The organism is Jatrophihabitans sp., assembly GCF_036388195.1.
Classification (GTDB): domain Bacteria; phylum Actinomycetota; class Actinomycetes; order Mycobacteriales; family Jatrophihabitantaceae; genus Jatrophihabitans_A.
In genome coordinates, this window is record NZ_DASVSG010000141.1 from 1 (window position 1) to 41,363 (window position 41,363).

Annotated in this window: 45 protein-coding genes; 22 read left to right on the plus strand and 23 right to left on the minus strand. The window is 69.9% G+C overall.

Translation table 11 applies throughout. The features are described 5' to 3' along the window. Positions 1 to 247: 247 nt before the first annotated feature. The 13 genes from VF612_RS14535 to VF612_RS14595 all read right to left on the minus strand — a co-directional run bounded on the left by VF612_RS14535 (position 248) and on the right by VF612_RS14595 (position 10,090). On the minus strand, positions 248 to 1,402 hold the full coding sequence (locus tag VF612_RS14535) for a hypothetical protein (protein WP_408660568.1): 1,155 nt from the start codon (positions 1,400 to 1,402) through the stop codon (positions 248 to 250). After that, positions 1,399 to 1,785, minus strand: a complete 387-nt coding sequence (locus VF612_RS14540) for a hypothetical protein (RefSeq protein ID WP_408660569.1) — start codon at positions 1,783 to 1,785, stop codon at positions 1,399 to 1,401. Before VF612_RS14540 ends, VF612_RS14535 begins: the two co-directional genes overlap by 4 nt. A gap of 82 nt (positions 1,786 to 1,867) precedes the next feature. Continuing rightward, the gene (locus VF612_RS14545) at positions 1,868 to 2,638 is read right to left on the minus strand and encodes a response regulator (RefSeq protein ID WP_408660570.1); all 771 of its coding nucleotides are present in this window, start codon (positions 2,636 to 2,638) and stop codon (positions 1,868 to 1,870) included. Between the two features lie 265 nt (positions 2,639 to 2,903). Further along, positions 2,904 to 3,179, minus strand: coding sequence for a type II toxin-antitoxin system RelE family toxin (locus tag VF612_RS14550; RefSeq protein WP_408660571.1), 276 nt, complete (start codon positions 3,177 to 3,179; stop codon positions 2,904 to 2,906). Beyond that, positions 3,176 to 3,457, minus strand: a complete 282-nt coding sequence (locus VF612_RS14555; protein ID WP_408660572.1) for a type II toxin-antitoxin system Phd/YefM family antitoxin — start codon at positions 3,455 to 3,457, stop codon at positions 3,176 to 3,178. The genes VF612_RS14550 and VF612_RS14555 overlap by 4 nt, the downstream gene beginning before the upstream one ends. Positions 3,458 to 3,593: 136 nt before the next feature. Then, positions 3,594 to 3,992, minus strand: coding sequence for a type II toxin-antitoxin system VapC family toxin (locus tag VF612_RS14560; RefSeq protein ID WP_408660573.1), 399 nt, complete (start codon positions 3,990 to 3,992; stop codon positions 3,594 to 3,596). A 20-nt stretch (positions 3,993 to 4,012) separates the two neighbouring features. Next, a complete protein-coding gene (locus VF612_RS14565; RefSeq protein WP_408660574.1) occupies positions 4,013 to 4,249 on the minus strand; it encodes a type II toxin-antitoxin system Phd/YefM family antitoxin in 237 nt (78 codons plus the stop codon). Between the two features lie 89 nt (positions 4,250 to 4,338). Beyond that, complete coding sequence (locus tag VF612_RS14570) at positions 4,339 to 5,103, minus strand: maleylpyruvate isomerase family mycothiol-dependent enzyme (RefSeq protein ID WP_408660575.1); 765 nt, start codon at positions 5,101 to 5,103, stop codon at positions 4,339 to 4,341. Positions 5,104 to 5,106: 3 nt separating this feature from the next. Beyond that, on the minus strand, positions 5,107 to 7,401 hold the full coding sequence (purL, locus tag VF612_RS14575) for a phosphoribosylformylglycinamidine synthase subunit PurL (protein WP_408660576.1): 2,295 nt from the start codon (positions 7,399 to 7,401) through the stop codon (positions 5,107 to 5,109). Further along, positions 7,398 to 8,075, minus strand: a complete 678-nt coding sequence (gene purQ / locus VF612_RS14580) for a phosphoribosylformylglycinamidine synthase subunit PurQ (protein ID WP_408660577.1) — start codon at positions 8,073 to 8,075, stop codon at positions 7,398 to 7,400. The genes purL and purQ overlap by 4 nt, the downstream gene beginning before the upstream one ends. A 47-nt stretch (positions 8,076 to 8,122) precedes the next feature. Further along, complete coding sequence (gene purS, locus VF612_RS14585) at positions 8,123 to 8,353, minus strand: phosphoribosylformylglycinamidine synthase subunit PurS (RefSeq protein ID WP_408652307.1); 231 nt, start codon at positions 8,351 to 8,353, stop codon at positions 8,123 to 8,125. Between the two features lie 225 nt (positions 8,354 to 8,578). Continuing rightward, the gene (locus VF612_RS14590; RefSeq protein WP_408660578.1) at positions 8,579 to 9,106 is read right to left on the minus strand and encodes a GNAT family N-acetyltransferase; all 528 of its coding nucleotides are present in this window, start codon (positions 9,104 to 9,106) and stop codon (positions 8,579 to 8,581) included. A 51-nt stretch (positions 9,107 to 9,157) separates the two neighbouring features. Next, a complete protein-coding gene (locus VF612_RS14595; protein WP_408660579.1) occupies positions 9,158 to 10,090 on the minus strand; it encodes a phosphoribosylaminoimidazolesuccinocarboxamide synthase in 933 nt (310 codons plus the stop codon). A gap of 150 nt (positions 10,091 to 10,240) precedes the next feature. Between VF612_RS14595 and VF612_RS14600 the strand changes: the two genes are divergently transcribed. Next, positions 10,241 to 10,732, plus strand: coding sequence for a sigma-70 family RNA polymerase sigma factor (locus VF612_RS14600; protein ID WP_408660610.1), 492 nt, complete (start codon positions 10,241 to 10,243; stop codon positions 10,730 to 10,732). Further along, positions 10,729 to 12,198 (plus strand): hypothetical protein, encoded by a 1,470-nt coding sequence (locus VF612_RS14605; RefSeq protein ID WP_408660580.1) that lies wholly within the window; start codon positions 10,729 to 10,731, stop codon positions 12,196 to 12,198. Before VF612_RS14600 ends, VF612_RS14605 begins: the two co-directional genes overlap by 4 nt. A gap of 33 nt (positions 12,199 to 12,231) precedes the next feature. Here the strand turns inward: VF612_RS14605 and purB are convergent, their stop codons facing one another. Both purB and VF612_RS14615 read right to left on the minus strand, forming a co-directional pair. Then, complete coding sequence (gene purB, locus VF612_RS14610) at positions 12,232 to 13,704, minus strand: adenylosuccinate lyase (protein ID WP_408660581.1); 1,473 nt, start codon at positions 13,702 to 13,704, stop codon at positions 12,232 to 12,234. Positions 13,705 to 13,776: 72 nt separating this feature from the next. Further along, positions 13,777 to 14,484: a TetR/AcrR family transcriptional regulator C-terminal domain-containing protein gene (locus tag VF612_RS14615; RefSeq protein ID WP_408660582.1), complete on the minus strand. Its 708-nt coding sequence runs from the start codon at positions 14,482 to 14,484 to the stop codon at positions 13,777 to 13,779. A 147-nt stretch (positions 14,485 to 14,631) separates the two neighbouring features. On the opposite strand from VF612_RS14615, the gene VF612_RS14620 reads away from it, so the two are divergent. Together VF612_RS14620 and VF612_RS14625 are read left to right on the plus strand one after the other, a co-directional pair. Next, the gene (locus VF612_RS14620; RefSeq protein WP_408660583.1) at positions 14,632 to 15,573 is read left to right on the plus strand and encodes an ABC transporter ATP-binding protein; all 942 of its coding nucleotides are present in this window, start codon (positions 14,632 to 14,634) and stop codon (positions 15,571 to 15,573) included. Then, positions 15,570 to 16,391, plus strand: a complete 822-nt coding sequence (locus tag VF612_RS14625) for an ABC transporter permease (protein ID WP_408660584.1) — start codon at positions 15,570 to 15,572, stop codon at positions 16,389 to 16,391. The genes VF612_RS14620 and VF612_RS14625 overlap by 4 nt, the downstream gene beginning before the upstream one ends. Positions 16,392 to 16,398: 7 nt before the next feature. On the opposite strand, the gene purD is transcribed toward VF612_RS14625, so the two are convergent. From purD to VF612_RS14640, 3 genes are all read right to left on the minus strand, one after another. Then, on the minus strand, positions 16,399 to 17,640 hold the full coding sequence (purD, locus tag VF612_RS14630; protein ID WP_408660585.1) for a phosphoribosylamine--glycine ligase: 1,242 nt from the start codon (positions 17,638 to 17,640) through the stop codon (positions 16,399 to 16,401). A gap of 51 nt (positions 17,641 to 17,691) precedes the next feature. Then, complete coding sequence (locus VF612_RS14635; protein WP_408660586.1) at positions 17,692 to 18,183, minus strand: hypothetical protein; 492 nt, start codon at positions 18,181 to 18,183, stop codon at positions 17,692 to 17,694. 131 nt (positions 18,184 to 18,314) lie between these two features. Continuing rightward, the gene (locus tag VF612_RS14640; protein WP_408660587.1) at positions 18,315 to 19,601 is read right to left on the minus strand and encodes an adenylosuccinate synthase; all 1,287 of its coding nucleotides are present in this window, start codon (positions 19,599 to 19,601) and stop codon (positions 18,315 to 18,317) included. Positions 19,602 to 19,730: 129 nt separating this feature from the next. Between VF612_RS14640 and VF612_RS14645 the strand changes: the two genes are divergently transcribed. The 7 genes from VF612_RS14645 (at position 19,731) to VF612_RS14675 (ending at position 26,049) form a co-directional block, all read left to right on the plus strand. Beyond that, positions 19,731 to 20,414: a hypothetical protein gene (locus tag VF612_RS14645; protein WP_408660588.1), complete on the plus strand. Its 684-nt coding sequence runs from the start codon at positions 19,731 to 19,733 to the stop codon at positions 20,412 to 20,414. Between the two features lie 508 nt (positions 20,415 to 20,922). Next, positions 20,923 to 22,119, plus strand: coding sequence for a PrsW family intramembrane metalloprotease (locus VF612_RS14650; RefSeq protein ID WP_408660589.1), 1,197 nt, complete (start codon positions 20,923 to 20,925; stop codon positions 22,117 to 22,119). A 40-nt stretch (positions 22,120 to 22,159) separates the two neighbouring features. After that, positions 22,160 to 22,738 carry an RNA 2',3'-cyclic phosphodiesterase gene (gene thpR, locus VF612_RS14655; protein WP_408660590.1) on the plus strand — a complete coding sequence of 193 codons (579 nt, stop codon included), beginning with the start codon at positions 22,160 to 22,162 and terminating at the stop codon, positions 22,736 to 22,738. A 39-nt stretch (positions 22,739 to 22,777) separates the two neighbouring features. Then, positions 22,778 to 23,227 (plus strand): hypothetical protein, encoded by a 450-nt coding sequence (locus tag VF612_RS14660; protein ID WP_408660591.1) that lies wholly within the window; start codon positions 22,778 to 22,780, stop codon positions 23,225 to 23,227. A gap of 155 nt (positions 23,228 to 23,382) precedes the next feature. Then, positions 23,383 to 24,327 carry an ABC transporter ATP-binding protein gene (locus VF612_RS14665; protein WP_408660592.1) on the plus strand — a complete coding sequence of 315 codons (945 nt, stop codon included), beginning with the start codon at positions 23,383 to 23,385 and terminating at the stop codon, positions 24,325 to 24,327. Next, complete coding sequence (locus VF612_RS14670) at positions 24,317 to 25,201, plus strand: ABC transporter permease (protein ID WP_408660593.1); 885 nt, start codon at positions 24,317 to 24,319, stop codon at positions 25,199 to 25,201. The genes VF612_RS14665 and VF612_RS14670 overlap by 11 nt, the downstream gene beginning before the upstream one ends. Next, complete coding sequence (locus VF612_RS14675; RefSeq protein ID WP_408660594.1) at positions 25,198 to 26,049, plus strand: ABC transporter permease; 852 nt, start codon at positions 25,198 to 25,200, stop codon at positions 26,047 to 26,049. Before VF612_RS14670 ends, VF612_RS14675 begins: the two co-directional genes overlap by 4 nt. A gap of 7 nt (positions 26,050 to 26,056) precedes the next feature. Here VF612_RS14675 and VF612_RS14680 read toward each other — a convergent pair whose 3' ends face one another. The 3 genes from VF612_RS14680 to fbaA all read right to left on the minus strand — a co-directional run bounded on the left by VF612_RS14680 (position 26,057) and on the right by fbaA (position 28,224). After that, a complete protein-coding gene (locus VF612_RS14680; RefSeq protein ID WP_408660595.1) occupies positions 26,057 to 26,704 on the minus strand; it encodes a class I SAM-dependent methyltransferase in 648 nt (215 codons plus the stop codon). After that, the gene (locus tag VF612_RS14685) at positions 26,701 to 27,093 is read right to left on the minus strand and encodes a DUF3151 domain-containing protein (RefSeq protein WP_408660596.1); all 393 of its coding nucleotides are present in this window, start codon (positions 27,091 to 27,093) and stop codon (positions 26,701 to 26,703) included. Before VF612_RS14685 ends, VF612_RS14680 begins: the two co-directional genes overlap by 4 nt. Before the next feature lie 93 nt (positions 27,094 to 27,186). Further along, entirely contained in the window at positions 27,187 to 28,224 is a 1,038-nt protein-coding gene (gene fbaA, locus VF612_RS14690) for a class II fructose-bisphosphate aldolase (RefSeq protein ID WP_408660597.1), read from the minus strand. A gap of 116 nt (positions 28,225 to 28,340) precedes the next feature. On the opposite strand from fbaA, the gene VF612_RS14695 reads away from it, so the two are divergent. The 7 genes from VF612_RS14695 to VF612_RS14725 all read left to right on the plus strand — a co-directional run bounded on the left by VF612_RS14695 (position 28,341) and on the right by VF612_RS14725 (position 34,327). Beyond that, positions 28,341 to 29,345: an NAD-dependent epimerase/dehydratase family protein gene (locus VF612_RS14695; RefSeq protein WP_408660598.1), complete on the plus strand. Its 1,005-nt coding sequence runs from the start codon at positions 28,341 to 28,343 to the stop codon at positions 29,343 to 29,345. Between the two features lie 99 nt (positions 29,346 to 29,444). Continuing rightward, positions 29,445 to 30,146 carry a DedA family protein gene (locus VF612_RS14700; protein WP_408660599.1) on the plus strand — a complete coding sequence of 234 codons (702 nt, stop codon included), beginning with the start codon at positions 29,445 to 29,447 and terminating at the stop codon, positions 30,144 to 30,146. 56 nt (positions 30,147 to 30,202) lie between these two features. Then, complete coding sequence (locus VF612_RS14705) at positions 30,203 to 30,964, plus strand: amino acid ABC transporter ATP-binding protein (protein ID WP_408660600.1); 762 nt, start codon at positions 30,203 to 30,205, stop codon at positions 30,962 to 30,964. A gap of 49 nt (positions 30,965 to 31,013) precedes the next feature. After that, entirely contained in the window at positions 31,014 to 31,901 is an 888-nt protein-coding gene (locus VF612_RS14710) for a glutamate ABC transporter substrate-binding protein (RefSeq protein ID WP_408660601.1), read from the plus strand. Positions 31,902 to 31,935: 34 nt separating this feature from the next. Continuing rightward, a complete protein-coding gene (locus tag VF612_RS14715; RefSeq protein ID WP_408660602.1) occupies positions 31,936 to 32,583 on the plus strand; it encodes an amino acid ABC transporter permease in 648 nt (215 codons plus the stop codon). Then, positions 32,580 to 33,437 (plus strand): amino acid ABC transporter permease, encoded by an 858-nt coding sequence (locus VF612_RS14720; protein WP_408660603.1) that lies wholly within the window; start codon positions 32,580 to 32,582, stop codon positions 33,435 to 33,437. Before VF612_RS14715 ends, VF612_RS14720 begins: the two co-directional genes overlap by 4 nt. A 20-nt stretch (positions 33,438 to 33,457) precedes the next feature. Then, positions 33,458 to 34,327, plus strand: coding sequence for an oxygenase MpaB family protein (locus tag VF612_RS14725; RefSeq protein ID WP_408660604.1), 870 nt, complete (start codon positions 33,458 to 33,460; stop codon positions 34,325 to 34,327). A gap of 91 nt (positions 34,328 to 34,418) precedes the next feature. On the opposite strand, the gene VF612_RS14730 is transcribed toward VF612_RS14725, so the two are convergent. Next, positions 34,419 to 34,718: a hypothetical protein gene (locus VF612_RS14730; RefSeq protein WP_408660605.1), complete on the minus strand. Its 300-nt coding sequence runs from the start codon at positions 34,716 to 34,718 to the stop codon at positions 34,419 to 34,421. A gap of 240 nt (positions 34,719 to 34,958) precedes the next feature. Between VF612_RS14730 and VF612_RS14735 the strand changes: the two genes are divergently transcribed. The 3 genes from VF612_RS14735 to VF612_RS14745 all read left to right on the plus strand — a co-directional run bounded on the left by VF612_RS14735 (position 34,959) and on the right by VF612_RS14745 (position 38,896). Next, positions 34,959 to 36,695, plus strand: a complete 1,737-nt coding sequence (locus VF612_RS14735) for a ribonuclease J (protein ID WP_408660606.1) — start codon at positions 34,959 to 34,961, stop codon at positions 36,693 to 36,695. Positions 36,696 to 36,744: 49 nt separating this feature from the next. Next, complete coding sequence (gene map, locus VF612_RS14740) at positions 36,745 to 37,575, plus strand: type I methionyl aminopeptidase (protein ID WP_408660607.1); 831 nt, start codon at positions 36,745 to 36,747, stop codon at positions 37,573 to 37,575. Positions 37,576 to 37,723: 148 nt separating this feature from the next. Continuing rightward, a complete protein-coding gene (locus tag VF612_RS14745; RefSeq protein ID WP_408660608.1) occupies positions 37,724 to 38,896 on the plus strand; it encodes an HBL/NHE enterotoxin family protein in 1,173 nt (390 codons plus the stop codon). A 63-nt stretch (positions 38,897 to 38,959) separates the two neighbouring features. Here the strand turns inward: VF612_RS14745 and VF612_RS14750 are convergent, their stop codons facing one another. After that, the gene (locus VF612_RS14750) at positions 38,960 to 40,747 is read right to left on the minus strand and encodes a gamma-glutamyltransferase family protein (RefSeq protein ID WP_408660611.1); all 1,788 of its coding nucleotides are present in this window, start codon (positions 40,745 to 40,747) and stop codon (positions 38,960 to 38,962) included. Positions 40,748 to 40,833: 86 nt separating this feature from the next. Here VF612_RS14750 and VF612_RS14755 point away from each other — a divergent pair. After that, the coding region (locus VF612_RS14755; RefSeq protein WP_408660609.1) for an FAD-dependent oxidoreductase at positions 40,834 to 41,363 on the plus strand (530 nt) is incomplete at its 3' end.

Consider the following 41,363-nt stretch of genomic DNA (forward strand, 5'->3'; position numbering starts at 1 on the left):
TCCGGCGCGCACGCCGCGGGGGCCACCGGCTCGTACGGGTCATCGCAGAACCGCCAACCATCGCCGCGCGGTCGGTAGCGCTTCTACCCTCCGGTACCGCCCGCCAACTCGCCGCCGCCCTCATTGTGGCCGCAGACCAAGCGGACGAACTCGACCGCGATGTCTCTGCACGCCTGGCACCCTGACAGGGAGTTCCAGTGGCCTCAGCCAGCCGATCCGGTCGCCCGAGTTATGTTGCCATTTCAAGTCAAGAAGATTCGGCGTTCGCGTCGACAACCTCCGTAGCAAGAGCCTTGGCGGTGTCTCTCGCACGAAGTAGCGCAACGGCAGCCGACTCCCAGTCATCGACGAGCGCCGCAGATTTCGCCATCGCCCGAATGGCGCGTTCCATCTGCTGCCCAGGCCGCTTGAGAGCTCTGCTGATTTTTCCGAGGCTACCGACCATCGTCGCGAACTCGTTCAGCCCTTCCATGCCCTCGCGGGTGCCGCTGGCCAACTCCGCGATGCCCTCGAGGAACGGAGACACATTTTCGTCTCTGAGGAGTTCAGGATCGCGCGCCATGTCGTTCAGCAGGCCCCTGACGTTCTCATCGAGGCCTGCCATCGTGCCCGCAAATGTCGATGTCAGCCGGGTTAGGTCATCGGCGGGTTGCTGCAAACTCTTTCCATAACGAGTAAGCACCGTGAGGCGTTGAGCCGCAGATGCGGACTCCGAGATAGCTTCGATCTCGCTGCCGAAGTCAGCGGCTTGTGCTCCCAATGTTTCGAGAACGCCGCCGAGTTCTTCAACGGTACTGTTCAAAATGGGAAAATCATCCTCGATCTCCGCCATGCGATCGACGAATCCACGTTCGTCCTCTGCTACGTCTTCCGTCTGCGGCGAAGTTTCTTCGTTGTCCTCTGTCGTTCGTGACGGTATTGGGCCGCCTGCCCTGCTCTGCCACACACGGGTGGCGGGAAGGGGGTCAGTGCCTTCGGCGAGTCCTATTCGTAGAACCTCGGAGAGCTGTTTGCGTGCGTCAATCAACCCGCGCTCCGACCTGGAAAACATGATGGTCCGCAGGGCTTGGACATCAAAGGGCAGCTGGCCGTATTCGCCGATCTGGATCGTGAGCAGGCCGGTAGTGTGTCGGAGGCCCAATTCGTACATGACATTGGGATTTGCGCCACTGACATCGGCAATCACTACCTCGTCCTCTAGTAAATGACGGAATATTTGATCAGTAATCTCGCCGGGCACGGCGATACCGTCGGCACGTATAGGTTCAAGGTCGTTCTCAGCACACGCAGGCTTGATAACGTCCTCATACACCGAAAGCGCCTCCTCGTAGGCCAGTCGACGAGGCGAGCCATGAGCGGCCATCTTGTCGCCGATCGGGCCAATCACGAAGCAGCGGTTCACGCGGTACCACTCTCCTTCTTCAACAGTTCGTCAGCCAGATCGATGAGTCGCCCTGACTGTTTCAAAGCCGTCGCCACGTCATTCCTCGTGCACCGCTTGCTGTCGTACTGGGCTTTGGGCTTCAAGGCCAAGACACTTGCAAGCTGGCGTGCGGACTGCGGTCGGTTCCGGCGAAGCCTCGTTACAGCTTGTTGGTGGTCACTGTCTCTGAAGTATGACCCCACGTCGACAAGCAAGATCACGTCGGCCGCGTTGATCGCCGCCGACGCCGCCAAGCTCACAGCGGCGTCCATTGCGTCCACTGCAGCCTCCGCCACGAGCATGAACTCCTTAGCCTTCGCAAGTTTTTGCGCCGCGACCGCTCGAACCGGTTCCGACACCACGCCGTGAGCTTACTCGGGGGCGCGAAGGGCTTAGGACGCTGCAAGTTGTCGAAGTGGGGTCGTGCTCCTACCTTCGTAAATTCTATTGGCTGAGAACTGCCTGCATGACAAGTTGAACCAGTGTCTGCGGACGGTTGGTCAGGCCTTGAGCCCCACGGGAAATCGCCTCGTCTCGATCTTCCGCGGAATCGGAGGACGAATAAATGATAAATGGCGTATCGACGCCATTTGCCTTCACCCTGTCGAGGAGGTCATATCCTGCTCTTGGACCCTCCGGACGTGACATGTCTGAAATTATCACCGCAAAGCGCTGGTGCCTCGCTGCTTCCAGGGCCCGATCCGTGGAAACGGCGAGTGTGAACTGTAGGCCCATGGCCTCAAGCGCCCGACGCTCATTCACATTATTGCCGGGCGAGTCGTCAACCCACAGCACTTGATTCCGCCCCTTTTGAATAGAAGCGCGGCCGCTTGCTGATGCTTCCCGAATAGTGGACACTACCGAACTGACCTCAGCGGCCGAAACCGACAAGTCATCCTTTGCGCTAGCAATAGCCAGAGAAGCCGTAGCGGTCAACGTTCGGACATAGTTTTCTTCGTCACGAAAATCTGCTGGAGCGAACAACTTGTTCGCATGTTGACTGACCAGCCACGCAAATACGGCTAACACCAATACTGGGAATGCTACTAAGAAGTAGATCAAAGGCAGCCGTTCCGACTCGGACATTGAGTTGCCGACGCCCGTTAAGAGGGCGGCCATTCCGTACACCAACACGATGAACAATGCAATTATCCCGAGAGGGTTTCTCGCGAGCTTTTGCGTGATGTCGCCAAAGCCTTTGATGTCGTCTGACATAACCACCGCCTATCCCGTCGCTTATAGAGTAAGCCGGCATATGACTCTTGATCGTGAAAGTCGACGTAAGTAACGCTGCCATGGTCAGCATGCCACGGTGCCGATCAATGGAACCACCTGAGTTGGTATCGTCGCCCGACTGGCGGTGCGAGGCTTGAGATCCCTTGCGAGCCAGGCGCTTGGCTGTCGGCTACTCGACCAAAGTCAAGGGGCAGAATGTCGATTAGCGAGGTTTCCGGTTCTGCTTGCGACTGCAGTCTCGGGCTCATCGGCGGTACGCGTCGCTGCGATGCATGATGGTGAGGACCGTGACGGTGCGCTGTTGGTCATCGATGCGGTAGATGACGCGATAGGTCCCGCGCCGCGCGCTGTAACGGTCAGCCAGCGGGGGCTGTAGCCGCTTGCCTATCCGATGCGGGTTGTCTAGCAGTGGCCCCAGGACGAATTCGTAGGCAGCACTGGCCACAGCCTCGGGCAACGTCTCGGCGAGTTGGCGTCGTGCGGTGGGAGCGACGATCAACCGGTACCCCGGCTGCGTCACGCAGTCGAGCGTCGGCGGCGCATGGCCTCGGCAAGCTGCTCCTCCGACTCACCCTCGCCACGCGCGATTTCGGCCTCGGCCTCGATCAAGTTACGCAACGTGTCGGTATCCGAGAGCACCGCGATCGTCTCCTCCAGGGATTCAAGATCATCGACCGCTAGCAGCACGGCCGAGGGGCGACCGTGCACCGTGACGGTCAAGCGCTCATGGTGAGTGCTCACCCGCCCTACCAGCTCTGAGAGATGCGCCTTGACCTCGGCTAGCGGCATGGATGTCATAGTCACAAGTATGACCAGATCTGGTAGCCCCGTCCACCGGGCTGATTAAGGGATGTCCCTGCGATTGCTCAGATTGTCGAGGTCGCTAGGGTCGGTCGGATAGGTCTAGGACTGGCCACAGCCTTGGCCTCTATGACTAGCGGCGGCGGGGATTCGGAACCGTCCGAACAGAAAGCTCGTCGATCCCGGTGAAGTCGCTCGGGTTGCAGGTGTACAGCGGCAAATCGTGGGCGATAGCCGACGCCGCGATCAAGGCGTCGTAGGCGCGGGCGGCAGGCTTGCGCCCGGCCTGGCGCAGCGAGGCCGCGACGCGGCCGAACGCTCGGGCCGACGCGGCATCGAAGGCAAGCGCTTCGAAGTCTGCTTCGGCTTGCTGCAGATGCGCTTGGCGAGCGGATCGTTCCCGGGCCGTACCAGCGACGTGCGGTCCGACCGACAGCTCGGCCAAGGTCACCGCGCTGATCACGCACTCGTCGGGAAGCACACTCGGATCGTCCAACTCACCGAGCAGGATCACGGTGGAGGTGTCGAGCATCCCCCGAGCCGCACTGGCAGTCATACGGTGGGATCGAGGACGTCGTCGATATCGCGCCGCAGCAGATCAGGGTCGACCTTCGGCAAGTGCCGGCGACGTTCGATGAGGTCGGCCGATGCCGGGGAAGGCCGGCGCCTCGGGCGCAATTCAGCGACCTCGGCGCCATCTCGGGTCACGATCAACTCCTCGCCACGGGCCACCCGGTCGAGGACTGCTCCGCCGTCATTGCGGAGCTCGCGCACGGTCACCGTCTTCATAGCACGAGTGTATCACCGGTGAGACGGCGCTCACCTGATCCAGTAAGAACCAACCAGGACTGGACCTCATCAAAGAGACAGCGACGACGTCACAGCAGCGGCAACTGCTCGGAGAGGTCGGCCCGCAGCCCGCTGGCGCGGACGTGACCGGCGGCCAAGGCCTGGGACCACTCCACCCGCCCGGTAGCCAGCAGGAGGAACGTCACCGGATCCGTCTCGACCACGTTCGGCGGGGTGCCCCGAGTGTGCCGGGGCCCGGTGATGCACTGCACCGCGATGACCGGCGGCACCCGCACCTCAACCGACCGGCCCGGGTGCTTCGCCGCGAGCATGCCGGCCAAACCCCGCACGCCGGTCCCGAGCGCCAAGCGATCCAGAGCAAGGGGCGGACGGTCCGGCAGCGACCGGCTCAGATCCTCCGAGTGCGCCAGCACCTCGAAGATCCGGGTCATCAGGTAGTCCGCCGCGCTGATCGGCCCGCGCGGCGCCCGGACCACCTTCGGCAACGGCTCGGCCAACCGGGCGCGTACCTGGCTCAGCAGCAGGTCCAGCTCGGTGAGCAGCTCATCCGGCGTCCGGTCGGCCGCCAGCTCCGACGTGACCGCGTCGATCAGCCCTGCGTCCGGCCGGTACCGGGCGACGTAGTCATGCAGCGCCAGCGGCGACTCGTCGACCGGCGAACCGATAGCCCCCAGCAGCCCGCGGAAGATCATCAGCACGTGCGCGGTCAGCAGCCGGACATCCCATCCGGGCAGCACGCTCGGCTCAGCGAACGCCTCGGACGGCAAAACCCTCAGCCACTCCCGCATCAGCGCCGCCTGGGCCAGCAGCGGCCGGGAAGGATCGGACGGCATCGCTCAGCCGAACAGCCGGGGCAGCGTCGATGCCCAGGCCACCCGCAGCTCCGCCATCGGAATTCGGAACTGCCCCTGCACCTCGATGGCCGACTCGAGGATGTCGAGCACGCCGATCCGCTGAGCCGGCAGCCGCCGCGCGGCGCACATGTCGGTGAACCGGGCGTCCGCAACCCGCGGCACCGCCACGATCGCCCGGCCGGCCGACTCGGAGAACAGGAACACGAACGGGTCCATCCCGTCCGGCACCACGACCCGGATACCGGAGCAGCCCCGCAGGCAGGCCTCGGCCAGCGCCACGAACAGCCCGCCGTCGGACAGGTCGTGGGCGGCGTCGATCAGGCCGTCCCGGGAGGCGTTGATCAGCACATCGGCCAGCAGCCGCTCCCGCTCCAGGTCGACCGCCGGCGGCCGGCCACCGAGGAAGCCGTGCACGACATGGGCCCACTCCGAGCCGCCGAACTCGTTCCGGGTGTCGCCGAGCAGGTACAGCAGCGCCCCGTCGCCGCGCAGCGCCATCGGCGTCCGGCGGGTCACGTCGTCGATCACCCCGAGCACCCCGACCACCGGCGTCGGCAGGATCGCGGTGGTGCCGGTCTGGTTGTAGAAGCTGACATTGCCGCCGGTCACCGGGATGCCCAGCTGCTGGCAGCCGTCGGCCAGCCCGCGGACCGCCTCGGCGAACTGCCACATCACCGCCGGGTCCTCCGGCGAGCCGAAGTTCAGGCAGTTGGTGACGGCCAGCGGCCGGGCGCCGGTGACCGCGACGTTGCGGTACGCCTCGGCCAGCGCCAGCTGCGCCCCGGCGTACGGATCGAGCCGGCAGTACCGGCCGTTGCCGTCCACCGAGACGGCGATCCCGACGTTGCTGTCCTCGCCGTCCGGCCCGGGCAGCCGGACCATGCCGGCGTCCTCGGGCTGGGCCAGCACGGTGTTGCCCTGCACGTACCGGTCGTACTGGTCGGTGACCCAGGACTTGTCGGCCAGGTTGGGCGAACAGATCAGCTTCACCGCGGTGGCCCGCAGCTGCTCACCGGTCTTCGGCCGGGGCAGGCCGAAGACGTGCTCGCCGTTGAGCGCGTCCTGGTCGTACGGGCGCCGGACCGGCCGCCGGTAGACCGGTCCCTCGTGGGCCAGGGTGCGCGGCGGGACGTCGACGATCGTCTCGCCGTGCCAGCGCATCACCAGCCGGTCCCCATCGGTCACGGTGCCCAGCACGGTGGCGGTGACGTCCCACTTGGCGCAGACCTCGAGGAATGCCTCGAGGTTCTCCGGCGCGACGACCGCCATCATCCGTTCCTGGGACTCGCTCATCAGGATCTCTTCGGGCGCCAGCGTCTCGTCGCGCAGCGGCGCCAGGTCCAGGTCGATCTCCATGCCGCCGGTGCCGGCCGCGGCGAGCTCCGTGGTCGCGCAGGACAGCCCCGCCGCGCCCAGGTCCTGGATGCCGGTGACCAGGTCGGCGGCGAAGATCTCCAGGCAGCACTCGATCAGCACCTTCTCGGCGAACGGGTCGCCGACCTGCACCGCCGGGCGCTTGCGCTCCCCCTCGCGTTCGAAACTGGCCGAAGCCAGCACCGACGCGCCACCGATGCCGTCGCCGCCGGTGCGGGCGCCGAACAGCACCACCAGGCTGCCCGGCCCCTCCGCCTTGGCCAGCTTGATCCCGTCCGCCGGCAGCACCCCGACGCACAGCGCGTTCACCAGCGGGTTGGCCAGGTAGCTGGGGTCGAACACCACCTCGCCACCGATGTTCGGCAGCCCCAGGCAGTTGCCGTAGCCGCCGATCCCGGACACCACGCCGGGCAGCACCCGGGAGGTGTCAGCAGCGTCGGCGGCGCCGAACCGGAGCGAGTCGAGCACCGCGATCGGGCGCGCGCCCATGGTCAGGATGTCGCGGACGATGCCGCCCACCCCGGTGGCCGCGCCCTGGTACGGCTCGACGTAGGACGGGTGGTTGTGCGACTCGATCTTGAACGTCACCGCCAGGCCGTTGCCGACGTCCACCACGCCGGCGTTCTCGCCCATGCCCACCAGCAAAGCCGAGCGAGCGCCTTCCGGAATCTTTTCAGCGAACTGCTTCAGGTGCACCTTGGACGACTTGTAGGAGCAGTGCTCCGACCACATCACCGAGTACATCGCCAGCTCCGAGCTGGTCGGCCGCCGGCCCAGGATCTCCTTGATGCGGGCGTACTCGTCCTTGGCCAGCCCCAGCTCCGCGTACGGCTGGGGCTGTGCGGGAGAGGACCCGGCGACCTGCACCGTGTCCAGCGGCGCCCGTCGTCGAGTGGCCGTCACGCCTGCACCATGCTGCTCAGGACGGAGCTGAAGAAGCCCAGGCCATCGGCGCTCGGACCGGTCAGCGGGTCGATCGCGTGCTCGGGATGCGGCATCAGGCCGACCACGTTGCCTTCGGCGTTGCAGATCCCGGCGATGTCGCGGTACGAGCCGTTCGGGTTGCCGCCGAGGTACCTGGCCACCACCCGGCCCTCGCCCTCGAGCTCGTCCAGCACCCGCTCGCTGGCCACGAAGCCACCGTCGATGTTCTTGATCGGGATCAGCAGCTCCTGGCCGTCGGAGTAGTCGGCGGTCCACGCGGTGCCGGCCCGCTCGATGCGAAGCCGCTGGTCCTTGCAGACGAACCGGCGCTCGGCGTTGCGGATCAGCGCCCCGGGCAGCAGGTGGGCCTCGCACAGCACCTGGAAGCCGTTGCAGATCCCGAGCACCGGCAGCCCGTTGCGGGCGCCGTCGATCACGGACCCCATCGCCGGTGAGAACCGGGCGATCGCGCCGCACCGCAGGTAGTCGCCGTAGGAGAAGCCGCCGGGCAGCACCACCGCGTCGACGTCTGAGAGCCACTTGTCCCCGTGCCACAGGGGCACCGGCTCCGCTCCGGCCAGCCGCACGGCGCGCAGGGCGTCGCGATCGTCAAGGCTTCCGGGAAAGGTCACTACTCCGACACGCACGCTCACGCCCACAGGTTACCGGCTGGCGCCGGCCGGGCATGCCGACGCCGCGGTCAGCGGGAAATGGTGAAGTCCTCGATCACCGGGTTGGCCAGCAGCGTGTCGGCGAGCTTGGTCACGGTGGCGTCGTCGAGGTCGTCGTCTACGTCCAGCTCGAAGTGCTTGCCCTGCCGCACCGAGTTCACGCCCTCGATGCCCAGCCGGGTCAGCGCGCCGAGGATGGCCTGGCCCTGCGGGTCCAGGATCTCAGGCTTCATCACGACGTCGACTACCACGCGGGCCATTGCTCGCTCCTTCATCCTCGGCTGCGCCCAGCTTTCCCGGCTGCGGGGGCTTCCTCAGCTGCGGGCCAGCCTAGTGCAGCGGTCGTGGGCGTAGCCTCGGCGTCCGTGCAGCGCGTCCTGGTCGCAGGCTCCTCCGGGCCGGCAAGTCGATGCTGGCCGCCGAGCTGGCCGTTCTGCGATTCCGCTCCCCGGCCGAGGTCCGGCGCTGGCTGGCCGCGGCTGAGGTCAGGAACCCTCGAAGTCGGACCGGAACAGGCCCATCAGGACGGTGTCCTCGTACCGGCCGCCGGACCAGGTCTGCTCGCGCTGGCGGCCCTCCTCGACGAAACCGACCGCCCGGTAGGAACGGATCGCCCGCTTGTTGCTGCCGTGCACCTCCAGCCAGAGCTTGCGCAGGTTCTGCATCCGGAAGCCGTAGTCCACCAGCAGGGCCAGCGCCTCCCGGCCGTATCCGCGTCCCCAGTAGGCCCGGTCGCCGATGCCGATGCCCACCTCGGCCGTCCCGTCCCGCCGGTTGACGTTGTGCAGCCCGCAGTCACCGATGAAGAGCCCGTCCACTTCGATCGCGAAGTTCGGGCTGTCCTTGTCCTTGGCCTGCTCGTCGAAGAACTGCTGCACCAGCGTCAGGGTCCGCGGCCGGGGCGGGTCACCGCCACCGAGCAGCTCGAACTCGATGTCGTTCTTGAACTCGGTCAGCCGCGGCAGGTCGGCCTCGGTCAGGGCCCGCAGCGTGACCCGCTTTCCGACCAGCATCGTGGCTCCATCCCTCTCTCAGTCGGCTTTTCCGCGGGCGCGGCAGGCCCGCTACGACCGGGCCGGGGCCAACCAGTCGGCGAACCGTAACCCGGTGAGCCGCTCGTACGCATCCAGATATCGCTGCCGGGTGGCGGCCACCACGTCCTCGGGCAGCGGTGGCGGCGGCCGGTCGGAGTGCCGGTCCCAGCCGGAGGCCGGTGAGGTCAGCCAGTCCCGGACGTACTGCTTGTCGAAGCTGGGTTGCCGGCCGCCGGGCCGCCACTGGTCAGCCGGCCAGAACCGCGACGAGTCCGGCGTCAGCACCTCGTCCCCGAGCATCAGCTCACCGGTGCAGGAGTGCAGCCCGAACTCGAACTTGGTGTCGGCGAGCAGGATGCCGCGGTCCGCCGCGAGCTCGCGGGCCCGGGCGTAGATGGCCAGGCTCAGCTTGCGCAGCCGGCCGGCGGTCCGCTCACCGACCTGCGCGACGACGGCGGCGAAGCTGATGTTCTCGTCATGCTCGCCGACCGCGGCCTTCGCGGCCGGGGTGAAGATCGGCTCGGGCAGCCGGTCGCCGTCGGTCAGGCCGGGAGGCAGCGCGATGCCGCACACCGAACCGGTGGCCTGGTAGTCCAGCAGCCCGCCGCCGGTCAGGTAGCCGCGGACCACCGCCTCGACCGCGATCATGTCCAGCTTCGCGCACAGCATCGCGCGGCCGCGCCACGCGTCCGGGATCAGCTCGTCGTCGTAGCTGAGCAGGTGGTTGCCGACCAGGTCGGCCAGCTGTCCGAACCACCACACCGACATCGCGGTCAGGATCCGCCCCTTGTCGGGGATCTCGGTGGCCAGCACGTGGTCGAAGGCGGAGATCCGGTCGCTGGCCACCATGACCAGGTGGCCGGTGTCGGTGGCGTAGAGGTCCCGGACCTTGCCGGAGTGGATGTGGGTGAGCCCGCCGTCAGACGGATTGGCGGGCTGCACGGTGGCCGGAGTCGGAGGCACGGGGCCGATCCTGTCACACCCGGATAACGATGCCGGCTCCTCGCGACTGGCATGCAACCTCCGGCGGGGCATCGCGTCTGACAACCGTACATACTTCGCAAGCGGAGTCGGCCGGACGTACCGGCCAGGACGGACAGCGCTGTGACGCAGATGACCGAGATCGACTTCACCGGCTTGTACTCCGCCCACCGGCTGCCCCTGGTCCGGCTGGTGGTGCTGCTCGTCGATGACATCGGCACCGCCGAGGACGTGGTGCAGGAGGCGTTCACCGCGTTGCACCAGAACCGGCACCGGCTGCGCGACCCGGACGCAGCACTGGCCTACCTGCGCGCCACCGCCGTGAACAACGCCCGCTCGGTGCTGCGCAAGCGCCAGACCGCCCGCCGGCACCTGCGGCTGGCCAGGGTGGAGAACGCCGCACCGGCCGACAGCGAGCTGCTGCTGGCCGCGGCACACCAGCAGGTGCTGGCCGCCGTCCGGCAGCTACCGCCCCGGCAACGCGAGGTGCTCGCCCTGCGGTACTGGGCGAACCTGTCCGAGGCGGAGATCGCCCAAGCGCTGAGCATCTCGCGCGGCGCGGTGAAGTCCAACGCCAGCCGGGGCATGGACAAGCTCGAAACGATCCTGGGAGACGCGCGATGAACAGCCACACCGAAGAGCGGCTCCGGGCCGCGTTCGAGGCCAAGGCCGACCAGGTCACCGCCGAGCGGCTCGACCAGCTGGCAGCCCAGCGGCTGCTGACCGGCGAGCTGGACCCCACCGGTTGGAACCAGCCCGAGGGCAGGACCGATCTCCCGCCCGCTCGCGCCGGAGCCGTCCGCGACGATGAGCTGACGCCGCTGAAGTTCAGCCACCGGACCGCCGGAACGCGGCACGCCCGCTGGCTGGCCCCTGCCCTGGCCGCAGCCGCCGTCGCAGCGATCACCGTCGCGGTCACCGCGATCACCATGTCGGATAACGGCAGCGCTCCCACACCGAACCCCCCGGCCAGCCAGATCAGCACGCCGGCGCCGAGCCTGACACCGACGCCCAGCAACACCCCGCCCCAGCCCCAGCCGTCGAGCGCCTCCCCGGTCACTGCTACTCCGCCGGCGCAGGCGCCGCTGCTCGGTAACGGCAAGCAAGCCGGACGCTCCGAGGTCCCCTGGAACCAGGTCGGTCATGGCTGGTTCCTGGCGCTCACAAATGGCGCAGCACCCGCCCTGTACCTGATCAACCCGATCGGTGGTCGCTACCTCATCACCGATCACCTGCCTGACGCCGAGAACCGCATCGCTCAATGGTCACCGGACGGCAAGCGGGTCATGCTCAGCCGGGAGCAGGGCACGGCTCACATCATCACCGAGCTGGAGCTGGCAACCGGCCGGATACTGCACACCGTCAACCTCGGCGAGCGCGGGTTCTTGGACTACACCAGGCCGCAAGGCCGCGCGATCCTGGTGACGCGTCTCGCGGGCACCTCCCCGTCGTTGGAAAGACTCGCCACGGACGGCAGCCACCAGCTGGCCTATCCCCGGACACTGCCCGGTTCCGGACAGATCGGCTTCCCCGTCCTCTACAACGCGGACGGCACCGGCCTGCTGGTCGGTGGTTCACAGGGAATGACGCTGCTCGGCAATGATGGCCATCTGATCCGGACCTTGCCCGCGACGGCGGATGTCCGCGGCTGCTGGCCGGTCAAGTGGTGGAGCTCATCGACGGTCCTGGAGACCTGCGTCTCCAAGACCGGCAGCTCGTACGCACTCTTCCTCCAGCCGGTGGCCGGTGGGCAGCCGGAGAAGTTGGCCGCCGCGAGCAAGACCCACCCCGGCGGCTTCAGCAACGCCTGGCGATACAGCGAAGGCACGCTGTTGAGCGAAGGAGGCGGCTGCGGGCCAGGCCGACTCAACGTCCTGCGGAACGGAGCCATCAGGATTCTCAAGCTGCCTGCCGGGGTGGCTGAGGACCCGCCTGTGATCGGGGTGGACGGCGATCTCCTCACCCTGCGACGACTGGGCGGCTGCCCGGTCCGCGACGAGGAGTCGGTGATCTCGTTCAACCTCGTCACCGGCGCCACCACCACCTTGTTCACGGGCGATGCGCAACTGATCCCCTATCCCTGGCAGTAGCCGTGCCCGGCACGGCCGGCAAGGACCAGCCAGTCAGAGGATGGGCTCAGGAACGTAGCCGGCGGCGGCCGGCTCGGTCTCCAGCACCCGGTCGACCGCGGCGATCACCGCTCGCACCTGGGCTCCAGCGGCGCCGGTGAAGGCCACCGGGTCGGCCAGCAGGTCGGTCAGCGCGCCGGCGTCCAGGCCCAGCCGGGGGTCGGCTGCCAGCCGGGCGAGCAGGTCGTTCTCGGCGGCGCCGTGCTCGCGCATGTCCAGCGCCACCCGGACGGCGTGCTCCTTGATGGCCTCGTGCGCCTGCTCGCGCCCGGCGCCGGCCCGGACGGCGGCCATCAGCACCTTGGTGGTCGCCAGGAACGGCAGGTAGCGGTCCAGCTCCCGCGCGATCACCGCCGGGAACGCCCCGAAGTCGTCCAGCACCGTGAGGGTGGTCTCCAGCAGGCCGTCCAGGGCGAAGAAGGCGTCCGGCAGCGCCACCCGGCGGACCACCGAGCAGCTGACGTCGCCCTCGTTCCACTGGCCGCCGGCGAGTTCCCCCGCCATCGAGGCGTAGCCGCGCAGGATCACCGCGAAGCCGTTGATCCGCTCCGCGGACCGGGTGTTCATCTTGTGCGGCATTGCCGACGAGCCGACCTGGCCGGGCCGGAACCCCTCGGTGACCAGCTCGTGGCCGGCCATCAGGCGCACGGTGGTGGCGAAGCTGGCCGGCGCCGCGGCGAGCTGGACGAGCGCCGACAGCACGTCGAAGTCCAGCGACCGGGGATAGACCTGCCCCACGCTGGTCAGCACCCTCTCGAAGCCCAGGTGTTCGGCCACCCGGCGTTCCAGCTCGGCCAGCTTCGCCGCGTCGCCGTCGAAGAGGTCCAGCATGTCCTGGGCGGTGCCGACCGGGCCCTTGATGCCCCGCAGTGGGTACCGGGCGAGCAGCTCATCGAGCCGGGCCAGGGCTGCCAGCAGCTCGTCGGCCACCGTGGCGAACCGCTTGCCCAGGGTGGTGGTCTGCGCGGCGACGTTGTGCGAGCGGCCGGCGATCGGCAGCGCCTCGTACTCCGCGGCGCGCCGGGCCAGCCGGACCAGAACGCTGAGCACCTTGGTCCGGACCAGCCGCAGCGCCGAGCGGACCTGCAACTGCTCGACGTTCTCGGTCAGATCGCGGCTGGTCATGCCCCGGTGGATCAGCTCGTGCTCAGTCGCCGTCCCCTCGGCTGCCAGCGCGTTGAACTCCTCGATCCGGGCCTTGACGTCGTGCTTGGTCACCCGCTCCCGGTCGGCGATCGAGTTCAGATCGACGGCGTCGACGCCGGCCTCGACCACTGTGCGGTAGGCCGCGACCGCGCCGTCCGGGGTGCTGATTCCGAGATCCTGCTGGGCCGTGAGCACCGCGAGCCAGAGCTGGCGTTCGAGTACCACCTTGTGCTCGGGGCTGAACAGCGTGGCCATCGCCGGCGAGGCGTAGCGCTGGGCCAGGACGTTCGGGATGGCGGGCTTGGCGGTCACCCGGGGCATTCTTCCGCACCGCCGACCGCGGAACGAAACTGTCCCAGCCGTCGCCTGGGCCGCCCGATGCTCACCCAACCGCTACTCGACAGGACGGACTCCAGGTGCGGCGGCGCCGTCGGCCGGCAGCGACCTGGCGAGGCCGTCCAGGATCAGGTCGAGCCCGAAGTCGAACTCCGCGCCGAAGTCGTAGCCGGGCTGCATGATGTGCTCCATGGTGAACTCGACCAGATGCGGGTACTCCTCGGCTGAGAACCGCTGCATCATCGATCCGGCGAGGTCGGCGACGCTCTCCGGGCCGTGGATGGGCAGCGCGGTCTCCGACATCGCGAAGCCGTACAGGTAGCTGTCGATCAGGGCGAAGGCGTGCGCGGTCTGCTCCACCGAGAAGCCGGCCGCCCGCAGCGCGCCGAGCATCGCGTTGTGGTGCCGCAGCGTCGCCGGGCCGGCGTTGAGCCGTGACTGCAGCAGCGGGGTCGCCCACGGGTGGCTCCTGAGCACCCGGCGGGCCGAGGCCGCCCGCCGGCGCATCTCCTGCCGCCAGTCCCCGCCGGCCGCCGGCAGCTCGAACTCGCCGAACACGAGGTCGACGATGCCGTCCAGGATCTCGTCCTTGTTGGCGACGTAGTGGTACACCGACATCGGCTTGACGCCGAGTTCGGTTGCCAGCGAGCGGATCGTGAGAGCCGCGATGCCCCCGGCGTCGGCGACCGCGACGGCCGCCCGCAACACCCGATCGCGGCTGAGCGGAACCCGTTCCGCGGCGCCGTTGCCAGCTGATCTCACCATTGCGCTCCCGAAGCACTAGCGGTTTCGTACTTAGTACTATACAGTCTCGTACTTAGTACGACAGGTGCTCGCCACGCGATCATCTCCAGCCCGGGAGGGCTTCGCCTCCCACCCCCTAGCACCCGCTAGCCAACGAAAGGCACGGCGATGATCGAAGTAGAGAATCTCAGCAAGCGATACGGCGACACACTCGCGGTGGACGGGTTGAGCTTCGTGGTCCAGCCCGGCATCGTCACCGGATTCCTCGGCCCGAACGGCGCCGGGAAGTCCACCACGATGCGGATGATCGCCGGACTGGACGAGCCGACGGCCGGCCGGGTTGCCGTGAACGGCCGGGACTACCGGTCCGCCGGCGCCCCGATGTCCGAGCTGGGCGTGCTGCTGGAGGCCAAGGCGGTGCACACCGGCCGATCCGCGCGCAACCACCTGCTCGCGCTGGCGCAGACCAACGGCATCAACCGGCGGCGGGTGGACGAGGTGATCGATCTGGTCGGCCTGCACGACGTGGCCGGCAAGCGGGCCGGCGGATTCTCCCTGGGCATGGGCCAGCGGCTGGGAGTCGCCTCGGCGCTGCTGGGCAACCCGAAGACCGTGGTGCTGGACGAGCCGGTCAACGGCCTCGACCCGGAGGGGGTGCTGTGGATGCGCACGATGCTCAAGGGCCTGGCCGCCGACGGGCACACGGTGTTCGTGTCCTCCCACCTGATGAGTGAGATGGCCCAGACCGCCACCCGGCTGGTCGTCGTAGGCCGCGGCCGCCTGATCGCCGACACCACGGTCGAGGAGTTCGTCGCCCGCGCCTCACAGAACTCCGTGATCGTCCGCACCCCGGAGGCGGCCCAGCTGCGGAGCCTGCTGCGCGCGCCGGGCATCACCGTGACCAGCGAGCAGCCCGACCTGCTGCGGGTCGACGGTGTGACGGCCGAGCACATCGGCACCATCGCGTGGCAGGCCCGGGTGCCCCTGTTCGAGCTGGCCGTCCAACAGGCCTCGCTGGAGGAGGCGTTCATGCACCTCACCCGCGACGCCGTCGAGTACCGCTCCACCGAGATCGCCGGCCGCACCGGCGCCGTGGCGGTGGCGGCATGACCACCGTCGAAGCTCCAGCGCTCAGCTCGACCGGGATCAGCCGCGGCGTCCTGCGGGTCACCCAATTGCGGGTGGTGCTCTCGGAGTGGACCAAGCTGCGGTCGCTGCGGTCCACGGTCTACACGTTGCTGACGGCCGTCGTGCTGATGATCGGCCTCGGCGCCCTGTTCGCGGCCATCGCGGCCAGCCAGCCCAGCTTCAATCCGGGCGAGAGCGCGACCTCGACAAGCCTGACCGGCACCTTCTTCGCGCAGCTGGCCATCGGCGTGCTGGGCGTCCTGCTGATCAGCGGGGAGTACAGCACCGGGATGATCCGCGCGTCGTTGACCGTGGTGCCGGGACGGCTGCCGGTCCTGTGGGCCAAGCTGGCCGTGTTCGCCGCGGCCGTCTTCGGCGCCATGCTGCTGGCAAGCCTCACGTCGTTCCTGATCGGCCAGGCCCTGCTGAGCGGGCATCATCCGACCGCCTCGCTCGCGGACCCCGCGACCCTGCGGTCGGTCGTCGGCGCGGCGCTGTACCTGACCGTTGCCGGCATGACGGGCCTGGCGTTGGGCGCCTTGTTGCGCCACACCGCCGCGGCGATCTCGACCTTCGTCGGCGCCTTCTTCGTGATCCCGCCGCTGATGCTGCTGCTGCCCGCGCCGTTCTCCAGCCACGTCGTGCAGTACCTGCCGTCCAATGCCGGCGCGATGCTGGTCGGCGGGAGCTACGGCGTCAGCAATCCGCTGGCGCCCTGGACCGGGTTCGCGGTGATGTGCGGCTACGCGCTGGTGCTGATCGGCTGGGCCGCCTGGCAGCTCCGCCGTGGCGACGCCTGAGCCCGGCCTATCCGGCAGCCTGCTGCGTCACGGCGGCGGCCGCGATGTCGGTGCGGTGCTGGCTGCCGGCCAGCTCGATGCCGGCCACCAGCCGGTAGGCCGCGTCCCGGGCCTCGGCCAGGGTGGGGCCGACGGCGGTGGCCGACAGCACCCGGCCACCGGCCGAGCGCAGCACCCCGTCGCCGTCGCGGCGGGTGCCGGCGTGGATGACACCGGGCTGGTCGCCCCCGGTGATCGGGTCGTCCAGCCGCGGCCGGCCCGGGTAGTTCGCCGCCGCGATCACCACCGTGACCGCCGCCCCGGAGCGCCAGCGGGGCGGCGGGCAGCCGGCCAGGTTCCCGGTGGCCGCCGCGTGCAGCAGCCCGGCCAGCGGCGATTCCAGCAAGGCCAGCACCACCTGGGTCTCCGGGTCGCCGAACCGGGCGTTGAATTCGATCACCCGGGGCCCGGCCGCCGTCATCGCCAGCCCGACATAGAGCAGGCCGGTGAAGGGCGTCCCGCGCCGGCGCAGCTCGTCCACGGTGGGTTGGGCGACCTCGCGCACCACCTGCTCCACCGTCTCGGCCGGCAGCCAGTCCAGCGGGGCATAGGCGCCCATGCCCCCGGTGTTCGGGCCGGTGTCGCCGTCGCCGATCCGCTTGTAGTCCTGGGCCGGCAGCAGCGGCAGCACGGTCACCCCGTCGGTGACGCAGAACAGCGACACCTCCGGGCCGTCCAGGTACTCCTCCACCAGCACCCGCCCGCAGGCCGCGGCATGCTCGGCGGCCAGGCGCCGGTCCTCGGTCACCACCACGCCCTTGCCGGCGGCCAGGCCATCGTCCTTGACCACGTAGGGCGGCCCGAACTCCTCCAGCGCCGCGTCCACCTCGGCGGCCGCGCCACACACCCGGGCCCGGGCGGTCGGGACGCCCGCGGCGGCCATCACGTCCTTGGCGAAGGCCTTGCTGCCCTCCAGCTGGGCGGCCTGCCGGGACGGCCCGAAGCAGGCGATGCCGGCGGCGCGGACGGCATCGGCCGCCCCGGCCACCAGCGGGGCCTCCGGGCCGATCACCACCAGGCCGGCCCGCACCTCGACAGCCAGCGCCGCGATCGCCGCGGGATCGGAGACGTCCAGCGGGCGGTGCTCGGCGATGGTCGCGGTGCCGGCGTTGCCCGGCGCGCAGATGAGCGCCGTGACGGCGGGGTCGGCCGCCAGCGCCAGGCAGAGGGCGTGCTCACGAGCACCGGAGCCAACGACGAGAACCCGCATACCCGCCAGGCTATCGAGTCGGGTATGCGGGTTCTGGGGAACGTCGGCGGCTCAGCAGCCGCAGGTGTAGTACAGGATGTCCCAGTGGCTGCCCTCGTCGCAGTAGATGTTGCCCGAGGCCGCCTGCCACTGCGGGTAGCCGTCACCGCGGTTGCCGATCCGGGTGAAGGCGCTCTTGATGTAGCCGTCGATGCAGGTCCGGTGGCTGATGTCGACCTTGTAGCCGTTCCAGTGGCTGTAGGTGCCGCTGGCGTGCCCGGTCTCGGTGCCGCCGGTGATGTTGATCGAGCAGCCGCTGGCCCGCTTGAGGGTGATCACGCCGGAGATGGTGCTCTGGTTGATCTGCTCGAACGAGGTGCAGGTCGAGTTGTAGCGGTTGGAGCAGTTGCCGCTGGAGCTCCAGGTGATGCCCGCGGCCGACAGCTGCGAGGTGGCCTGGGCGTGGGTCAGCTTGGTGACGGCGTGCGCCGGGGTGCTGACCGCGATCAGGGTGGTCACCGAGGCGAACAGGCCGAGCAGGAATACGACGATCCGATTGCGCATGCTTCATCCACTTCATTGGGGGAAGGAGGGGCGATACCGGCATCACCGTGGCGTATCAGTCGGAACTCGGCAACTCCACCGCAGAAGGTCTTAACCCGGTTCACACGAAGTGACGGGGCGGGAAGGGCGGCTCAGGCCAGCAGGTCGTTCAGCACGATCGACTGGTCACGGCCGGGGCCCACCCCGATCACCGAGATCCGCGCTCCGGACATCTCCTCCAGGGCGCGGACGTAGGCCTGGCAGTTGGCCGGCAGGTCAGCCAGCGTCCGGGCCTTGGAGATGTCCTCCTCCCAACCCGGGAAGGTCTGGTAGATCGGCACGGCCTTGTGGAACTCGGCCTGGGTCATCGGCATGTCGTCGTGGCGGACCCCGTCGATGTCGTAGGCCACGCAGACCGGGATCTCGGGCAGGCCGGTGAGGATGTCGAGCTTGGTCAGGACGAAGTCGGTCACGCCGTTGATCCGGGCGGCGTACCGGGCGACCGGGGCGTCGTACCAGCCGGTGCGTCGCGGCCGGCCGGTCGTGGTGCCGAACTCCGCGCCGGCGTTGCGCAGCTCGTCACCCTTGGAGTCCAGCAGCTCGGTCGGGAACGGGCCCTCGCCGACCCGGGTGGCGTAGGCCTTGACGACCGCGATCACCCGCGCGATCCGGGTCGGCGGGATGCCGCTGCCGGTGCAGGCGCCCCCCGCGGTGGCGCTGGAGGAGGTGACGAACGGGTAGTTGCCGTGGTCGACGTCGAGCATGGTGGCCTGGCCGGCCTCCAGCAGCACGGTCTTGCCGTCCTCGAGCGCCTCGTGCAGCAGCAGCGCGGTGTTGGCCACCATCGGCCGCAGCCGGTCGGCGTAGGACAGCAGGAACTCGACTACCGCGTCCACTTCCAGGGCGCGCCGGTTGTAGATCTTGGCCAGCACCTGGTTCTTGAGGTTCAGGACGCTGGTGACCTTGTCGCGCAGCGTCACCTCGTCGAACAGGTCCTGCACCCGGATGCCGATCCGGTTCATCTTGTCGGCGTAGGTGGGGCCGATGCCGCGCCCGGTGGTGCCGATCCGGCGGCTGCCGGCGAACCGCTCGGTCACCTTGTCGATCACGGTGTTGTACGGCGCGATGATGTGGGCGTCGGCGCTGACCACCAGCTTCTCGGTGGAGCGGCCGCGCGCCTGCAGCGCGTCGATCTCGCCGAACAGCACCTCGAGGTCGATCACCACGCCGTTGCCGATCACCGGAACGCAGTTCTCGCTGAGGATGCCCGAGGGCAGCAGGTGCAACGCGAACTTCTCGCCGTTGATCACGATGGTGTGCCCGGCGTTGTTGCCGCCGTTGAACTTCACCACGTAGTCGACCCGGCTGCCGAGCAGGTCGGTGGCCTTGCCCTTGCCTTCGTCGCCCCACTGAGCGCCGACCAGAACGATGGCGGGCATGTACGGACTCCTTGTCCGGGAACTCCCCGGCCGGCGAGTCCGGCCGGGCAGGCGATGGGGTGGGCACCGCATCCTGGTGCAATGTAGCTGGCGCTAGCGCGGCCGAGCGCCAGCGGAGGGGGTGAGCGGGTGCGCCTGGTGCAGCTCAGCGTGGGCGCGCGGCCGCCTGCCGAGGGCCTGCCGGCCGGGACGGACCGGCATGCCGCGACCGACGCCGCCGGGGTGGACGCGGCGCTGGCGGAAGCCTGGCCCGGCCGGTTGGGAGCCCAAGCGCCGCGGCTGGTGATCGACGCCGACCTGGCCGGGCTGAACCTGGTGCTGCACCGGCTGCTGCGCCGGGGCCTGCTGGAGACGGTGGAGACAGCGGTGCTGCTCCGGGAGCCGGTGCCCTACCTGTCCCGGCTGGGATTGCCCGCCGACCTGGACGGCCAGCTGCGGGTCGCCCGGCAGGGCGCGGCCCGGCTGGTGGGCGTGGTCAAGGACGATTCCGGCGGCGTCTGCGTGGACGGGGCCTCGCTGGAGCCGTGGCCTGGGGAGGAGGCGCGCTGGTGGCTGCGGGCGGTGGTGGACGATCAGCGGCTGGCCGACGGGACCGCCCGCGGGCTGCGGGTGCGCCGGCTCGGGCCGTCCGAGCTGGAGGCCACCGTGCAGCTGGGCCGGCTGCGCCGCCGGACCTGCCGGGGCCGGTCGCTGCAGCTGGCCTGTGATCCTGCGCTGATCGTGGCCGACGGGGTGGCCCGGGAGCGGCCGCGCGGCAAGCGGACGTTCTGGTCGGAGCCGGCGTTGTGGCGGCTGGCGCTGCCCGCCGGGTGAGACGCGTTATCCACAAGAGCCTGTGAGGTCGCAGCGACCGGTCGCCCGGTTCTGCGATGGTGGCCGGTGCTTCCTTCTGGTGGTCAGGCCGCAGGTGATCCGGTCCTGCGGCCTGATTGCGGGGGAGGTGAGTGGATGAGCAAGATGTCAGGGAAAGACAGAGCCAGGATCTGGTGCGCTGCCGTAGGGGCTACCGCGCCGACGATCCTGGCTGTGTCCTATCTGATCCGGACCCTCCTGGTTCGGTAAGCCGATCCATTCGGGGCGGGAGACTGTGACAGCAGTTTCCCGCCCCACCAGTGTCGTAGCGAAAGCGGCTTCAGTCAATCCGACCGGCCGATCGGCGCGTAGCAGGTAGCCCGACCAGGCTCGGATGAGGTACTAGGCCTATCCACAGAAGCCAGTGATGTCGCAGCGGACGGGCCGGCTGGCAATAGAGTCGCAGCATGAGTGACGATCGTCAGCGAGCGAGGACCGGAGCGAATGGATGCGATGAGCTGGTGACCACATGAGCGTGGAACCGACCCCGACCCCCGCCGCGGCCGGCCCCCAGCAGTTCCAGCCGTCGGTGCGCCGGCAGGCCCGGGCCACCGGCGCTCCGATCGCCGTCCTGATCCTGCTGGCCGTGCTCGCGGCCGGGGTGCTGCTGATCGAAGGAGTGCAGGATCCCGTCGGGCTGATCGTCGCCGTGCCGTTGACGGCGATCGCGATGGCCTTGGTGCTGGCCTGTTACTTCTGGCTCGACCGGTGGGAGCCCGAGCCCAGCCGGCTGCTGCTGTTCGCCTTCCTGTGGGGCGCGAGCGTGGCGATCGTGGTCAGCCTGGTGCTGGAGCTGGCCAGCAGCGAGGTGCTCGGCCGCGGCGTGGTGCTGGTCCTGGTGGGCCCGGCCATCGAGGAGGCGGCCAAGGGCGCGTTCCTGCTGGTGATGCTCACCGGCGCCCGGCGCCGCGAGTTCGACGGGGTGGTGGACGGCCTGGTGTACGCCGGTTTCGCCGCGGTCGGCTTCGCCTTCGTCGAGGACATCGGCTACGTCGCGCAGAGCTTCAGCCAGGGCACCGAGGCCACGGTCGCCACCGTCATCCTGCGGCTGGTGCTGGCTCCGTTCGCGCACCCGCTGTTCACCTCGATGATCGGGTTCGGGGTCGGCCTGATGGTGAGCCGTCCCCAGCAGCGGGCCCGCTGGCTATACCCGCTGGTCGGCTACCTGGCGGCGGTAACCCTGCACGCGCTGTGGAACGGCTCGCTGACCTTCGGCTTCGCCGGGTACCTGGTGGTCTACGTCGTGATCATGATCCCGGCGTTCCTGGCCGCGCTGCTGATCGCCCGGCACCACCGCCGGCGCGAGCGGGACGTCGTCCGGCGGCAGCTGCCCGAGCTGGTCTACTACCGGCTGATCACCCCGGCCGAGGCCGGCTGGCTGGAGAGCATCGCCGCCCGGCGAGCCTGGCTGCGGTCGGTGACCGCGCGTTCCGGCAAGGCTGGGGCGCTGGCGCTGCGTGACTTCCAGGCCGCCGCTACCGAGCTGGCCTTCCTGCGCGACCGGGTCCAGCGCGGCGTCGGGCCGGCGGACGCCTACGACCTGCACGCCGAGCTGGTGCACTCGCTGCAGGTCAACCGGATGCGGGCGGCCCAGCCGCTGGCCGAGAACGCCCGGTCCGCGCAGCCGGTCCGGCCGGTCCGCCCGCCGTCGCTGTCCGGCCGGTGACCGCGAGCCCTTCGAGCCACCCAGACCTGCGGAGAGTCCGATGAGCCTGCGGATGTTCGTGGCGGTGATGCCGCCGCTGGAGGTGGTAGAGGACCTCGCCGAGTTCGTCGAGCCCCGGCGGGAGCGCGACAGCCCGCTGCGGTGGTCGTCGCAGGAGCAGTGGCACCTGACGCTGGCGTTCCTGCCCGCGGTCGCCGACCGGGACCTCGACGAGCTGGTCGAGCGGCTGGCCGAGGTCGCCGGGCGCCGGAACGAGTTCGAGCTGCGGTTGCAGGGGGCCGGCAGCTTTCCCAACCCGGCACAGGGCAAGGTGCTGTGGATGGGAGTGGCCGGTGACACCGCACCGCTGGAGCGGCTGTCGGCCAGCAGCCGGTCGGCGGCCGTGCGGGCCGGCGTCGAGGTGGACGGCTCGAAGTTCCGGCCGCACCTGACGCTGGCCCGGGCCAGCCGCCCGATGGAGCTGACCCGGTGGCTGCGGGTCTTCGAGCTCTACAGCGGGCCGAGCTGGCAGGTCGACGAGATCGCGCTGATCCAGTCCCAGCCGGGCCACGGCGGCTCCCGCTACACGGTGCACGAGGTGTTTCCGCTCGGTGTCGGGCCGCGGGAGCAGGCGGGCTAGCGTGGCGGCCGTGACCACCCCACCCCGGACGCCCGCCCCATGAGCCGGCTGGACGAGATCGCCGAGCGGGACGGCTGGCGATGCTGGCTGTGCGACGAGCCGGTCGATCCGGCGATGTCGGTGAACGACGCCCGTGGGCCCAGCGTGGACAGCCTGAGCACCGCGAAGACCCGCGGCAAGGCCGGCGCCGGCGAGCGGCTGGCGCACCGTGGCTGCAACACCCGGAAGGGCGCGGTGAAGCCGGTCGTCCCGTGGCCGCCGCAGCTGTTCGTGTCCGACCCGGCGCCCTTGATCGGGGTGGCCGAACGGCTGGAGCGCAAGGGCGGCCGCGAAGTGGTGGCCCGCTGCCCCAGCCGGTCGGACGCCGACCAGACCGCCGGCTGGCTCGTCGACCGGTTCTCCCGGCTGGCGCCGGACCTGCCGGTCACCGCGACCGTCGAGCCCGGTGGTGGGCAGTTCCTGGTCGCGCTGGTGTCCGGCCGGCGCTGAGCAGTACGGGCGCTGAGCAGTACGGGCGCTGAGCAGTGCGGGCGCTGAGCAGCGCTGACGCCAGAGCGGCGCTGACCAGCGCGCCGTCGGCCTGGCCATGGCCGGCCCGCGCTGATCCGGCTCTTCGCATCAGCGGTGGCTTGTAGGCTCGCGCGGTGACCAGCGCCGAACGCACCGCCGAACCACTCATCGAGGCGGTGGGGCTGAGCAAGCGGTTCGGCAGCTTCGAGGCCGTCAAGGCGGTGGACTTCTCGGTCGCCCGGGGCGAATCGTTCGGATTTCTCGGCCCGAACGGCGCCGGCAAGTCCTCCACCATGCGGATGGTCGGCGCGGTCTCCCCGGCCAGCAGTGGCCGGCTGCGGGTGCTGGGACTGGACCCGACGGTCGCCGGCCCGGCGATCCGGTCGCGGCTCGGAGTGGTCCCCCAACAGGACAATCTCGACCTGGAGCTGACGGTCTGGGAGAACCTCTACATCTACGGCAGGTACTTCGGCATCCCCAAGCGGGCGCTGCGGCCCAAGATCGAGGAGCTGCTGGACTTCGCCCAGCTGTCGGACCGGGCCCGCGACAAGGTCGAGCCGCTGTCGGGCGGCATGAAGCGCCGGCTGACGATCGCGCGGTCGCTGATCAACGACCCCGAGATCCTGCTGCTGGACGAGCCCACCACCGGCCTGGACCCGCAGGCCCGGCACGTGCTGTGGGACCGGCTCTACCGGCTCAAGCACCAGGGCGTCACGCTGGTGCTGACCACCCACTTCATGGACGAGGCCGAGCAGCTGTGTGACCGGCTGGTGGTGATGGACAACGGCCGGATCGTCGCCGAGGGCTCACCGGCCCGGCTGATCACCGAGCACGTCAGCCGCGAGGTCGCCGAGCTGCGCTTCGGCATCGACCAGAACGAGGTCCGGGCGGCCGAGGTCGCCGACCTCGCCGAGCGGGTCGAGGTGCTGGCGGACCGGTTGCTCCTCTACGTCAGCGACGGCGAAGCCGTCCTGCGGGCGGTGCACGAGCGCGGCCTGCAGCCGGTGTCGAGCTTGGTCCGTCGCGCCAGCCTGGAAGACGTGTTCCTGCGGCTGACGGGACGAAGCCTTGTCGACTGAGACCCCCACGATCACCCCGCCGCCGCTGGCCGGCCGGCACACCCCCACCCGGCACCTGGTGCGCGCGCGCGGTGGGGGTGTGCCGTCGCTGTTCGGATACCTGCTGGCCTCCACCCGGCCCTACTTGAAGATCGCGGCGCTGTCCCAGCTCGGGTCGCCGGTGCTGTACCTGCTCTCGCTGGGCATCGGCCTGGGCAGCATCGTCAATGGGCGCGCCGGCGGCCAGAGCCTGGGCACCTCCTATCTCAGCTTCATCGCCCCGGCGCTGATCGCCGCCACCGCGCTGCAGGTGGCGGTGGCCCAGTCGATGTACCCGATCCTGTTCGGTGGCTTCAAGTTCCAGCGGATCTACTTCGCGATGAACGCCACGCCGCTGACGCCCCGGCAGATCGCCGGCGGCGTGCTCGCCTGGATCGCGGCCCGGTCGGCGATCACGGCCACCCTGTACCTGGCGGTGGTGGCCTGCTTCGGCGGCGTCCGCAGCATCAGCACGCTGCTGTGCGTCCCGATCGCCACCCTGGGCGCGATGGCCCTGGCGGCTCCGATCGCTGTCTACTCGGCCACCGTCGACACCGAACGCGGCGGCTTCGCGGCGATCTCGCGGTTCCTGGTCATGCCGATGTTCCTGTTCTCGGGCACCTTCTATCCGGTCAGCATGCTGCCGGAGTGGGCGCGCGTGCTGGCCTGGCTCTCGCCGCTCTGGCACGCCACCGAGCTCGCCAGATGGGCCTCGCTCGCGCCACTGCACCTCAGCTCCGGGGTCGGCCAGGTCGGCGCTGCCGCCCTGCTCGGGCACCTGGCGTTCCTCACCGTGCTGACGATCGCCGGGGTGCTGCTGACCGGCTGGCGGTTCCGGGTGAGGTTGAGCCGATGAGCCGGTTGGACACGGCCGACCCGTTACCGGCCGCCTACCCGCCGCGGCGCGGCCTGCTGCTGCGGATACTGCCCCCGAGCATCTACGCGGGCCGGGCCACGGTGCTGATGGAACGCTCGGCGCGGGTGCACCGCCGGTCCTGGTTGATCATCGTCTCCGGCTTCTTCGAGCCGCTGTTCTACCTGCTCTCCTTCGGCGCCGGCCTGGGCGCCCTGGTCGGCGGGGTGACCGGCCCGCACGGCCAGCCGCTGAGCTACGCCCAGTACATCGCCCCGGCCCTGCTGGCCACGTCGGCGATGAACGGGGCGCTGAACGACTCGATGATGAGCGTGTTCTTCAAGCTCAAGTACGCCAAGCTCTACGACGGGATGCTGTCCACCTCGCTGGCCCCGATGGATGTCGCGCTCGGCGAGATGGGCTGGGCGCTGACCCGCGGCGGCATGTACTCGGTCGCGTTCGTGGTGGTGATGCTGGCGATGGGGCTGATCCTGTCGCCGTGGGCGCTGCTGCTGGTGCCCGCGGCGCTGCTGATCGGGTTCGGCTTCTCCGCGCTCGGCATGGCGGTGACGACCTACGTGCGCGACTGGCAGGACATCGAGGTGATCAACCTGCTCATCCTGCCGATGTTCCTGTTCTCCGGGACCTTCTACGGCCTCGACGTCTACCCGGCGTGGTTGCGGCTGGTGGTGCAGTGCCTGCCGCTGCACCACGGGGTGGCCGTGATGCGGGCCCTCACCTACGGCCACATCGACGCGGGGCTGCTCCTGCACCTGGGCTACTTCGTGGCGATGATCATGCTCGGCTTGTGGCTGACCACCCGGCGGCTCGGCACGCTGCTGATGAAGTGACGCGGGGCTAGGCCCGGCGGCGGCCGCGGAACACGGTGTCGCGGATGGTGACGCCGCGGCCCTCGTGATCGGTGACGGTGCGCTCCGGGGCGGCATTGGTCACGATCTCCCAGAGCGCCGGGTCCAGCGCAGCCGCGATCTCATCGCCGGTGAAGAACAGCTCGGGCTGCTTGGGCCGGCGGATCGTGGTGTGCAGGTCCGAGGGATGGTGAGCGGCGATCAGCAGCGTGCCACCCGGCCGGACCGCGGCCGCAAGCCGCTCGATCAGCGGTTCGCGCTGCCCGGGCGGCAGATGCAGGTACTGGGACGAGACCAGGTCGAACCGGTCGCGGCCAGGGTCCCAGCCGGTGAGGTCGGCCTGCTGCCAGTCGATGCGCCCGGCGACCTCAGCCCCTGCGGCCGCCGCATTGGCCGCCGCCCGCTCCACCGCGACGCTCGAGTGGTCCACCGCGGTGACCTGCCAGCCCCGCCCGGCCAGCCAGATGGCGTCCGCGCCCTCGCCGCAGCCGGCGTCCAGCGCCGTGCCCGGACTGAGCTCGGACGCCTCGCTGACCAGGTACCGGTTCGGCTCATGGCTCCACAGCCGGTCCTGCGAGCGGTAGCGCTCGTCCCAGTACGCCTGGTCGTGCCTGACCGGCGCCTCCGGCTCGCTCACCCGAGCGCCGCCGCGGCGGCCGGGTCGCAGTCGGCGAGGAACGCCGCGCAGCGGCTGGCCTCGTCGGTCTCGTCGATGGCGGCCGCCGCGACGGCCAGGGCATGCAGCGCGCGAAGGAACCCCTGGTTGGGCTCGTGCGACCACGGCACCGGACCGGTCCCGCGCCAGCCGGCCTTGCGCAGGGCGTCCAGCCCGCGGTGATAGCCGGTGCGGGCGTAGGCGTACCCCTCGATCCAGAAGCCGCGGCCGAGCGCCTCCTCGGCCAGCGCCGCCCAGGCGGCCGAGGACGTCGGGTGCTCGGTGGCGACCTGGACCGGATCGGCTCCGGCGGCCAGCTTGGCGGTGGCCGGATCGACGGGCAGCAGGGTTCGCGGTGCTAGGAGGTCCATGGCGCCATTGTGCCGTGCCCGGCCAGGGAGCCGGCGCTCGGCAAGAAGGCTGCTGCGCCGACCACCGCGGGGGGTCGGCTCAGGAGCGAGAGGTCAGGAGCCGGAGACCGAGGTCCCGGCCGAGAGCAGGTCCTCACATGCCCGCACCACCCGGGCGGCCATTCCCGCCTCGGCGGCCTTGAGGTAGGACCGCGGGTCGTAGGCCTTCTTGTTGCCCACCTCGCCGTCGATCTTGAGCACCCCGTCGTAGTTGGTGAACATGTGGCCGACGATGGGCCGGGTGAAGGCGTACTGGGTGTCGGTGTCGACGTTCATCTTGACCACGCCGTAGGAGACCGCCTCGCGGATCTCCTCCAGCGTCGAGCCGGAACCGCCGTGGAAGACCAGGTCGAACGGCTTGGAGCCCTCCGGCAGGTCGAGCTTGCGGCAGGCGACCTGCTGGCCGCCCTTGAGCACGACCGGGCGCAGCTTCACGTTGCCCGGCTTGTAGACGCCGTGCACGTTGCCGAACGTCGCCGCGAGCAGGTACCGGCCGTTCTCCCCGGCGCCCAGCGCCTCCAGGGTGGCGGCATAGTCCTCGTCGCTGGTGTAGAGCTTGTCGTTGATCTCGTTGGCGACGCCGTCCTCCTCGCCGCCGACCACGCCGATCTCGACCTCGAGCACGATCCGGGACTCGTGGGTGAGCTTCAGCAGCTCCGCGGCGATCTGCAGGTTCTCCTCCAACGGCACCGCCGAGCCGTCCCACATGTGCGACTGGAACAGCGGATTGCGGCCCGCTCGCACCCGCTCGGCAGAGATGGCCAGCAGCGGCCGGACGTAGCCGTCCAGTTTGTCCTTGGGGCAGTGGTCGGTGTGCAGCGCGACGTGGATCGGGTACTTGGCCGCCACCACGTGGGCGAACTCGGCCAGCGCCACCGCCCCGGTCACCATGTCTTTGACCCCGGTGCCCGAGCCGAACTCCGCCCCGCCGGTGGAGATCTGGATGATGCCGTCGCTGCCCGCATCGGCGAAGCCCTTGAGGGCCGCGTTGATCGTCTCCGACGAGGTGCAGTTGATCGCCGGGTACGCGAAGCCGTCCGACTTGGCGCGATCGAGCATCTCGTTGTAGATCTCAGGGGTTGCGATGGGCATCGGTATCTCCGTCGGTTCTCGCAGTTTCTCGCAGTGCCGGATGAGGGGAAGTATTCCACCTGCGCTGGTGGCGAACATCCATTGCCTGCCCGGGCTGCCTCTGATCGGGTGGCCCGATGGAGATCCTGGTGCTGGGCGGAACGGTATTCCTTTCCCGCGCGGTCGCCGAACTCGGCGTCGCCCGCGGCCACAACGTGACGACCTTCAATCGCGGCCAGACCGGCCCGCCGGTGGCCGGGGCACGGGCCGTCACCGGTGACCGGACCGATCCGGAGGACCTGCGGAAGCTGGCCGGCGCCGCCTTCGACCTGGTGTTCGACACCGGCTACCTGCCCGAGGTGGTCAAGGCCAGCGCCGAGCTGCTCGAGCCGACCGCCGGCCACTACGCCTTCACCTCCTCGATCAACGCCTACGCCGGCTGGCCGGATTCGCCCGACTACCACCAGCAGGGCACGCATGACGGCGACCCGGACGCTCCCGGCGAGCAGGTGCCCGAGGGCATCGACGAGGGCGCGGCGTACGGCTGGCGCAAGGTCGGCGCCGAGCGCGCGGTGCTGCGCGCGTTCGGCGAGCACCGCTGCTCGATCCTGCGGGCCGGCCTGATCGTCGGGCCGAACGACCGGATCGGCCGGCTGCCCTGGTGGCTGGACCGGGTGGCGCGAGGCGGCCGGACCCTGGCGCCCGGCAAGCCCGAGGACGAGCTGCGGATGATCGACGCCCGCGACATCGCCGAGTTCGCGCTGCTGCGGCCGGCGGGCGCCTTCGAGGTGACCGGGCCCGCCCATCAGATCAACCGCGGCCAGTTGCTGGACGAGGCCCGCGAGGTCACCGGCTCGGACGCGCAGTTCGTCTGGGTGAGCGATGACTACCTGGTCGGGGCCGGGGTCGAGGGCTGGACGGAGCTGCCGTTGTGGATCCCGGCCGCCGAGGCTCCCGGGCTGTGGGCCCACGACACGGCTCCGGCCGAGGCGGCGGGGTTGGCGTGCCGGCCGGTCCGGCAGACCCTGGTGGACACCTGGGAGTGGATGCGCTCCGTCGAGGGGGGCTGGCAGCCCTCGCAGCGCACGCCCGGCCTGGACCCGGAGCGCGAGCGGGAGCTGCTGGCCGGCTGGACCGGCTGAACGGCCCGCTTCGAGTCCGCTGTATGTCAGCTGTGCAACCCCGGACCGGCTGTCGAGGCTGGCCGGAAGCGGGCTCGGACGTCCGTAAGCTTTCCAGGTATGACGACGCATGACCTGGCGAACCAGATCCTTGCCAACCCGATCTCGCCGAAGCACCTGCTCGGCAGTTACGGCCTGATCGGGATGGCCCTCATCCTGTTCGCCGAGTGCGGCCTGCTGGTCGGCTTCTTCCTGCCCGGTGACACGTTGCTGTTCTCGGCCGGCCTGCTGATCGCCATCAACGACCCGTCGATCAACTTCCCCAGCCTGCCGGTGGTGCTGATAGTGCTGCCGATCGCGGCGGTGGCCGGCAACCTGGTCGGCTACTGGATCGGTTGGAAAGCCGGCCCCAAGGTGTTCGACCGGCCGCAGTCGCGGTTGTTCAAACCCGAGTACGTCACCCGCTCGCAGGCCTTCTTCGACCGGTTCGGCCGCTCGACGATCATCCTGGCCCGGTTCGTGCCGGTGGTGCGGACGGTGGCCACCGTGATGGCCGGCGTCGGCAAGATGCGGTTCTCGGTGTACGCGCTGTACTCGGTGATCGGCGGGGTGCTCTGGACCGACGGCATCGTGCTGCTCGGCCGGGCGCTGGGCCACATAGACTTCGTGCAGGACACCGTGGCACCGAAGATCGACCTGATCCTGGTCTCGGTGGTGGTGCTCTCGCTGCTGCCGACCGCGGTGCACTGGTGGCGCAGCCGGCCCAGCAAGACCGCCCAGCTGGGCGGGCAACGGTCGGGTCACGATCAGCCCTCCGTATAGCGCCGGGGCTGCCGGGCGCGCTAGGGGCGACGATAGGCTCCCCCCGTGATCACCAGATGACCGCCGCCCGCGACTCCTCGACCGATCCGCTGGTCGTGCTGTCGGGCGTCAACAAGCACTTCGGCGCCCTGCACGTGCTCAAGGACGTCGACCTCAGCATCGACCGGGGCGAGGTCGTGGTCGTGATCGGGCCGTCCGGCTCCGGCAAGTCGACGCTGTGCCGGACCATCAACCGGCTGGAGACGATCGATTCGGGCACCATCACCATCGACGGCAAGCCGCTGCCTGCCGAGGGCAAGGAGCTGGCCCAGCTGCGGGCGAAGGTCGGCATGGTGTTCCAGTCGTTCAACCTGTTCGCCCACAAGACCGTGCTCGAGAACGTCATGCTCGGGCCGGTCAAGGTCAAGGGCATCAAGCGGGCGGCGGCCCAAACCCGCGGCCGCGAGCTGCTGGAGCGGGTCGGGATCGCCAGCCAGGCCGAGAAGTACCCGGCACAGCTGTCCGGCGGCCAGCAGCAGCGGGTCGCCATCGCCCGGGCCCTGGCGATGGACCCGATGGTGATGCTGTTCGACGAGCCGACCTCGGCGCTGGACCCCGAGATGATCAACGAGGTGCTCGACGTCATGACCGCGCTGGCCGAGAGCGGCATGACCATGGTGGTCGTCACCCACGAGATGGGCTTCGCCCGGCGGGCGGCGCACCGCGTCGTCTTCATGGACGAGGGCCGCATCATCGAGCAGGCTAACCCCGAGAAGTTCTTCACCACCCCGGAATCCGCGCGAACCCAGGACTTCCTGTCCAAGATCCTCACTCATTGACCGCCTCAGCCGGCCGCCCCGTGCCGGCGAACAGAGAAGGACCCCCGCCATGCGTTCCCTACGCTTGATCTCCATAGTCCCGGCCGCCGCGCTGGTGCTGTCCCTGGCCGCGTGCGGCGACAGCAACGAGGACAAGAACGTCACGACCCCGGTCGCCAAGCCGAGCTTCGAGCCCGGCACCCGGATGGCCGACATCCTCGCGTCCGGCAAGATGACCATCGGCACCAAGTTCGACCAGCCGCTGTTCGGGCTCAAGGGCCTGTCCGGCAAGCCCGAGGGCTTCGACGTCGAGATCGCCAAGCTGATCGCCGCCAAGCTCGGCATCGCCGAGGACAAGATCACCTGGGTCGAGTCGGTGTCGGCCAACCGCGAGCCCTTCCTGCAGCAGAGGAAGGTCGACATGGTGGTGGCCACCTACACCATCAATGACAAGCGGGACAAGGTGGTCGACTTCGCCGGTCCGTACTTCGTCGCCGGCCAGGACATCCTGGTCGCCAAGGGCAACCCCAAGAACATCACCGGCCCGGAGTCCCTCAAGGGCAAGAAGACCTGCACCGTCAGCGGCGCCACCCCGGCGGCCACCATGCAGGACAAGTACGGCCTGACCACCAATGAGCTGGTCCTGGTCGATGCCTACTCCAAGTGCCGCGACGCGCTGGCCAACGGCCAGGTCGACGCCCTCACCACCGACAACGTGATCCTGTCCGGCTACGTGAGCGAGGCCCCGGACAAGTTCGAGCTCCTCGGCAAGCCGTTCTCGCAGGAGCCGTACGGCATCGGCATCCCGGAGGGCCAGGAGCCGTTCTGCGACTTCATCAACAAGACGCTGAAGGACGCGGTCGCCGACGGCACCTACGAGAAGGCGTTCAGGGGGACCGCCGGCAAGGTCATCCAGACCACGCCGACGCTGCCCGAGCCGCGCGGCTGCGACAAGTAGCCGTCCGCCGGTCCGGTAGGGCTCGAACGCCGCGATGAACGAGGTTCTCGACAACCTCGACATCTTCGTCAAGGGCTTTCGCACGACGGTATCGCTGACACTGCTCGCGGCGATCGGGGCGCTGCTGCTGGGCACCCTGATCGCCGCGATGCGGGTCTCGCCGGTCCCGCCGCTGCGCTGGGCCGGCGCCGCCTACGTCCGGCTGGTACGCAACACGCCGCTGACGGTGGTGTTCTTCCTGGTGGTCTTCGGGCTGCCCGAGATCGACGTCAAGCTGCCGTTCTTCCGCTTCGCGGTGCTGGCGCTGAGCCTCTACACCGCCGCGTTCGTCGCCGAGGCGGTGCGCTCAGGGATCAACTCGGTGGCGGCTGGCCAGGCCGAGGCGTCCCGGTCGATCGGGATGACCTTCGGCCAGACGCTGCGGCTGGTCGTCCTCCCGCAGGCCTTCGCCAACATCATCCCGCCGCTGGCGAGCGTCTTCATCGCGTTGCTCAAGAACACCTCGATCGCCTCGGCGTTCTTCGTCTTCGAGGGGGTGCAGGCGATGAACCAGATGATCAACTCCTACGGCAACGCGGTGCTGTGGATCATCGCCGCCGCGGCGCTGGGCTACCTGGTGCTGGCGCTGGTGAGCGCCTTCCTGTTCAACCTGCTCGAGCGCGCCGTGTCGGCCGGCCGATGACCGCCCCGGTGCTCTACGACGTCCAGGGCCCGCGGGGCCGGCGGCGGGTGCTGATCAGCAGCATCGTCGGCGGCCTGGCGCTGCTCGGCCTGCTGGCGCTGGCCGCCCGGCGGCTGGCCGCGAACGGGCAGTTCGACTACGACAAGTACAAGCCGTTCTTCACCGAGCCGCAGCTGTACCGGCGCCTGCAGGACGGCCTGGAGAACACCCTGCACGCGGCGGTGTACGCCATGGTGCTGGCCGCCGTGCTGGGCGTGCTGCTGGCGTTCGGCCGGCTGTCGCGGCAGCCGCTGATCCGGGTGCCGGTGGTCGCCGTGATCGAGTTCTTCCGCGGCGTCCCGCTGCTGCTGCTGATCTTCGCGCTGTTCCTGGCCTTCCCGCTCGTGGTGCACCGACCCCTGCCTGCGCTCTGGGCGCTGGTGCTGGCCCTGACGCTCTACAACGGCGCGGTGATCGCCGAGATCGTCCGCGCCGGGGTGCAGTCGATCCCCAAGGGGCAGACCGAGGCCGCCTACGCCATCGGGCTCAGCCGGGGCCAGACGCTGCGGATGGTGCTGCTGCCGCAGGCCGTCCGGGTGATGCTGCCGGCGCTGATCAGCCAGCTGGTGGTGCTGCTCAAGGACACCTCGCTCGGCTTCGTGATCGGGTTCTCCGAGCTGCTGCGCACCGGCGGGCAGCTGGTGCAGGTGCTGCGCAACCCGCTGCAGCTCTACCTGGCCGTGGCGTTGATCTACATCGTGATCAACTCCCTGCTGTCGGGGCTGGCCGGTTACCTCGAGGGACGCCAGCGCCACACCAGCGGCCAGACGCCGGTGGCGCCGACCCAGGTCGAGGCCGGGATGGGCACGCTGTAGCGCGACGTACAGTCGATGGGGTGATTCCTCCTGTGCTCTCCACCGTCCGCGAGCGGCTGGGTGCGGCGTTGTTCGAGCAGGTGGCCGGCAGCAAGGGGCCCGACCGGCGCCAGCAGATCGCCCTGTCCTCCGGACCCCGCTGGTTCGATGCGAGCCGGCCGATCTGGCAGGTGCACAACGACGCGGCGATGTTCGTCGGCGGCCTGCGCGCGCTGCTGCTGCAGTCGCTGCACCCGCTGGCGATGGCCGGGGTGGCCGGGCACTCGGGCTACCGCGGCGATCCGTGGGGACGACTGCACCGCACCAGCCACTTCCTGGCGGTGACCACCTTCGGCACCGAGGCCGACGCCCTGGCGATGATCGCCCGGATCCGGGCCATCCACGAGCGGGTCCGGGGCATCGCGCCGGACGGCCGGCCCTACGCCGCGTCCGACCCGCACCTGCTGCGGTGGGTGCACCTGGCCGAGGTGGACAGCTTCCTGTACGCCTACCAGCGCTACGGCGCCGGATCGCTGGACCAGGCCGGCCGGGACGGCTACGTCGCCGACGCCGCCCGGGTGGCCGCCGCGCTCGGGGTGCTGGACCCGCCCACCACCGAGGCGCAGGTCCGGGCCGAGCTGCACGGCTACCGGCCGGAGCTCAAGGGCACCCGGGAGGCCCGGGAGGCGGCCAGGTTCATGCTGCTCAAGCCGCCGCTGCCGCTGCCGGTCCGGGCTCCGTACGGGATCCTGGCCGCCGCCGCGGTGGCCAGCCTGCCGGTCTGGGCCCGCTGGCCGCTGCGGCTGCCCTACCTGCCGCTGGCCGAGGCGACGGTGGTGCGGCTGGCCGGGGACGGGCTGGTCCGGGGCATCCGGTGGGTGCTGACCCCGACCACCCAGGCCGCGGCCTGAGCCGCTGGCCCTGGCCACCTATCATCGTTGGCCCCAGAGCAGGGCGACACGCCGGTGACGGCTCTGCCCGGCGGCCAACGAAACCTGGCGGCTACTTGGCAGGCACCTTGCCGGCCTGCTCGCAGGCCTTGCGCGACACCGGGTCATCGGGTTGCACGTGCACCCCGAAGAAGGTCGCCTCGCACCGCTTGCCGGCATCGGCGACGGCGCTGGATACCCGGTCACGCTGCTGATAGATCACCACCGCAAGCACCACTGCCACCAGCAGCACGATCACCCTGGTGATCATCTTGGTGACCAGCCTGGCCAGCAGCAGCCCGAGCAGGACGATCACCACGATGGCGCCCAGGCCGACGTTCCGCACCTGGCTGCTGTCGAGTGCGTGGATCACCGTTGAATGCCCTGGTGAGCTCATTCCCCTCACCAGCTCTTCGCGCGAGCGCTCATCGCAGCTATCGTTCCGGTCCATCCTCGCAGCGCTTGCGCTGGACTGATCGGCTCCTCGCTCATGGGCGCTCACGGTAGTCCAGCCGATGGATAAACTCGCGGCAGACACCCGCGTCGCCCACGACGGGCGCGGCGCAGCGATCCCGGCCACCACGGCCACCCAACACGCAGGAGGCTATTCCAGGTGAGCACGCCAGAACGAGCGCTCGGAAACCCTCCGAAGCTCCAGGACGGCGTCCTGCGGGTCGTCGCGCTCGGCGGTATCAGCGAGGTCGGCCGGAACATGACGATGTTCGAGAGCCGGTCACCCGCCGTACCCGGCGCCAGCCCAACAGCCCCCAGCAAGGGCGGCTCCCGGCTGCTGGTCGTGGATTGCGGGATGCTGCTCGGCAAGACCAACGCTCCCGGGGTGGACCTCGGACTGCCGGACTGGTCGGCCTACGCCGACCGGCTCGACGACATCGACGCCATCGTGCTCACCCACGGCCACGAGGACCACATCGGCGCGCTGCCGTACCTGCTGCGCTCGCGTCCGGACATCCCGCTGATCGGCTCCCGGCTGACGCTGGCCCTGGTCTCGGCCAAGCTGGAGCAGCACCGGCTGCGTCCGGACCTGCGGATCGTCCGCGAGGGTGACCGGCTGACGGTCGGCGAGTGGGACCTGCAGTTCTACGCGGTCAACCACTCGATCCCGGACGCCCTCGCGGTGGCGCTGCGGACCTCCGCGGGCACGGTGCTGCACACCGGGGACTTCAAGATGGACCAGACCCCGCTGGACGGCCGGATCACCGACCTGCCCGGCTTCTCCCGGCTCGGCGACGAGGGGGTGGACCTGCTGCTGTCGGACTCCACCAACGCCGAGGTGCCCGGATTCATCCCGAGCGAGCGGGAGGTCGGCAAGGTCGTCGCCGACGTGATCACCAGGGCGACCGGGCGGATCATCGTGGCCTGCTTCGCCAGCCACGTCCACCGGGTGCAGCAGGTGCTCGACGCCGCCGTCGAATCCGGCCGGCATGCCGCGCTGGTCGGGCGCTCGATGGTGCGCAACATGCAGATCGCCCGGGACCTGGGGCTGCTCACGGTGCCCGAAGGCGTGCTGGTCGAGCTCAAGGACGCCGAGCAGCTGCCGTCCAACCGGGTGATGCTGATCTGCACCGGGTCCCAGGGCGAGCCGCTGTCAGCGCTGAGCCGGATGGCCAACCGCGAGCACCCGGTGATCCGGATCGTTCCCGACGACACGATCCTGCTGGCGTCCTCGCTGATCCCGGGCAACGAGAACTCGGTCTTCACCGTCATCAACGGGCTGTCCCGGCTCGGCGCGACGGTGGTGCACAAGTCGACGGCGCTGGTGCACGTCTCGGGCCACGCCCCGGCCGGTGAGCTGCGCTACCTGCTCAATGCGGTGCGGCCGAAGAACCTGATGCCGGTGCACGGCGAGTGGCGCCACCTGCGGGCGCACGCCGCGATCGCCGAATCCACCGGCATGCGCCCGGAGCACATCATGCTGGCCGAGAACGGGGTGGTGGTGGACCTGCGCGGCGGCGACGCCGAGATCGTCGGCCAGATCGAGATCGGCAACGTCTACGTCGACGGCCTGCAGGTCGGCGACATCGGCGACGCGGTCATCCGGCAGCGCCAGATCCTGGGCGACGAGGGCTTCGTCTCGATCCTGGTCGCGGTGGACCTGCGGGCCGGCAAGGTGGTCTACGGGCCGGAGGTGACCGCCAAGGGCTTCACCGACGACCCGGAGGCCCTCGACCCCATCCGGCTGGAGCTGATCAAGACCGTGGAGAAGGCGGTGGCCGACGGGGTCCGCGACGCCGACGCCCTGGAGCACATCCTGCGCCGGACCGTCGGCCGGTGGGTGGACAAGACCTTCCGCCGCCGTCCGATGCTGATGCCGATGGTCATCGAGGTCTGAGGTGCTGAACCGTTCACGGCCACCGGTGCGCCCGGGGCGGATCTCGCCGATGCGCAGCGCGCCGGCCGTCGTCCCGCCGGAGTACGTCGACAACGCCGGCCGGCCCACCGGAGCGCCCTGGGACCGCGACGACCCGCCGGTGAAGGACGCCGAGACGATCGAGCGGATGCGGGTGGCCGGCCGGATCGCGGCGCTGGCCCGCGACGAGGTGGGCCGGCACGTGGCGCCGGGCATCACCACCGACGAGCTGGACCGGATCGGGCACGAGTTCCTGCTCGACCACGGGGCGTTTCCGTCCACGCTGGGCTACAAGGGCTTTCCGAAGTCGCTGTGCTCCTCGGTGAACGAGGTGGTCTGCCACGGCATCCCCGACGACGTGCCGCTGGTCGAGGGCGACGTGGTGAAGATCGACATCACCGCCTACGTCGACGGCGTGCACGGCGACACCTGCGCCACCTTCTTCGCCGGCGAGCCGTCCGAGGACGTGAAGCTGCTGTCCGAGCGGACCCGCGAGGCGATGATGCGGGGCATCAAGGCAGCCCGGCCGGGCCGCCCGGTCAGCGTGATCGGCCGGGTGATCGAGTCCTACGCCAAGCGGTTCGACTATGGGGTGATCCGCGACTTCACCGGCCACGGCGTGGGGTACTCCTTCCACACCAAGCCCACCATCTGGCCCTACGACGAGCCGCGCGCGACCACCATCATCGAGGCCGGCATGACGTTCACCATCGAGCCGATGCTCACCCTCGGCGGGTTCGCCTGGGAGATGTGGGACGACGGCTGGACGGTCGTCACCCGGGACCGGTCCTGGGTGGCGCAGTGGGAGCACACCCTGCACATCACCGAGGACGGCGCGGAGATCCTGACCCAGGCCGGCTGAGCCGCTGGCAAGTCCGTCCGGCTCTTCAAGCGGTCGTCCTTATTACCCCAAACGCTACTTACGCCTGTTAATTTCCTGTTAAGGTCAGCTGGCCCGCGCCAGCACCCCCGCTGCGCGGCGACCCCTCAGGCATCAGCAGGAGATCCCCATGAAGCTCAGCGCCATCGTCGCCGCAACCCCGACGACCGAACAACTGCTCGAGTACCAGAACGCCTGCGCGACCGTGAACTCCTACGCCTACGCGATCGCCAACACCGCCCTGCCGGTGCTGAACCAGCCGCCAGCCGACTACGGCACCTTCTCCACGCTGTTCGCGCCGGCCAAGGCGCACTGCGTCGAGTGGACCTCCAGCATCTTCCCGACCATGCTGTCGTTCCCCGCCATCCTGGTGAGCCAGGCCTCCGACCTGTTCAACATGGAGGAAAGCATGGCCGACGCCTACCTCGACGTGCTGATCGCGGATCCCACCAATCAGGACGCGAAGGCCGGCTTGGAGAAGGCTCTGCTCACCATGCAGTCCATCGCCCAGACCCAGATCGACACCGCCGAGGGACTGCTCACCTCGATGAACACGTTCGCCACGGACATCACCGCCGACTCTGCCGCACTCAACACGATTGCGACCGAATCGCTGGCCGACGCCGCCACCGACGAGGCCGACATCCAGGCCCTCGAAGCGCAGATCGTCACCCTGAAGAACGAGATCAAGAAGCTCAACAAGTCGCTCACCGCCGCGGAGATCGGCATCAGCGTCTCGCTCTACGTCGGTCTGATCGGCGCCGTCTGCTGCGTCATCCCCGGCGCCGAACTCGCCGGCGCCGGCCTGATCGTGATCGGAGTGGCGGGGGAGGCCGCCTCCATCACCGAGACCGTCTTGCTCACCCAAAGCATCCAGGCGGCGAACGCGTCCATCCAGGCCGACCAGCAGCAGATCGAGGCCTACAACCAGGACGTCGTGGAACTCCAGTCGACGAACCTGCAGTTCCAGTGGCTGGACGAGGCGAACGCCGCGACGCAGATCGCGATCCAGCAGGTCATCGCGATGTGGCGTGATCTCGACGCCGAGCTCACTGCGGTGATGCAGGAGCTAGCCAACTCCGACTACGACGCCACCAAGGAGCAGTACCAGGCGGCCCAGGACGACCTGAACGCCGCTGCTGCCGCGTGGCAGGAAGTGGTCGAGTTCGCCACCGCGCTGGCTGGCGTCAGCTACAACTGGCAGGACGCGGACGGCAACTGGCACAGCTACACCAGCCAGCCCCCCGGTAACAGCAACGCGACCGTGGCCATGTTGCCCAGCGTCGTCCCAGCCGCGGCATGAGCCCGGGCGGCGCCGGGGCGACGTGAGACTGGCCGTTCTGCTGACCTGCTCGGCTGGTCCCCGTCAGCGGCCGATCGCGTAGCCCTGCGCGCCCCGGGGGTTGGCCGCCGCCCTGAGCACCCGGCCCTCCCGGGCCACCGCGCTGAGCCGGCCGAGCGTCCACGGGCCCGACAGCGTCAGCCGGTGGCCACGTTCGCGCAGCTCGGCCAGCACCCCGGCCGGCAGCCGGTCCTCGACCACCAGCTCACCCGGATGGGCATCGCGCGGGTAGAACGAGGACGGGAAGTGGTTGGTGTGGAACATCGGGGCGTCGATCACCGCTTGCAGGTCCGCTCCGTCGCCGGCGCGGACCAGGGCGGTGAAGAACGCCAGCTGCCACTGGTCCTGCTGGTCACCACCGGGCGTGCCGAAGGCCAGCCACGGCTCGCCGTCGCGCAGCGCCAGCGACGGCGACAGGGTCGTCCGCGGCCTGACGCCCGGCCGCAGCGAGTTCGGCAGGTCCGGCTCCAGGTAGAACATCTGGGCCCGGGTGCCCAGCGGGAAACCCAGCGCCGCGATCACCGGCGAGCTCTGCAGCCAGCCGCCGCTGGGGGTTGCCGAGACCAGGTTGCCCCACCGGTCGGCGACGTCCAGGTGGCAGGTGTCGCCCCGGTTCTCGCCGAGCGGCCCGGGCTGGGGGTCGCTGCTGGCCATGGTCGGCTCGCCGATCCCGGGCGACGGGCTGCCGGCCTCGGGCAAGGCAGCCAGCCGCGGTGGCCGGCCATCCGGTGAGCCCGGGCGCAGGTCCAGGGAAGCCTGCTCGCCGACCTGGGCGGCCCGGACGGTGGCGTACTCGGGCGAGAGCAGGGCAGCCAGCGGGAGATCGCTGGCCACCGGGTCGCCGTACCAGGCCTCCCGGTCGGCGTAGCCCAGCTTGGCGGCCTCGGTGATCAGGTGGATCCACCGTCCGGACAGCGGATCCTCGCCCTGCAGGCCGAGCTCGTCCAGCATCCGCAGCTGCTGCCCCACCACCGGTCCCTGACCCCACGGGCCGGTCTTGAGCACCTGGTAGCGCCCGGCGTACGGCGTGCTGACCGGCTCCTCGACGGTGGGTTGCCAGCGGGCCAGGTCCTCGGCGGTGAGCAGGCCGGCATGGTCGCGGCCGGAGGTGTCGCGCCAGGCCTGCCGGCAGAACGACTCGATCTCCTCGGCGACGAACCCGCGGTACCAGGCATCGCGAGCGGCCGCGATCCGCTGCTCGCGGGTGCTGCCGGAGGCGTGCTGGAGGATGCGCCGGTAGGTGGCGGCGATGGCCGGGCTGCGCCACCAGCTGCCCGGCGCGGGTGGGGCGCCGCCGTCCAGCCAGGCGGCGGCCGAGGGCTGCCAGTGCTCGGTGAACAGCGCGCCGACCGCGCCGATCGTCCGGCTGATCGACGGCAGCACCGGAAAGCCGTCCTCGGCGTAGTGCAGCGCGAACGCCAGCACGTCGGCCAGCTCCCAGGTCCCCCAGCGCTCCAGCATCGCCGTCCAGGCGCCGAACGCCCCCGGGACGGTCGCAGCCAGCGGGCCGCTGCCCGGCACCAGGGTCAGTCCCAGGTCGCTGAAGTACCGCAGCGAGGCCGCAGCGGGCGAGGGCCCCTGGCCGCAGACCACGTGCGCGCGACCGTCGGCGGCGCTCCACAGGACGACCGGCAGGTCGCCACCCGGGCCGTTGAGGTGCGGCTCGACGATCTGCAGGACGAAGCCGCCGGCGACCGCGGCGTCGAAGGCGTTGCCGCCGCGCTCGAGCACGCTCATGCCGGCGGCCGAGGCCAGCCAATGGGTGCTGGCGATCATGCCGAAACTGCCGCGCAGCTCGGGGCGGGTGGTCATCACCGCACCAGTCCTATCACGTGCCGGTCGGCGCCGGCGATCAGCTGACCAGGGGGAAACGCAACCGCTGCCGATAGCCTGTCCCGATGACCGACGCGGACGTGATTGTCATCGGAGCCGGCCTCGCGGGACTGGTGGCCACCGCGGAACTCGCCGACGCCGGGCGGCGGGTCATCCTGCTCGACCAGGAGCCCGAGCAGTCCCTGGGCGGGCAGGCGTTCTGGTCCTTCGGCGGGCTGTTCCTGGTGAACTCCCCGGAGCAGCGCCGGCTTCGGATCCGCGACTCGCACGAGCTGGCCATGCAGGACTGGCTGGGCACCGCCGGCTTCGACCGGCCCGAGGACCACTGGCCGCGCCGCTGGGCGCAGGCCTACGTCGACTTCGCCGCCGGCGAGAAGCGGTCATGGCTGCACGATCAGGGAGTGCGGTTCTTCCCGGTGGTCGGCTGGGCCGAGCGCGGGGGTTATCTGGCCACCGGGCACGGCAACTCGGTGCCCCGGTTCCACGTCACCTGGGGCACCGGGCCGGGGGTGCTGGAGCCGTTTCTCCGGCGGGTCCGGCAGGCCGAGGCCGACGGCCTGGTGACGATCAGGTTCCGGCACCGGGTGGACGGGCT

Bases quoted from the DNA above. Each gene is read 5' to 3' on its own strand.
- VF612_RS14545 (WP_408660570.1), bottom strand. From the start codon at position 2,638: ATGTCAGACGACATCAAAGGCTTTGGCGACATCACGCAAAAGCTCGCG.
- VF612_RS14555 (WP_408660572.1), bottom strand. From the start codon at position 3,457: ATGACATCCATGCCGCTAGCCGAGGTCAAGGCGCATCTCTCAGAGCTG.
- VF612_RS14560 (WP_408660573.1), bottom strand. From the start codon at position 3,992: ATGCTCGACACCTCCACCGTGATCCTGCTCGGTGAGTTGGACGATCCG.
- VF612_RS14565 (WP_408660574.1), bottom strand. From the start codon at position 4,249: ATGAAGACGGTGACCGTGCGCGAGCTCCGCAATGACGGCGGAGCAGTC.
- VF612_RS14570 (WP_408660575.1), bottom strand. From the start codon at position 5,103: ATGCCGTCCGATCCTTCCCGGCCGCTGCTGGCCCAGGCGGCGCTGATG.
- purS (WP_408652307.1), bottom strand. From the start codon at position 8,353: ATGGCCCGCGTGGTAGTCGACGTCGTGATGAAGCCTGAGATCCTGGAC.
- VF612_RS14590 (WP_408660578.1), bottom strand. From the start codon at position 9,106: ATGCTGGTCGGAAAGCGGGTCACGCTGCGGGCCCTGACCGAGGCCGAC.
- VF612_RS14600 (WP_408660610.1), top strand. From the start codon at position 10,241: ATGACCGAGATCGACTTCACCGGCTTGTACTCCGCCCACCGGCTGCCC.
- VF612_RS14605 (WP_408660580.1), top strand. From the start codon at position 10,729: ATGAACAGCCACACCGAAGAGCGGCTCCGGGCCGCGTTCGAGGCCAAG.
- purB (WP_408660581.1), bottom strand. From the start codon at position 13,704: ATGCCCCGGGTGACCGCCAAGCCCGCCATCCCGAACGTCCTGGCCCAG.
- VF612_RS14615 (WP_408660582.1), bottom strand. From the start codon at position 14,484: ATGGTGAGATCAGCTGGCAACGGCGCCGCGGAACGGGTTCCGCTCAGC.
- VF612_RS14620 (WP_408660583.1), top strand. From the start codon at position 14,632: ATGATCGAAGTAGAGAATCTCAGCAAGCGATACGGCGACACACTCGCG.
- VF612_RS14625 (WP_408660584.1), top strand. From the start codon at position 15,570: ATGACCACCGTCGAAGCTCCAGCGCTCAGCTCGACCGGGATCAGCCGC.
- purD (WP_408660585.1), bottom strand. From the start codon at position 17,640: ATGCGGGTTCTCGTCGTTGGCTCCGGTGCTCGTGAGCACGCCCTCTGC.
- VF612_RS14635 (WP_408660586.1), bottom strand. From the start codon at position 18,183: ATGCGCAATCGGATCGTCGTATTCCTGCTCGGCCTGTTCGCCTCGGTG.
- VF612_RS14640 (WP_408660587.1), bottom strand. From the start codon at position 19,601: ATGCCCGCCATCGTTCTGGTCGGCGCTCAGTGGGGCGACGAAGGCAAG.
- VF612_RS14650 (WP_408660589.1), top strand. From the start codon at position 20,923: ATGAGCGTGGAACCGACCCCGACCCCCGCCGCGGCCGGCCCCCAGCAG.
- thpR (WP_408660590.1), top strand. From the start codon at position 22,160: ATGAGCCTGCGGATGTTCGTGGCGGTGATGCCGCCGCTGGAGGTGGTA.
- VF612_RS14660 (WP_408660591.1), top strand. From the start codon at position 22,778: ATGAGCCGGCTGGACGAGATCGCCGAGCGGGACGGCTGGCGATGCTGG.
- VF612_RS14675 (WP_408660594.1), top strand. From the start codon at position 25,198: ATGAGCCGGTTGGACACGGCCGACCCGTTACCGGCCGCCTACCCGCCG.
- VF612_RS14685 (WP_408660596.1), bottom strand. From the start codon at position 27,093: ATGGACCTCCTAGCACCGCGAACCCTGCTGCCCGTCGATCCGGCCACC.
- fbaA (WP_408660597.1), bottom strand. From the start codon at position 28,224: ATGCCCATCGCAACCCCTGAGATCTACAACGAGATGCTCGATCGCGCC.
- VF612_RS14695 (WP_408660598.1), top strand. From the start codon at position 28,341: ATGGAGATCCTGGTGCTGGGCGGAACGGTATTCCTTTCCCGCGCGGTC.
- VF612_RS14700 (WP_408660599.1), top strand. From the start codon at position 29,445: ATGACGACGCATGACCTGGCGAACCAGATCCTTGCCAACCCGATCTCG.
- VF612_RS14705 (WP_408660600.1), top strand. From the start codon at position 30,203: ATGACCGCCGCCCGCGACTCCTCGACCGATCCGCTGGTCGTGCTGTCG.
- VF612_RS14710 (WP_408660601.1), top strand. From the start codon at position 31,014: ATGCGTTCCCTACGCTTGATCTCCATAGTCCCGGCCGCCGCGCTGGTG.
- VF612_RS14715 (WP_408660602.1), top strand. From the start codon at position 31,936: ATGAACGAGGTTCTCGACAACCTCGACATCTTCGTCAAGGGCTTTCGC.
- VF612_RS14720 (WP_408660603.1), top strand. From the start codon at position 32,580: ATGACCGCCCCGGTGCTCTACGACGTCCAGGGCCCGCGGGGCCGGCGG.
- map (WP_408660607.1), top strand. From the start codon at position 36,745: ATGCGCAGCGCGCCGGCCGTCGTCCCGCCGGAGTACGTCGACAACGCC.
- VF612_RS14745 (WP_408660608.1), top strand. From the start codon at position 37,724: ATGAAGCTCAGCGCCATCGTCGCCGCAACCCCGACGACCGAACAACTG.
- VF612_RS14750 (WP_408660611.1), bottom strand. From the start codon at position 40,747: ATGACCACCCGCCCCGAGCTGCGCGGCAGTTTCGGCATGATCGCCAGC.